Consider the following 55,262-nt stretch of genomic DNA (forward strand, 5'->3'; position numbering starts at 1 on the left):
CAGGTTTGACCAGCGAGGTACTATGTCACCACTCCAAATTGCACTACCGGTGCGTTGAATTCCGGCAAAGCCGCTGCGCGTTAGGATAAAGCTGCGCTTGTGCCCGTCAGTTTTTCGTTCACCTTTGTATACCCCTTCGGCGTTGGGCAATGCATAAGAGTTAAAGAACTCAGCGCCGCTACCAACAGAGAGTTCGTTCATGTTCTCTTTGCGCTTCTGGTAAGATAAGTTTGAATGTATATCTGGCTCTGAAGCATCTAACCACCAAGCGTCAAATCCTTTAACGTTCAGTTTTTCATTGAGTTGACGCCAAAAAATTTGTTGCGATTCCACGGGATACGGATCGTAGAAACCATTTAAGTAACCGGGCGCTATCCAGTCTAGGTTTTTCTCTTTCAGGACATTGTTGGTCAACATGTAACCTTTGGCATCTAACTCTTTGTAATTATCGGTTGTTGGATAAAATTTTGGCCAGATGGAAATCATGATAGTGGCATTTAAATCATGCACTGTTTGTGTCATTTTGATTGGGTCTGGGAAGTACTGCGGATCAAAGTCATGGCTGCCCCAGGCATCGCTTGGCCAGTAAGACCAGTCGAGTACGATGTTATCGATTGGTAGTTGGCGCGCGCGGTATTCTTTTAATACGTTGAGTAATTCATCTTGCGTCTTATATCGTTCGCGGCTTTGCCAGAAGCCATAGGCCCATTTAGGCAGCATTACAGATTTGCCTGTTAGGGTGCGGTAACCGGAAATAAGCGCATCTTTGTTTTCACCAACAACGACGTAGTAGTCTTTGGCTTTGCCCGTTTCAGACGTGAAAGAAAGACTGAAACGGTCATCTTTGGGTTGCGGGTCGCTGTGCGCTAAGCGAAAGAAACCGTCTTGAGAGTCCCAATCGATGTTAATCGCCACCTTTTTGCCTTTCTCCAGCTCAATTTCAGTGTTGTGGTACCAAGGATTCCAGTTCATCCGCCAGCGGTTGAGCAACTCTTTACCGCCAATTGACAATGTAGCGTAACCACTGTTGTACATCCGGAATCGATGTAATCCAGTGGCTTTGGCTTCGATGCTACCGGTCCATACCACTCGTGGTTGCTTAACGTGACTAACTTCCTGTGGCATTGGTTTTTCACGTACCGAGTTGTTGCTAAGAAATTTATAGTCTGGATCAGATTCAACGCGGCTAAAAACTAACGTGTCACCGTCGTAGTAGTTTGCTGTTAAGCCACCTGGGTTGCCGTTGGCATCGTATAAAATTAACTCTTGGCCTAAACCTGTTGCTGGTTGTGGATCACCAAAATTGGTAATCGATGCGTTGTCCCATAACACGCCGTAATTACGCGTAGAAATAACGTACGGAATGGCGATTGATAAGTTATGAGTAAGCAGACGAACTGATTCGCCAGCGTAGTTAATTTGCCCATTTTGATGTTGACCCAAACCGAAGAATCCTTCGTCGCTTCCTCTGTTCCACTGCTGATTAATGGCGTAAGAGTCGAAATCTGGGGTGATGGTTTCTTGCGTCACTGTGCTAAATTCACCGCTATTTTCTTCGCTAAGTAAGATTTCCCCCGCTGCATTTTTTACGGTGACTGTGCCGTTTATTAGTGACACTTCCGCCGTCATTTCTCGTGTTCTAAGTTGTAGTAAGTTGTTTGAGCGCGCCGTGGTAAATTGACCAGCAGCAGGCATATTCACAATCAGGCTATCGGCCACAGCATTAAGCTTGCTATGAGGAATTGCGGTGACACGGATTATATTGTCGGCCATCACTTGCAAGCGAACCGCTTTGGCTTGGCCTTGTGTGGGGGTCACAATCACCCCGTGCTCTATATGCTGAACGGTACCTGCACTTTCGACTTGTGCTGATGAAGTTTGCGTTGCATCTTTTGAACATCCTGACAATACAGTGATAGACATTAAGCCTAATGCGACACTGTGAGCGAGTAGTTTTTTGTTCATCATAATTAATAGTCCAATTTGTGTTCTTTTTAGTGTTCGTAAGTTGCCATTTTGATTTTCAAAATGTGGTGCTCTGATGTGAAATTAAGGCCCCAATCGGTTTGGTCACCGTTCCAAACCCGTTCAAATACCCATGTACCCGCGTCATCAAAATAACCCTCCTCCACGCGGTCGATCATAAATGGTAAGCCATCGATTTCGTCAGAAGGGGTAAGCTCAACGCGGCAACGAACGCCTGTGACCAAATATTCGTTTTCAGAAAGTTTGGCGATTAGTGCACCACCTGATGATGGGTCATTGCCCTTTGGCGGCGAAATCCAAAACATCGGACGACCATAGGTTACGGTTGCTTTCCAACGACCTAGATCGAGTTCTTGTGTATATTGCTTTGATTTTTCTTGGGCTAGTGCTGCAGATACTTCGGCGTTCCAAACTGCTTGGTCTTCGGCTGTGTTGAGTGGCTCTGCAACTCCCCATGTTTCAGTACTAAAGCTGAGTTCTGCCCACGTAGAAGACCACGATTCCATGAGTGCGTAATTGTCGGCAAATGGTTTGATGGTGGCATCGCTCATGTCTTTAGCGCCCAATGGAAAGTTAACGTAGTCGGTATAGTCCATACCGAATGGCGCAAACCCAATGCCTTGCTGACCGAGTGTAGAAAAGAAGTAGCGAGCGTAGGGTTGGTCGTTACCAATTTCCGCAACAAACAAAGGGTTGTCTGGTCGCGAATACAGCGCTAAGACTGCGGCCACGGTTTTATAATCCCTAAAATAAATATCAGGCGAAATCATGTCGATGTTAGGTGCCGCTACTTTCCATAAATCGATAACGTTGTCGGTTGGGCCTCCCATGGAATATCCCTCTCCTGGGTTGAACGGATTTCGCAACGCCACGTTTACGTTCATGGGCAGGTTCTTGATTTTTTTGCCAGCGGCCGCAATTTCATCTACGTAGGTGCCGATATGCCAAGCATGGAAGAACTCGTCGGCATCTTTGCCAAATACTTGTAGCCACGTGCCTGAGGGTTTACCTAAGGCATCCGTTAATTGTTTAGGGACTGCTTGCTCAAACACTTTTTGCGCCATTGGCGAAAAGTCACGTTTAGCGCCATAGGTGCCGACTTCGTTTTGCACTTGAACCATAATGACTTGATGTGTTGGATCGTTATCGCGTAAGTAAGTCATTAGGGCTTTAAAGGCCGTTTTATCTGCATCAAGTGTGCTTCTTGCCAGAGGGGACAGAGAGTTAAGGATCTTTCCGTCTCTAGTGATCACTCTCGGATATGTTTTGTTGTCTAACTTAACCCAAGAAGGCGCGTATTTAGGTGAGTTGTTTTTCCATGTGGCAAACCACAGTAACACCACTCTTACATCACGTTCTTTGGCCTCGGCTATCAAAGTGTCTAGGTAGCTAAAGTCAAATTTACCTTGCTCCGGTTCAATCTGCTCCCAAGCAACGGGAATACCGAGTGTGTTAGCGTGCATTTTGTCAAACACGGGCCATACGTCATTTAGTGCACTTGGATAGTTGGCTGAATTATTGGTTTGAGCTCCCAACAATAAATAAGGTTTTCCATCGACCTGAAACTGGTGGCGCCCCTCTTTGCTAATGACTTGGGGCAGGGCTCTAGTGGAGTTGCTTGGCGAGTCGTTGGTTACAGGTAAGGTACTTTGACAGCCAATTAGAATGAGACATGTTAAGGTTGTTGCCAATACGGGTAACTTTAAATTCATAACTTTTTAGCTTTAATAAGGTTAAACGAATTAATCTCAGTCACTACAGCACTGGTTTTGCCAGTGCTGTAGGTTGATTTCATATTCAAGAGGTTGAATCTAGAGTTCAAAGTTACCGCGAATAGACAGCGCATAGCGGACGTCGTTTGCGTGGAACGTTGAGCGATAGTTACCCGATGCATTTTGCTTAGTTTCGATTTCAGTTACCGTGTTCAATATGTTGTTGGCTTCAAGTACAACCGACAGGCTGTCATTGATACGGTAAGATACTGAGCCGTCTAAATAGCCCGCTGGGGCGTTGTAAACGGGTAACGCGTATGTACCGCCATCAATTCGGTTACCGTTGTAACCATTAGGTCCTACTGAAACTAAGTACTCACTACGCCAGTTGTAAGCAAAGCGCACAGAGATATCACCGTACTCATAAATACCGATGAGGTTTAATGAGTTTTCTGACAACGCAGCAAAGGGCTGTGTGTCGTATGTTGAGCCGTCAGTATCAACCGGTGATGCACTCAATTGTGTATCTGTACTGCTATCGATATAGGTGTAGTTTGCTTGTAGACCTAGGCCATTAAATGGTGCGGGAAGGGAGTGGAAGAAGTGGTTAACCGAAAGCTCCAAACCTTTGATATCGGCTTCAGCGTCACTAATTGGCCATCTGGCATTATACGTATAACCGCCAAAATCAACCTGTGAATCCAGCGTAACCTGGTAACCGGAAATATCTTTGCTGAAAAGCGCGACGTAAGCTGAGCTGTCTTCTGCGTAATACCACTCTAACGAAACGTCAAACTGGGTTGATTCCATAGGGTCTAAATAAGGGTTCGTCGAAGACTCTAAAGTTAGGTTGTAGTCTTCGGGGCCAATTGGCAGGCACGCTGTTGCATCACCACTGTTACATTCATCCTTCAGCGATGCATTCAGGTTTATTGAGGCTGCAAGCTTGTTAAAGTCTGGCCGAGCCATCGCTTTAGATGCTGCAAAACGAAGTAATAGCTCATCAGACAGCTCTACTTTTATGTTTAAACTTGGCAACCAGTTATCGTAGTTGTGTTCGGCTTCAAGCGGTTCCGCTCCAGTGCCTGAACCTCCGAATAAATCAACTTCAGGGTAAGTTAACGAGCCATGCGCGGTGTTGTCGGTTCTTACATAACGAATGCCAAAATTACCCGTAATTGGATAGGAAAAGTTATCCAATGAGAAGTTAGCCATTGTATAGGCTGAATAGGTTTTCTCTGATTGGTTATTTTGCCAAGCTTGGTCATTCAGGTTGCGCTGATTCCAGTATGCCCAACCGGCCCAATCGGCGTATTCAAACCTGCTTTGTAAATCGTTAAAGCTGTTAGGGTAGTCAAGTGCGAAGCTGCGCAGCGGCGCAAAAATATTGGAAGGTGATGTAACTTCGCCGCCAAAGAAATTTTCAAATTCATTTAGGCTCAACGCCGAAGAGTCGGGATAGATGTTCTCAGTACCGCCTGTAATTCCGCCTTGTAACCATGCAGGCGCCAACGGACTCCAGTTGTAACCTGTGTCGGCGTTATTTGAATTCGCTGAGCTGTAACGCACACCAAACTTAACACTTTCAATAACGTCATTTTCTAAGAAGTATTCAACATCTACATCCGCGGCGGTCATGTCAGCCGTTTTGTCATATTGGTTGTCCATGATAAAAGCCCAATAATAATTACTTGGGTCGGCCAAGTGGGCGCTATCTGACATGATGACCGGCAAGTCTCCGGTTAAGTCTACGTCTAGGTAAGGAATGGTAACTTCCAACGCAACTGTTGAATCGAGTCCTTCAGAGGTGGAGTCAACGCGTTGAAGTGACGCGTCAATAGCAAAGTGATCGCCAGCATATTCATAAGCCAATGCGAAATCTTTGGTTACTGCATTTTGTACCGCTGCACGAATATCAGAGCCCATTGGCATAAAGCCACCCTGCTGCGTGATGCGCCCTTTTCTGAAGGCATTATTGCTGTCGTACACACTGTCTTCTGAGGCTAAAACACCACTTGGATCATTTTGCACGAATATGGCATCTTCGCTCCATGTCATGTCGTAGTCACTGCCGAAATAAGTGAAGGTAAACTGGTGATCTTGATTAGGCGCAAATTGTAACGCAACGTATGAACCGTTGCGTTCACGCTCGAAATACAACGAACGCCAGTCAGCGCCGCGTGGCAGATAAACGGTTTCGTCTTCATGACCGGCAATACCGGTTCTAGGGTGGAAATCTCTTACGTAGATGGAGTCGTTGCGAGTAGATAGTTCAGAGTGAGCAAAGTCTACGAGTAGACCAAACTTGGCTTCGTCGTTTAGTTCCCATGTATTAGAATAAAGAACAGAGTACGCGGGTTTCACCTCATCAATGATGTCACCGTAGTTGCCGGTTAAGCTAAAGGCGAATCGCTGACCACTCTCTTGGAAAGGTAATCGAGTAACGAGATCTATGGTACCACTGATCCCGCCCTCGATTTGGTCGGCAGATGGGCTTTTATATACGTTAACTGCTTTGAGCAGCTCCGGTGGTACGTCAGCAAAACTTAGCACACGGCCACCATCAGCACTGAACGTATTGCGCCCGTTTATTTCAGAACGCACTTGAGTTAAACCACGAACAATAACGCCATTACCTTCAACAGAGAAACGTTCGGGGTCGCCTAAACTCATGTATCTGTCCATACTGACACCTGCTACGCGTTGCAAGGTTTCAGTGACACTCCTGTCGGGTAATGCACCAATATCATCGGCGCTGATGCCATCCATAATTTTATCTGAACCCATTTTGACTTGTTGGGCTGAAATAACACTGGAACGAATGCCTTTTACATCGATTACTTCTATGTCTGGGTCTTCGACAGCGTCTTTTTCATCGTCTGCGGCGTAAGCTATGGTGGGCAGTAATAGGCCAAGTGCAGCTAACACACTAATTGTCGTTTTTGTCCTGGCATAACTTGCTAAGCTATAGGTTTTATTTTCTGGGTATATGTTTCTCATATATAAAATCCCTATCGATTTTTATTATCTACTAGGCTAATGGCTTTATCGTTGTTTATATTTAATTGCCACTGACAAGTAACTCGGTTACTTGGTCTGCAGCAGAACTAAATCTGATTTTGTTACTGGCTAAGCGCTCGTAGGGTACTGGTTGATTTAACCGCATTAGTGCAAACTCTCTGGCAAGCTCGCTATTTTGTATTTCTATTTTTCCCTTACGATTGGCGCGAAACACCGCTTTGGTGAGCGCGTTTTGTTGCCATGTCATAGCGACTTCAATATTACCTCTGGCTTTAATACCGGTTACGCTGCCGTGTGGCCATGCGCTCGGCAACGCCGGTAGTAATTCGATAGTGCCTTTATGACTTTGTAACAGCATTTCGGTCATGCCTGAGGTTGCGCCGAAGTTGCCATCGATTTGAAAAGGCGGATGATTGCACCAAAGATTATTTAACGTACTGTGCATTAATTGTTCTGATAACAGTTTGTGGGCGCGGTCACCGTCGTATAAACGAGCCCAAAAGTTGATTTTCCACGCCTTGCTCCAGCCCGTGCCACCGTCTCCACGCGCATTCAATGTGGTGCTCGCCGCTTGAGCAAGTTTTGGCGTTTCGGTTGGCGAAATTTGACGTCCAGGATGCAAAGCAAATAAATGAGAGACGTGACGATGCTGACTGGTTTTATCATCCACATCTTGTTGCCATTCTTGTAATTGCCCCCAACGGCCAATTCGCAATCCTTGATCAAGTCGCGCAATGGCTTTCGCTAATCGTTGTTCAAAATTATGATCTTCCAGCAACTGCGCGGCTTCTTTTGTGCTAGCGAACAATTCAGCGATGATTTGTTGTGACATTGCTGCGCCAACGGAAAAGTTGCCGTGTTCAGGTGAATAACTGGGAGTGGCAACTAACAAACCGGAGTTAGCGTCTTCAACCAAGTTGTCGAGCCAGAATTCACTGGCTGATTTCATGATTGGATATGCTCGCTGAGCCAAAAAGGTACTGTCTTGATTAAATTGATAGTGCGAGTAAAAGTGCAACGACATCCAAGCGGCCGCTTCTGGTTGCCAAAATGCAGTCGGCCAATCAATTAGGCCTATAGAACCCCATGGATTACTGTTAAGGAATACCACCCAACCAGAAGATTTAAATAATCGCTCAGCCGCTTGGCTGCCAGTCACCGACAGGTTTTCCACGAAATCAAACAAAGGGGGCAGGGTTTCTGGCAAGTTGGTCATGTTTGCCAGCCAGTAATTCATCTGCAAATTTATGTTCAAGTGGTAATCTGCGCTCCATGGTGCCTGGCTGTCTTTATTCCAAACGCCTTGCAGATTAGCGGGTAAGCTGCCCTTGCGCGAAGAGGCAATTAATAAATAGCGACCATACTGATAGTAGAGATGCTCTAACGCGCGATTTAGCGTGACGTTGTCAGACGGATACCCATTCAACAATTGATCAGTAGTAATAGCATCAAGAACGCTGCGGTGGTTTTGTTTTGAGCTAGCGGATTGGCTTTGCCCAATATCCAGACTGACACGATTAAAAAGTGTTTGGTAGTCGTGAAGATGGCGCTGTTTCAATTGGGGGTAAGGATATTTGTTGGCGGCTTTATATTGCTCATTAACTCGGCTAATTGCCGACTCGCCACGATAGTTTGGGTAGCTAAGCTGATAGTTTGTTGCCGCTGTGAGTTTTAAGGTCACGCTGTCGGCACCTTTTATATGTAATTGGCCATTAGAAATGTGCAGCGATCCTCGCTTTGTCTGTGCACTTAAAATTGCCGCATATTCAAGTTGGTTGTCGTTTAGCTTGCCGCTGACTTCAACGCTTTGAGGAAACGCTGTGCGTTGTGTGTAGCTGCGATTGTCGGGTACGTTAATTCGAGCAGAGACTGTAATTGCATTTAGGTCGGTTGATGAAAGGTGCACGACCAGGCTGTTATCGGGATAGCTTACAAAATACTCACGAGTAAAATTGATACTGTTTACTGAGTAAGAAACGCGGGCTGTGGCATTGGCTAAATCGAGACTTCTTTTATAGTTGGTGTAGCTGCCATGCGTTTTAGGAAAGCTGAGGATCAAATCGCCAAACGATTGAAAACTGCCATATCCTGTTTGCTTGTGTCCTAGTTGCTCAGACACCTCGCTTGGCGTTAAATTGAGCCGTTCTCTCAATTGTTGTTGTACTTTTTTGATGGTTACGGAGAAGTCGCTGGAATTCTCTGGAAATCCGTACTGGTAATCTTCAGAAGAATTCGGGCCACCTGTCCATAGTGTTTTTTCGTTAAATTGAATTTTGTCGAGCAAGGGCTGCCCTAATATCGCTGCGCCTACTTTTCCATTACCTAATGGCAGAGCGTCATTTTCCCAATGTTCACCGGGGGTATCGAAGTGCAACGTTAGATCTGCATGTGTATTTGCGTTTTTTGACGCAAATTTTTGGGGGACCGTACTTGCCGACGCTGTTGCTGATGCGCCCAAAAAGGTTAACCATGCACAGCATAAAACCTGAGCTAAAAACACAGTGGCGTGGGATTTGGTTTTGTTGTTAACGATAACCTTTATACTGTGCATTTCTTGATTGTTATTTATTTGTGAAAATTGTTATTCTGAGGATATTGTGAAGCCGCGAAAAATTTTAGTTCTATTGGCAAAAAAGCTGTTTCTGTGCGAATAGTTAAACTTTTTTATGCAAAAAGTATAAGATTTTTTAAAGTTGCATTAATGGTTTCACGCTGAATTTCGGGGAGCTTAATTTTAACAATGTCGTTGTCATTATTTGGTTCAAGCTGTATTACTTAAATTGGATGTTTATTAGTGTCTGGTTTTGAAAATGGTTAGATTAGGATGATTGTTTTTTTCAAAAAAGCGTTACTTGTTGTGATAAGCCTTTTAGTGCTAACGCTTATTTTAGGTTTTGCAGCATTCAATTCAGCTTTTTTGAATGAGCCTTTATTGTCTTCACAAAGTGAAAATGGCAAGTATAAATGGCGAGCCGTTCCGTATGCAGATTCTAAGGAAGGAGGCCTGTCTACGATTGAAATTGCTGATGATAATTACAGCCTTAATTTCCATTTAAACTTAGTGAGTGATGACCGAGAAGGCTACAGCCCGTTTGCTTTGGCGGAAATGGTATTTTTGAATCAAAAAGGGCACCCCAATACGGTTGACCTATCCAATTACGATTCTGTTAGCTTTGATGTTAAGTGTTCCCCTAACAATATTTTAACGTTTGCCTTATACACGGTAGATGAAAACATAACGACGATTGACGACCCGCGATCACAGCGAATATCCACGCGTTACTTTAACTGTAACGACACATGGGAAAAGCATGACATCGACTTGCACTTACTCGATACACCGGAATGGTGGTACAGACAATATAAGTCGGAGTTGAGTAAACAGGATTACAACATTCAAAAAGTCGCCAAACTCTCCTTAGGCAGTTCGATTCAGAGTCCATTGAGCGAGCGAGCCAACGTAAATGTAATGAACATGGAGTTACACGGGCGCGACTGGCGATGGGTATATATCTTTATTCTTATTGCAACGATGGCTTGGATTGGAACCTGTATATGGGTGCTTAAACTGCGTACTAAAGCGCTGTTAAAAGAAGTGATAGATAAAGTAAGAAAGGATCGCCCGTTAATCGCGTATCAGCAATTGTCAATTGAGCCGCAAAAGAATCGTGAAAAAAGCGCCTTGTTGAAACTGATGGCCACTGAATATGCCAATGCCGACCTTCAAGTAGATACTGTCGTTCAACGAACGGGTATTAATCGCAACAAAATAAATGAGATATTAAAAAAAGAATTGAGCCTGACGTTTAGCGCATATTTGAATAAGTTGCGCCTGAATGAAGCGGCGCGACTACTTGCTGATAACAAAGCAGTAAATGTGTCTGAAATTGCTTACACCGTAGGCTATAAAAACGTGCCTTATTTTAATAAGTTGTTTAAAAATGAGTACGGATGCAGCCCCAAGGTATTCAAAGAGGCATGTGCCGATAAAAAAGAAGATACTGGCGAAACTGATACAGTTGAAGGCCATGCGATAACTCAAAAAACAGCGAAGACGCGCTTAATTAGAAAAAAACTCGCCTCAAATTAGCACAAGATGCGAAGCACGTTAGTGTTCTGATTTGAGCGATGGTTTACCTATAAAAAGAGTGGGGGAACTGCTTTCGCCGATCTATTTTAAGCCCTATCAATTCTTTTATAATCCGCTCAACTACATTTAACTATTTACTCGGTGGCAAAGCTTGCCAGTGACTCTATCCGTTCACCACGTTTGTTACCATCCATCACAAGGGTTTTAACCAGTCCGCCATCACTGTTATCAATGCCTTCAAAGCGGATGCTACTGCCGTTGTTGGCGAAGAAGTAGCCGTTGTCGGTATCTAACTCAAGATATAACTGAGACATAAAGCCTTTATCTGCGCCGCCATGGCCAAAGCCCAGAATTTCACCGTTTTCATTCATATTGAAAAAAAGCCTAAGCCAACATAAGGGCCTCATGGGTTGGCGTATTGTTGGTTAAAATTACCCCATCAATCAGTCTCCTATGTGAGTTAAACAATAAGGACGGCAGTGCCAAAGCGGCAGAACGCACTGCGACACTTCGAAAAGTAATTTTTTATTCTTGATAGAAAACTCTTCCTGTGGGCTTAAAAATCGGTATGTTGTTGCGGGTATTCGTTATAGCTGAGGAGCCGAAATGCAAGAAGCCACCAAATCTGAACCATCGTTGACGGAAGGCGCTATTGTCGGTCATATGGTGCGGCTTGCTATCCCGGCATCAACGGGCATGATCTTCAATACATTGTATAACCTGACTGATATTTGGTTTGCGGGCTATTTGTCCGATAACGCACTTGCCGGTTTATCCATTGCTTCCAGCGTTTTCTTCTTACTGCTATCTATTGGTATTGGCATTCAAACTGGGGCTTCTGCAATGATTGCGCCGGGGGCGGGCAGGGGAGAAACCCACGAAGTGAAAGGCTGGCTAGATAACGTTAGCGGCCTTGCCATCGCCTTTAGCGCGGTGTCGTGTGTTTTAGGTTATTTTGCTGCCCGCCCGCTAGTGGTTTTACTTGGCGCTGAACCTCATATCGAGCCCCTTGCGATGGAATATTTATGGGTAACGGTGGCGGGTTCAGTAGGCTTCACCTTATCTTTCGGTGCGGCGGGCGCGTTAATGGCACTAGGCGATACCAAATCTAACCGAAATGCACTCATGATTGGTTTTTTTGCTAATTTTGGGCTGAACCCCTTCTTTACTTTCGTACTCGACTTAGGGGTAAGCGGTATAGCGCTAGCCACAGTGGTGATTAAGTTTGCCACCGCGTTTTACCTATTCCGCGTATTGATGAAGCGTTTAAACATATCGATAATGCCCACTTTTGATAAAGAGCGTTGGCAAAAGCTACTTAAACAAATTGTGCCCGCTAGCTTCAATATGCTCACCATTATTTTAGGTGGTTTTATTACTGTGGCACTAATCGGTCAATTTGGTAGTGAGCATGTGGCGGGGTATACCGTCGGGCTGCGCCTAGAGCAGGTGTTGTTACTTCCAGCGTTAGGGTTAAATAGCGCGGTAATGGCCATAGCGGGCCAGAATATGGGCGTAAATAACTACGACCGCGTGGCTGAAACGTATCGCAAGGGGTTATTAATCGGTTTCTTTATGGCGATAGTGTCTATTCCCGTTATGTATTTTCTATCGCCGCTGGCAATGAGCCTTTTTACTAACGACAGTGCCATTAAAAATACAGGAATAACGTATCTTAGAATTGATACATTAGCCTTTTATGCTTACGTGGTCTTGTTTCAAAGTGTGGCTATATTGCAGGCAATGCAAAAACCTATGTTTCCCATGTATTTAGGTATTGCGCGTCAACTCATTGTGCCCGCTTCAATAAATTATGTGCTGATTATAGTGTGGGGCTACCCCATGGTGTCTATGTTCTACACCATCGTTACTGTGGTTATTTTAAGCGCTATCATTGCATTCTTTTATACCAGAAGAGAGATAAACGGGTTTAAGTGCAGATAGCGCATGTAGCGTAAATAGTATTAAGAGTAGCTCAGCTGTACTAGCAACCAGAGGCGCGTTAATAAAATAGGCATTGGGATAAATAAGGTGATGTGGTGGTTACACGATGAATTGTCTTGTATTCAATCTTGAAGGTTTATTTAACAGTAATGTTATGGGGAACAGGCCGAAAATTTACCCAACGTTTCGATACCTCTTATAAGCGCTTACACTTTTAAGAGGTATCAATTTGGCAGTGTTATTTCGACTGGCGTTTGTCCAGTACATATTGAACGGCCATTCTGGCAACGCCTGCTCCAATACCTGACACTACAGCCCACGTTACGGCCTCTTTAAAATCTGTGTTTTCACTTCCTTTGTCTTTCGGGGAGGGGGCGTTAGTTACCTTTTCCCACGACTTTTGAAGCGTTTTTCTTGCTAGAATTCCCGCAGATGCAGCGGCAAGCCCGATACCTACGTTCGTAATGCGTTGTTTATTGCTCATAATGGTCTCCATTGATGAAGCGTAAATTAAAAAAAACAGCCATTCATCAAATGACTAATGGCTGTTTAATGCAGACTCTCGCAAAGTCTTAAAACCAATTTTTTAATTCGGCTTTCGTTTAACTTTTACCCCTGACCATATTCATAACAATTGAAATGATCAGTAGGATAACGAAAACACCGAATATAATTTTGGCGATACCCGCTGCAGAACCAGCAATTCCACCAAATCCTAAAACTGCCGCAACTAATGCAACTACTAAAAATATTAAAGCCCAACGTAACATAATGTATCCCTTCAGTTTGTGAGTTACGATTAAAGCTGCAAACCATAGGCCTACTTTGCCAAATTTTTAGGTTGTTGGTTAAAATAGCGTCAGAATGCGGCTTGTAGCCCGATTGTAACGAAAGAAAGGTAACGCGTTTTTGCGCAGTAATAATCGCAACAACAAAATTTGCTAACTAACTTACGAATAAAATTGTAAATATTTCTCAAATAAAGGGGGCAACAGTCACCACTGCTTTTTGTTTGGCTTATTTAGAATAACGAAGCGCATCGTTGAGGTTTTCAAAAGCAAAAACTTGGGGGTAATTCTACCACTAAACGTTGCTCTGTTATTCGCTTTAATAAAGCTTCTCCGTCGTTCATAAGACGCTGCAAACTAGATACGGCTGTGATGTTGAGTTCAATCAGGTACGCCAAACGGCGTACCTTTTGTGGCATCAAAGTGTGCCCAGTCGTTATCTAGTGGAAGCTCTGCGCCTACTGAAAAGTCGTGCGCTGCTAGTTTATCAAACGTGTAGGTATTGATAATGGCACCCTTACGCATTTATCGTAGTTGAAGCGTCACGTTTATCTAAGTAACCGCTGTACTTTGTTACCACTAACGCAGACACAGAAATAGCAGCGCCTATCCATGCGGTATCAGACAGTTCCATGCCCTCTACAATGGCACCGCCAACAATTGAACCTACCGCAATACCAATGTTGAACGCTGCAATGTTTAGCCCTGAAGCAACATCTACCGCATTTGGTGTGAATTTTTCCGCCAACTGCACAACATAGACTTGAAGGCCAGGTACGTTTCCAAATGCAAACGCACCCCACACTAGAATAGTAATCACTGCAGCAATTTTGTGACCCATGGTGAAGGTTAGGGCGAATAAGATAATGGTCAAAGCGCTGAAGATAATAGTGAGCGCGCGAATAGGGCCTTTTTTATCAGCTAATTTACCGCCATATATGTTCCCAATAGCAACTGAGACACCGTAAACCAGCATGATCAAGCTAATCGCAGAAGGCGCGAATCCTGATTCTTGTTGCAAAATAGGCGCAAGGTAAGTGAACGCGGTAAAGGTACCGCCATACCCTAGAATGGTCATTAGGTATACCAAGACTAAACGGGGCTGAACCAATACTTTCATTTGCTCGCCTAACGACGCAGGTTTACTCTGTTTTAAGTTGTTTGGCACAAGTAACGCACTGCCAATAAGCGCAATAGTGCCAAGCGCAGATACCACTAAGAATGTGGCTCTCCATCCAAAGCTTTGTCCAATCCACGTGCCAAGCGGTACACCTGTTACCAAGGCAACGGTAAGGCCGGTAAACATAATAGCAATGGCACTGGCTTCTTTCTCTTTAGCAACCAAGCTGGTGGCGATAGTAGATCCAATTGAAAAGAACACACCGTGGGCAAGGCCAGTTAAGATACGCGCCACTATTAGGCTTTCGTAACTAGGTGCCTGCCAAGCAAGGATATTACCGGCAACAAACAAAGCCATAAGACTTAGCAGTACATGTTTTCTGTTCCATTTACCGGTTAATGCAGTTAATACAGGGGCGCCAACAGCCACGCCAACAGCGTAAAGGCTAACGAGTAATCCCGCGCTGGGTAGGGTTACGCCAAGATCCGACGCTATCGTGGGCACTAACCCCACAATCACAAATTCGGTAGTACCAATAGCAAACGCACTTAACGTTAACGCAAATAATGCAATAGGCATTGTTAATCCTCACAAAAGTGGCTCAAAAGAGCCGTTATTTAAGTGCACACAGTGTGACGATTAATTTGTTTGTGAAAAACAGCACTAATAACAAAACACTTTTGCGGTTCTTGAAAATATAAATAGTGGGGCAGAATACTTTTTTGCCTGAAAAGTACTCTGCTCTCATTTTTATTGTATTGACCAAATTTCGCACTTTGTTACAAGTTTTCAATTAACATACAAGCCATTACGGCGTAGTCTGAAAGTTGAAAAATATAAAACTAAAGGAATGTTCATGCTCAGTATTATCGGCCTTACCAAAACGTATCCAAATGGGGTTAAAGCCCTGAACGGTATAGACTTGTCAATTCCCAAAGGAATGTTTGGGTTACTAGGGCCGAATGGTGCTGGGAAATCATCATTAATGAGAACCATTGCCACGTTGCAAACACCTGACGCAGGCTCCATTCAGTTTGACGATATCGATGTTCTGGCCGATCCCAATGCGCTGCGCCAGCGTCTTGGGTATCTGCCACAGGATTTCGGCGTTTATCCGCGCATTAGTGCTGAAAAATTGCTAGACCATCTTGCGGTATTAAAAGGAATAAACAGTAAGTCAGACCGCAAAGAGGCGGTAGAAAGCCTATTAGTTCACACAAACTTATGGCAACACAGAGATAAAGCTGTGAGTGGTTATTCTGGTGGTATGCGTCAGCGCTTTGGTATTGCTCAGGCGTTACTTGGCGACCCCGACCTTATTATCGTTGATGAGCCTACGGCGGGACTTGATCCTGAAGAGCGTAACCGGTTCCATAATTTGCTGGTAAGCCTAGGTGAAGAGAAGGTCATCATATTATCTACTCACATTGTTGATGATGTGTCTGAACTTTGCCCGAAAATGGCGGTGTTGGGGCAGGGGCAAATCTTAATGGAAGGCAACCCAATAAGCCTGACACACGAACTGGCAGGGCGCATCTGGCGCAAACAGGTTAGCCAAGAAGAGTACCGCGAACTCGAACAGCACCTTAATATTATCTCGGCTCGTCTAATTGCCGGAAAGCATGTTATTCATGTTATGGCAGACACACCGCCAGAGGGCTTCGAACAGGCGCCGGCTAACCTAGAAGACGTATATTTCTCTACGCTGCATAACAGCCGCGCTGCGACTGCTGCGTAAGGGAGAATAACGATGTTTTTGAACAGCCTCACTTTTGAATGGCGATATTATCTTCGCCAACCCTCATTTTACGTCACCATGCTGGCGTTTTTCCTATTGCCCTTTATGGCGACAACCACCGACAATGTGCGTATTGGTGGCGGTGGTAACGTACTCTATAACGGCTCGTTTGCTATCACTCAAACCACGCTAATCATGAGTATTTTTGCGTTATTCCTGCTGGTTAACTTTGTTTCCGGTACGGCTACACGCAATCACTCCAGCAACATGGGCGAACTAGTCTATACGCGACCCATTACACCGCTGCCGTATCATTTAGGCCGTTTTTTTGGCGCCTATCTGGTCAGCCTTTGCGTATTTGCTATGGTCCCCATCGCTATTTTATTAGGCTCGTTGATGCCTTGGATAGATCAGGAACGGATAGGGCCCACGAACTTAAGCTTCTATTTGACCACCTTTTTCTACTTCTCAGTGCCCAGCATGCTTGCATTGGGAATGATATTTTACGCTATTGCCCAGCGCCTTCGCTCAATGATGGCGGCGTATCTGGTAGCCATGGGGATCTTTATTTTTTACCTTATAAGCGGAGTGGTAACGTCTGAGCCGGAATTCCGCACTATCGGTGCACTGTTAGACCCATTTGGCCTGCGCACCTATGGAGAGGTAACCCGTTATTGGACCGTATTTGATAAGAACACCGCCGTTGTGTCGTTAGAAGGTGTGTTGTTACAAAACCGTTTGATTTGGCTTGGCATAGGCGCGGTTATTTTGGCAACCGTCGGCAGCATTTATCAAATGCGCTGGCAGCAGAAAGCCCGTAAAGAGAAGCCCACAAAAGCATCAAAAATTCCACCACCACAAAGCCTGAACCTAACCATAAAATCGCAGCATGGCGAACAGCTTAGTAAGTTACTAACCCGTATCGGCTTCGAAATGCGCCAAGTAATGTTTAGCCCTGCGCTGCTTGTGCTAATGATATTCACGCTGTTCAACCTTACTGCGTTGTACTTCGTGCCTATTGGGGGCATTTACGGCACTTCAAATTGGCCGTTGACTTACAAGATGGTCGAATTCATTCGCGAAAGTTACGGGCTGATGATGCTTATCGTCATCACCTACTATAGTGGTGAAATTGTCTGGCGCGAGCGTGGATCGGGGATGGGCGATATTATCGATTCTACACCTGCGTTTAACCTTGTGTTCTGGGTATCTAAGCTGCTTGCGATGTGGGCAGTAACCGCTTTGCTGTTCGCAATTGGTATTGCTTTTGCGGTCATTTATCAGGCTACGCAGGGCTACTTTGATTTTGATTTCGGCACCTATCTAATTGGGATCTATTTTGTGTCCTGGGTACCGTGGGCGCTACTGGCCGTGTTGGCATTCTTTATTCAGGTGTTAAGCCCGAATAAATTTGTGGGTATGCTGCTGTTTGTGGCTTACTTCATTATTAGCTTAGTGTTTGCTGAGCTTGGGCTTGAGCATAATATGTGGAGCTTTAGTGACGCCCCACAAGTGCTGTACTCAGACTTAAACGGCTGGGGCTGGTTCTTAGGGCCATTTGCTTGGTATATGCTTTACTGGAGCGCGCTATCGCTGGCTCTTTTCACTGTAGGTTATGCCATGTGGCAGCGCGGGCCGGAAGTTTCACTAAAACACCGTTTCAAGCTACTGGGTTATCAGTTAGGTACTTCCGGAAAAACGGTGTTGGCGGCAAGCCTCATCGTATTCGTGCTTACAGGTGGCTACATTCATTATAATACCAAGGTAGTGAATACGTATCTTACACAAGATGAAGGTTTCGAGTTACAGGCTGAATACGAACGGCAATTCGCTCAGTACGAGGACGATTTTATTCCGGTGGTAACCCGTGTTAATGCGAATGTTGATATTTATCCCGAAGCCCGCCGTGTCGAAGTATCTGCAGACATTACAGTAAGCAATCCATTTAATGAGCCCATTTCGCGCACCCTAATTTCCGTGCCTCAATTCACTACTGAGTGGGGTATCGTTATTCCCGGCGCGCAAGTTAGCGAACGTTTCGACTCACTCTCTGCAGCATGGATGACGTTTGAAGAGCCTTTGATGCCAGGCGAAACCCGAACCGGAACCGTGTCAGTATTGCGTGAGCATAAGGGCTTTAAAGACGGTAACTTCGATCTTCAAGTGGCTGAAAATGGGACTTTCATCGACAATTACTCGCTGTTTCCTTCTTTCGGGTTCAATCCACAATACCTGATTGCAGATAGGCACGAGCGACGCAAGCGCGATCTGCCAGAACGCCCTCGTTCATATCAATTGGAAGATTCCTCACGCTACGCTGAAAGTGGCTTTGGTAAAGGCGTAACCTTTATCGACTTTGAAACTACCGTGTCTACTAGCAGCGATCAGATTGCTATCGCACCTGGTTACTTGCAAAAAGAGTGGCAGGAGAACGGGCGTCGCTATTTTCATTATAAAATGGATGCCCCTATCGTGAATTTCTTCTCATACCTCTCGGCACGCCATGACGTTAAAAAGGACGCTCACAACGGTGTAAATATCGAGGTGTATTATCACCCAGAACATAACTGGAACGTGGATGTGATGGTACAAAGTGTGAAGGATTCACTGGATTATTTCACCAACGCCTTTGGCCCTTATCAACACCGACAGATGCGCATTATAGAGTTTCCAGGTTATCGCTCGTTTGCACAGAGCTTTGCTAATACCGTGCCGTACTCGGAGGAAATTGGTTTTATCGCGGATTTGCGCGACCCGGAAGATATAGACTACGTGTACTATGTTACGGCACATGAAGTTGCACACCAGTGGTGGGGACATCAGGTAGGGGCGGCGAATGTGCAGGGGCAGTCTATTATCATTGAAAGTTTGTCTCAGTACAGTGCCATAATGGTGCTGCGTGAACGCTTTGGCGAAGACAAGATGCGCCGCTTCCTTAAATACGAACTCGACCGTTACTTACGCGATCGCGGCAGCGAGCTTATTGAGGAAATGCCGTTCATGCGTAGTGAGAACCAGCAGTATATTCACTACCGCAAAGGCTCGGTAGTCATGATGGCTATTCTCGACCGTTTAGGGGAGGAACGTGTTAATACCGCGCTTAAAAACTTCTTAGAGGAGTATAAGTTCAGTGATAACCCGTATCCGACTACGCTAGATCTTCAAGCTGCGCTAAACGCCCAGGCCACAGAAGAAGAGCAGCAGTTTATTGCCGATTTGTTTGAGCGCATCACGCTATATGACTTGAAAATGTTGTCAGCAGACGCAGAACAAACCAGCGACGGTAAGTTCGAAGTGACCATGACCGTTGCGGCTGCGAAATTTGAGGCTGATGGCGCGGGGCGTGAGACTGAAGGCGCAGTGAATGAGTACATCGATATCGCGTTGTTTAGCGGCGATCCCGAGGACGTGTCTGGCGACACCAAAGTGCTTTACAACCAGAAGCACAAGCTCGTTAGCGGAGAAAATACTTTTACCGTTACGGTGGAAGAAAAGCCTGCCTATGTGGGGGTAGACCCCTTCGTGAAAATGATCGACAGGGACAGCGGCGATAACGTAATTCAACTTTAAGTAATAGAAGTGGAATAAAAGGGGTCAGAGTACATTACTATAAAAGTACTCTGACCCCATTTTTTCATTAATCACAATTAATAACTTGCGTATAACCTTTACAAAACTCGTCCTCTAGCGCCACTTCTGAAAATCCATATTCATCATCCTGATACCGTCTTTCCACTGAGCCAGACCAATTGAACGTATTAGATTCGAGATAAACGAAGTAAGCACTGGCTTGTGTTTCTAAAATCTTTTTAGTTGAGTTGGGTGCTATACTTATCCAGCCTTCGATTTGCCAATCGTCCTCTACAAAAGTAAGAACAGATAAAGTTTCGTCGCATAAATTTTTCGCTTTTATCGTATTGAAAAGGTTATTTGCTGCCTTGATTAACTCACCGTTGTCGTATTTCCCATAAATTGTTTTTCAATGGGCTTCATCATATAGCTGCCACACGCCGTGCATCTCATTCGCCAAATACTTTCCTGCTTTTAAAATTCTGCCATTTTCATCGAGCTTTTGATATTTTCCTGACTTGTATTCATTTATATAGGTAGTTTCTTCAGCTAAGTTACCATTCGAATGGTATTCATAATCTCTCCACATACCCTTCTTGAAACTCCTAAGGCCGCTTTTTAAGCCGTTGTAGGTCTCTGTATGAGTTTCTTGTTGGCCATTGCTGTAAAACGTGTTCACCTCGCCTGGGCCAAGTTCTTCTCCGTTCTTGACTGTGTATTTTTTTAAAATTTCGTTGTTAGGCGTGAGATACAGATATTCCCCTTCTTACTCACCATCAACAAAACTGCTTTTAACAGCGATATTACCGTTTGGATGATAGCTAATGAAGGTGCCTGATGTATTTTGACTGATAAATTGGTCGGCAAACAGCTCGGCGTTATACATGATGTAATAGTAGAAGTTTTCTTTCCTTATCAAACTCTATTGTAACTTCAGTCTTAATTTTACGGTTGCTGTAATATTCCTTGTAAGTCAATTGCGGCAACGTTGACGACCCTGAAATGCGTGTGTGCATATCGCCATTTTCATAATACTCATTAAATACGAAGTCACCCAGAAACTTTCCATTTTCAATGGTAAAGCTTCTCGACAATAAACCGGGGGCGACATAACCCACTACTGTGAAGTTCTCAAACCCCGGTTTTTCAGGAACGGTAACTAACCGAGTTTCTAGCTCACCGTTTTTAAAATATCTTCTGTAGTTGGCTATGATATCGCCATTTTTTTCTATATAAAATCCTTCGAACTGGAGTTGACCATTATCATGATATTCCCTTTCTACTTCTTGAGCGTAAGTAAAACAGTCTTAAAGACAGCTTAATAAACGTTCAAACCCATTTATGATTTTAAAATTGAGCGAGTAAGTGATTTGATAGGAAGCCATCTGCTGCCATTTTCATAGCAAAAATTATGATGTTGGCAAAGAAAGCTGAGTGTTGATAAATATCATTAGCAAAACACGCTATAATGGCTGATAAATGTAAATAGGAATGAATATGAAAGTCTGTGGTGTAGATTTAAAAGGTAACGAAGCGAATGTGTGTCTATTGTCGTTAATAGATGGTTTGTTTCATGTTCCCGACTGCCGTACACGCCGGTTAACGTTAGCCGATACCAGTGCTAAAGGGCTCAAAAGCTTTCAAAGTACTTTCGCTAAACTTGTTGCCGACTACAAAATTGATGCTGTGATAATTCGCCAGCGTCAAAGCAAAGGTAAATTTGCTGGAAGCGCTATTGGCTTCAAATTAGAAGCGGTTATTGAATTGATTGAAGGGTTAGATGTTGTTGTATTTAGCTCAACTGATATTAAAGAGTCTATACGCAGAAACCCAATTGCAGTGCCTTTTGCCGAAACGGGTTTGAAGCAGTTTCAAGAACCTGCCTTCACTACCGCTTATGCATGGTTAATGCATAACGAATACGCTTCGCAAGCAGAATAGAATAAAAGGAGCCGGGTACATTACTTTTTCAAAAATATTCGACTCCTTTATTTACACTGGCAATATGGTCTGAATTTGCTGATAATCAAATTTTTAAACTATTCAAAGATATAATGGAAACTCGACTCCCTCTGTACAAAAAATTGTTGGTGATGTGTCGTATTGAACCTGGCTGCCTTGGCCCGCAAGGAGCAGACTATGTCGAGGAATTTTGTGTTTTTGCAAAACAAAAACTGAAAGACAACCGCGGTCATTGTTTGCGTTGGGTTGTGAAACCCCGTTACGATAAATCACTTCCTGAGCTAGAATTTCAAATGAAAAACATTACTGTGTCGCGTGAGAATGCAGACAAGTATATGAATAGTTTTGATATCGATATTGATGTTTTCGAAGAAGAGTTGGAAGAGACCCTTGCCGATTTAGTTGATGTGTTTTTTGAGCGATGAAAGTGCTGAAATAATGGGGGCAGGGGACATTCCTTAACGTAGGTTATCTAAAGTGTACTATCTGTTTAACGTACTCAGACTCCATTATTTCCTTTTCCTGAACTAGCGGCGCTTTCTACGACCTTTTGAACGGCCTTTACCCTTTGGTTTATCGTCAGCTTCAAAATTTCCGTATAAGTCTTCTTCTACCTTAGCAGCAGGAGGCTTAGGTTTTGGCTTTGGCGTAAACCCAGTAATAAATGTCTTTTTAAATTGCCTGCCAAGAAGACGTTCGATTGATTTCAATTGTTTGGCTTCATCGTCGCTGAAAAGTGATATCGCTAAGCCCTTTGACGATGCTCTACCCGTGCGTCCTATTCTATGAATATAGTCTTCAGCTACATAGGGGAGGTCAATATTAATCACGCATGGCAATTGCTGAATATCAATGCCTCTAGCGGCTAGGTCTGTTCCAATAAGTACTTTAATAGTGCCGCTTCTAAAACCATTTAACGCCAATGTGCGTGCTTGTTGCGTTCTGTTTGCATGAATAGACTCGGCAACAATACCTTTCGCTTCGAGTTCATTCCTCAAGCCATCTGCGCCTCGTTTAGTGCGCGTAAATACCAATATTTGAGACCAGTCATTGTTTTCAATAAGGTGAATGAGAAGCTCGTTTTTTCGCTCTTTGTCTACCGGATGTAATACTTGCGTGATTTTCTCGATATGATCATTGGCCTTTGCTAACTCAATAGTCATAGGGTTGCTCAGCATCGTGTTTGCTAATGTTTTAATTTCTTTTGAAAATGTGGCGGAAAATAGCAGGGTTTGACGTTTTTCAGGCAGAAGCTTTTGTATGTGATGAATATGGTCAACAAACCCTAAATCCAACATGCGGTCAGCTTCATCTAGCACCAATATTTCAAGAAGATCGAAGTTGATTGCACCTTGCTCGTATAAGTCTACCAAACGCCCTGGCGTTGCGATGAGAATATCAACACCTTGCGCTAACGCATATTTTTGAGGTTCAATCCGCACGCCACCAAACACGGCCGTTGAGCGGACTTTTAAATTCTGGCTATATTGTTCTACGTTTTGGGCAACCTGTGCGGCAAGCTCTCGAGTTGGAGCTATGATCAGGGCTCTTATATAATTGGGTTCTGGGCGTGGCATATCTGCCAATAGCTGCAAAATAGGCAGTGAAAAACTCGCTGTTTTCCCCGTTCCTGTCTGTGCTATCGCGATAAGATCTTGCTTACTCAATATTGCTGGAATAGCTTCCTGTTGAATTGGTGAAGGCGTGATATAGCCTTTTTCAGCAACGGTGTTTACAAGTTCGGTACATAAGCCTAAAGCGCAAAATGACATAGAGGGAAGCCCGCGAGGTATTAACATTGGCGCCATAATACTTGAATAATAGGGGCAGAGTACACAGTCTACGATAAAGCACACTGACCCAATTTATCAGGAAACAATCACCAGAAAAAACAGCAGGCGTTGATAGGTGGACAACGCCGATGATATTAGCAGTAAAGCCTTAGATAGGGGGGGGAACTACCTTTTCACGAAGCTAGAACCCTAACTTCAATGCTATCCTTTGCATCCACTATTAACAGTCATATTAAACTCCTTAGTTATTATATTATTTTAAACTATTTTGGTAATTGCAGCCAATAAAAATAATTATATAATTCATTGGGTTAGTTGAATTTTAAGTGTATTGAATCTAAATCAACCCTCAAATTTGAGAAACTGCCGATTTCCACCATTTCTTGATGTACCGTCTTCTGTTCCTGAGATACGGGCCCTACCTGAGTGTCGGTCCTCGTTTTATAATCTACTAACAAAGGACGACTTAACTGACTAGATACATAAACGTCATAAATATCTGTGAAAAATGAGGGGGTTATTTTGAAACTCTCTTTTTTATCAACCCATAAATCGTAGTTGATTATTATTTCAGCAACCTCTCCTGGGGCAAGTTCAATGTCGTACTTCCTCTTATAAGGCTCTGAGCCTTTCAATATTCGGCCAGTCTCTACAACGTTCGATTTACCATTTTTTCGGATTAACTCACACCGAGTTATTCTTCCCCAATTTTCGTGGTTAGGACTTTTTAATACGGTATCATCTGTGTAGACCTCTAAAATGCCAAACTCGTCTTTCAGTGGAGTAGAGTGATGCATGTTGAGTATCTCGAATTTAGAATAGATTGAAAGGTTCAAGAAACCACTGTCTTCTTCTAATACAGAGATTTCCTTTTTTGCGGAAATCAATTTGCAAGAATTCTCGTTAAACTTTTCCTTTAGAAACTCCATAAGAGAGCCATTGTGGGGAACATCTCTAAATAAAAAGTTAATTTTGTTTTCGATACATTCTTCTTTGGGCGAAATAGTAAATAGAAGTGAGACTATTGCACCAACAAAAAAGAAAAACCAAAAATCTTGCGCTGCTGAAGCATAAAATGAAATGGTATATGAGTCACTAACGGGAACTTCTTTTGCTACCCACGTTATATCTTGGAGGTAAATACCCTTATAAGCTCCAATAACCAATAGTCCAAACCCGTAGATAACCAGTACGATAAAAACTGATATAGCGCGATGCGTTACCAGCCAATCCCAAACAGCCCTCATAAGTTCCCTCTATAATTATTTTAAGATTTATGACCTACTTTAAATACTATATCTAAAATTAATTGTAATTATAAGTTCATTAAGAATGGTGAAACTCAGCGCCTCTTCTCCCTAAAAGTAGTTTAGCCCTACTTATGGCCTTTTTGACCCGCTAAGAATAAGTTTTTGCCCTATCATCCATGTGCAAACAGGCATAGTATCGTAATGAACAATCATCAGTGCATATCTCTATGTTAATACTTAAACCTAATTGCGAATGCTGTAATGCATCTTTACCTGCTAACTCAGCAAATGCCTATATTTGCACTTACGAATGTACGTTCTGTGAAGATTGTTTAAAAGGAATTTTGCAAGGAGTTTGCCCTAACTGCGGCGGTGACTTGCAACGAAGGCCTATACGCCCCGTAAAAGCGTATCGTCCGGGTTTGGGTTTGCAGCATCATAGTGCAAGTAACGAGAAGGTCGTCGGACAACTCAGTGAGCAAGAAATCACTACATTTGTAGACAAAATGAAACATATTCCGGCGCATCAACGCTAATCAATTAATATCAGCGAAAAAGGGTAGGGTATGTTAGGAAAGGATTTATTGATCGCTATATTTATTGTGGTGGTATGGGGCGTAAATTTTGTTGCTATTGCTTGGGGGTTAGAAGGTATGCCTCCTTTATTAATGGGCGGCTTGCGTTTTTTATTAGTCGCATCGGTGGGGGCGTTATTTTTCAAACGACCGAACACCCCGTTTATATGGTGGGTGGCCTATGCTGTGCCCATTAGTTTCCTGCAATTTGCATTTTTATTTTCAGCTATGGCCTATGGGATGCCCGCTGGGTTAGCGTCGCTTGCGCTGCAAGCACAGGCGATGTTTACCATGATTTTTGCTATGTTTTTTCTAAAAGAATCAATAAAAAATTATCAGGTGTGGGCCTTTTTTATTGCCGCGTTTGGCTTAACTTTTATCGCACTAAGTAAGGATGAACATAGCATCACAGCCCTTGGGTTCGGTTTAACCATGGCGGGTGCGGCAAGCTGGGCATTGGGTAATATTAGCGCAAGAAGCATTAGCAATCGGGGCTTTAATTCGAACGTAAATTTAGTGGTATGGAGTGCATGGGTACCGCCTATTCCATTTTTCATCGGCAGTTATTTTATTGAAGGGCCAGAGCTAATTATTACTAGTTTAAGTGGGTTTAGTTGGGTGTCGTTTGGTGCTTTACTGTATCTGGCGATTGGGGCCACTATTACGGGGTATGGGCTTTGGAGTTATCTATTAACCCGTTATCCGGCTGGCCAAATTGCCCCTTTGTCATTAGGCGTTCCTATTGTAGGGCTAAGCTCTGCTGCGCTCATGCTTGGTGAAAGTATTACGCCTATGCAGTGGTTGGGTATTATTTTGGTATTGTTTGGCCTGCTACTTAATACCTTTGGTGGGCGCTTTCGCCGTAAAGCAGCGGCGGTGAGTTTATAATGACCGATTCTGCTGCCACTTTTGAAACTAATGCTAATACAAAGGCCGACACCGAAATAATACCCATCTATATAGTATTGCTACCAGAGCTGTTGATGTTAGATGTGGTGGGGCCAGCAGAGGTTTTTGCTTATGCAAATCGCTACGGAAAAAACCATTTTAAACTGTATTTTGTTGGGCCGCAGACTTTGCTTAAAAACTCACTTGGTATGAACTTGTCGGTAGACCCTCTACCAACTACCGTTGAACCAAACGCTTGGTTATTGGTAACGGGCATGGTGGGTAATGAAATTAACCTTGATACGTCTTCGCTGCATAAGGTGTGTGGGTGGTTAGCACAACATCAATTTGTCAAAGTGATCAGTGTTTGTGCGGGTGCGTTGGTGTTGGCGAAAGCCGGGTTGCTGAATAATAAAAAATGCACCACACACTTTATGCATTGCAATGAGTTATCTGCTTTACTCACCGCTAAACAAGTACTTGAAAATCGATTGTTTGTGCAAGATGGCAATGTGTATACGAGTGCTGGCGTATCAGCTGGAATTGATTTGGCGCTTCACTTGGTACAGCAGCACGTTGGCCCCCAAGTATCTGCAAATATAGCCAGACAAATGGTTTTGTTTATTCGCAGAGGTATGCAAGATCCTAGTTTGTCACCGTATCTGGAGCACAGAAACCATTTACAGCAAAGAATTCATAGAATTCAAGATAAGATTCAGCAAGACCCCGCTAAAAATTGGAGTGTAGAAGAACTGGCTGATTTAGGGCATTGCAGTAAACGCCACTTTGCACGCCTATTTAAAGACAGCACCGGCATTACTAGTAAAGAGTATATTTACAAATTGCGATTGAGTTTAGCCCAGCAACTCTTGCAGCACTCGCCGTTACAGGTAGAAGAAATCGCCCAGCGGTGTGGGTTTGAAGACCCAAGGCAGTTTAGGCGTCTTTGGGCCAGATACCACAACAGCCCGCCCTCATCCTATCGGTAGGTTGACGGCGGGCAGCGAAACGAAGGGAAATTAGCCGATGTTAGCGCAAGTGAGCCGTACCCAATAAACACGCGTAAACATCGTTATTAATCATCATTTGCGTGCCACATTTAGGTGTGACAAGTATTACGCGAACCTTTTACAAGGTTAACAACGACCATGCGAAAACCTAACACGCGACAAAAGCTGACTCTTCTTTTTACCATTCTATCAACCTCCTTCGGTGCGTCGGCTCAGCCTGATTTTCCAACTCAGGTTGAGCTGAAAGGCAGTAAGGGCACTATGCTTGTGGGAGAAGCCATAACGTCATTCGAAAACCCTTGGGCAATGGCATTTTTACCTGATGGGCATAGTTTAGTAACAGAAAAGGCTGGCGCACTATGGTTACTTGATAAAAACCAACAGAAACGCTTTGCAGTAACCGGCACTCCCAGCGTTAAAGCGCGAGGGCAAGGTGGTTTAGGTGATGTAATTGTTCACCCTGATTTTAAAACGAATAGCACCATCTATATTTCCTACATAGAGCGCGATCCTAAAGACGATGCCTACAGTGGGGCTGTGATTGAGCGGGCAACGCTAAATATTTCTGATAGCGGCGCAAACTTGTCTGACAGAGAACTTATTTGGCATCAATCACCGAAAGTAACCGGAAACGGGCACTATTCACATCGTATGGCGTTTTCGCCGGACGGCTACTTGTTTATTACGTCAGGAGACAGGCAGAAATTTACGCCAGCGCAAAACATGGCGATGAACTTGGGAAAAATTTTGCGCTTAAATGCAGATGGAAGCGTGCCACAGGATAATCCATTTTATGGCAACGGTAGCGTGACAGAGCAAATATGGACGCTAGGGCACCGTAACCCATTGGGTATTGATTTCGACGAACAGGGGAATTTATGGTCCCATGAAATGGGCCCCCGTCATGGTGATGAGCTTAATATTATTGAAAAAGCGCGCAACTACGGCTACCCCGTTGTTTCGCAGGGCGACCATTATTCCGGTGTAAAAATACCGAATCACGAAGATTACCCGATTTATAAAGCTCCAGAAAATGCGTGGGTACCTGCTATAAGCCCAGCGGGTTTTATTATCTATAAGGGTGACATGTACAAAGACTGGAAAGGGAATGGCTTCATAGGCGGGTTGTCTTCAGAAGCGTTGGTGCGGGTTACTTTCAGTCGAGACGGTCAAAAGTGGAATGTGGAAGAGGCGGAACGTTACGAATGGGGTAAACGGGTTCGTGAGGTGGAACAAGATAACAAGGGCAACATATATGTACTTGAAGACAAAGAAGGCGGCCGTTTAATAAAACTTCAGCCCGATACCTAGCAAGTAAAACTAATTAGGGTAAATTGAAAGAGCACAAAAAAGCCCGGGTAAATCGGGCTTTGATTACCTACCAGTCCGTTAAAATGCGTAACGGGCATTCAGGCCTATAAAATCTACACCATCCCATGCTTCGTAGGTGGCACCTACCGCGATGTTGTCAGTAAAGTAATAGTATGCAGATACGCCCAAAGCCGTTTCTGACTCTTCGGCAATATCTAGGTAACCGATGTGAGCACCCAGCTCCAGTGCGTTTGTCACCATAGAGCGTACGCCGATAGTGGCACCAAAACCATTGTCATCTTCAGATTCCGAATTACCTTGAGCTGAAGCGCCCACCTCCAAGTTTTCATAGGTCACTTGGGCAAATACATCGGTGCTTTCTGTTACATTAAAGCGATACCCACCACCCAATGACAGTTGGGATAGCTCTACTTCAACGTCTAGGCCAAAAACATTTACATCTTCGCTCACATCACGATAGCGTCCAGTGAGGTAGAAACCTTCACCAAGCGTTTTAGAGAATGAGGCGTTGAAGCCTGACGGAGAAAAGTCATCGTCGTCGATTTCAGTTTGCACATAACCGAGTTCAGCAAGATCCCATTTCGGGCCTTTAGCAGTATGGTCATCAGCTAAAGCTGGCGAAGAAACCGCAATAAGTGCGACCAAAGATGCTGTTAATTTACTTCTTAATTCCATTTAAATGTCCTTATAAAATCACATTGCTTTGCGAATGCGGCGTAAATTTAGCACCTACTAAATTTTGCGTCTAGCATTTAATCCTATTTCAATTTCGTGCGGTTAAAATAAGCATTGAGCAACGGCGGGTAACGCGATAACTTTAAGTACTCTGCTCCCCTTAATTATCATCATCCGAAAAATTAATACGCGCTAACCGTTCTTGCTCTTCGTCTGCAGCTGCTTGTATTTCTTCAAGAATTGCGTCGACATCAGCATTTTCACTGTTATCTTCAAACTCACCCGTAAGGACAGAATTAGGCGTTAGGTTAGCCTCTTCAAACAGCGCCCACATTTCTTTTGCGTAGTTAGTATTCAATAGCTCAGGGGCAAACTCGCCGTAGTAACGGCGAATGTTATTAACGTCGCGAGCAAACATGGCTTCAGCACTGTTGTTGGCTGAGGCATTCACCGCTTGTGGCAAATCGATAATCACAGGGCCTTTGTCATCAACAAGAACGTTAAACTCAGACAAGTCGCCGTGAATAATGCCCGTGCAAAGCATTAGCATAATATTGTGCATCATGAGTTTATGCTGGGCTATTGCTTCTTCTTTGCTGAAGCTAACATGCCCTAATTGGGGGGCTACATCGCCGTGTTCATCCGACACCAACTCCATCAGCAGCACGCCGTCTATACAGCAGTATGTATCTGGTACACGCACGCCAGCTTCGTTTAAGCGAGATAGGGCGTCAACCTCTGCGGTTTGCCAAATCTCTTCTTCTATTTGGCGTCCGTAGCTAGAACGTTTGCCCATAGCACGTGCTTGTCGACCGCCTCGCACTTTTCGACCTTCTTGATATTGCGCCGCTTTTTTAAAGCTACGTTTAACCGCATCTTTATAAACCTTTGCGCAACGAACATGTTCACCACAGCGAACAACAAAAACATCGGCTTCTTTCCCGCTCATTAAGCGGCTTAGTACTTCATCAATTAAACCATCATCGACGAGGGGTTGTAGGCGTTTAGGTATCTTCACTCATTGCCTGCTAAATGGTGTTGGGTTTTAGTCATTGTTGATAAAGGTGCTCTGTGTTTATTTAATTTGCTTAACTAGTATACCAGTGTTGAAAATTAAGAGCAGTGAACTAGCGGCACTTTTTTCTAGCCGATCTGTTAAAGGCTAATAACCGTATGTGATTTAAGAATGGATTTCTAAATAACGGACATTGACATGAATGACAAGCAACCTGTCACACCCAGTTTGTTACTTGCTTTAACCCCTGTGGTGCTAACCCTTATTATCTTGGGTACCCAGATATTCTATTTTGGCGTATTCGAACCACACATTCCGCTAACTATCGGGCTAGCGCTAACCAGTTTGGTTGGCATGTATTTGGGACTCACTTGGGTAGATATCCGAGAAGGTATTTTTCACGTGGTTCATGTTGCTTTACCATCGGTGTCGGTCCTCATTACCGTTGGCATGATTATAGGTGTTTGGATAGCCAGCGGAACCGTTCCCACCATTATTTACTATGGGCTAAAAGCCCTATCTCCCGAAATCTTCTTGGCTGCTGGCATGATAATATGCGCAGTGGTTTCTGTTTCCTTAGGGACCAGTTGGGGAAGTGTCGGTACAGTTGGATTAGCATTAATGGGTATTGGCGAGGGCTTCGATATTCCTATGTACTGGACGGCCGGAGCGGTAGTATCTGGTGCTTTCTTTGGTGATAAAGTCTCGCCCTTATCTGACACTACAAATTTGGCCCCAGCGGTGACGGGAACCGATGTGTTTTCTCATATCAAAAATATGATGGCGACCACAATGCCGGCCATGTTAATAGCATTGGTAATTTACATAGCCGTTGGCTTTTTTGTTATCGACACGCAAAGCGTTTCATTTGAAAAAATTTCGGGTATTACTAACGCGCTACAAGATAACTTCTATATCTCTCCCTGGGCACTGCTACCTGCTGTCGTTGTAATGGCGCTGGCACTTAAGAAATGCCCGCCATTGCCCTCTCTATTCGCTGGTGTTGTAGTGGGTAGTGCAATGGCAATGATTACCCAAGGGCAGAACTTACAGTCGATATTTGATTTTGCCAATAACGGGTACTCGATTGAAACAGGTATTTCTGAGATTGATGGTTTATTAAACCGTGGTGGTATTCAGTCAATGATGTGGACTATTTCGCTTGTACTCATTGCACTAGGTTTTGGTGGCGCGCTTGAAACCACAGGGTGTTTGCGAAGTATTATTAATGCGATAAAGAGCAAAGCAACCACATTTGCAGGCACACAAACTGCTGCAGTTGGAACCGCATTTGCGACTAATTTAGTAGCTGGTGACCCCTACTTGTCAGTGGCGTTACCTGGGCGTATGTACTCACCGGTATACCGAGGAATGGGCTATTCCACCTTGAACCTTGCCAGGGGCATTGAAGAGGGGGGCACGTTGATGTCGCCACTTATTCCATGGAATGCGGGTGGAGCATTCGTGATCACTGCTCTGGGTTTAGGCGTATCTGGCGATAACCTTGAAAACCTACTGTACATTCCGCTGGCCTTTGCCTGTTGGACTGCGCCATTAATTGGTATTTTCTATGCGTATACAGGGTTGTATTCACCTAAAGCAAGCGATGAAGAGCGTGAACGTTGGAAGAGCTCCGGCGAGGCAATTGCTGAATTTAACGAAAATGGCTCTCCGAAGACGGATTAAATAAGACCGCAAATAATGGGGGCGCAATCATGGGGTAAGAGTACGTTTTACGTGAAATGTACTCTTACCCCTTTTTTATTTTTTATAACTCATCTGCACCTATATATATTACCAATATAAATATTACTGATGTTAACGTCATGTTAGCTTAGCTCACACGTAGATCTTGATTAACATAGCGAGACAACCAAAATGAATAAATCCAAACAGCTTTTTACGCTTATCAAATCAGAAGGCGAACTAGAGGTATCTATCAAAGAGGTAGATGTGCCAGAGCCCAAGCCACACGAAGTGATTGTTAGTATGGAAGCTTCACCTATCAATCCTTCCGATATGTGGCCCATGTTCGGCCCAGCCAGCCTTGATAAAGCAACCTTTGATGCCAGCAAAAATGCCTTAGTTGCACCGGTACATCAACCATTGTTAATGCGTATTAAGTCGCGTCTTGATCAAACGTTACCTATTGGTAATGAGGGAGCGGGAACCGTTGTTGGAGCTGGTAGCAGCCCTGAAGCTCAAGCACTAATGGGTAAAACCGTTTCTATCCTTACTGGCGCAGCTTACACCGAATATGCATGTGTTCCAGCTCAAGCGTGTTTGCCGCATATGGAAAGCACAACGGCGCAGCAAGCGGCGTCTTCGTTTGTAAATCCGTTGACTGCACTTGGTATGGTAGAAACCATGCGTATGGAAGGCCATAAAGCCTTAGTACATACCGCAGCGGCATCTAACTTGGGCCAAATGCTAAACAAAATCTGCCTAGAAGAAGGTGTAGATTTGGTTAACATTGTACGTAGTCAGCAACAGGTAGAAATTCTTAAAGATTTGGGCGCTAAAATTGTGCTCGATTCTACTAGCGAAAACTTTAAAGCCCAGCTTTACCAAGCGATAGATAAAACAGGCGCAACTTTAGCCTTCGATGCCATTGGCGGCGGCGAGTTAGTAAGCGACATTCTTACCATGATGGAAGCGTCTGGCAGTAAAGATGCCAAAGGCTTCAACACCTATGGTTCTGACAGCAACAAGCAAGTGTATATATACGGCGGCCTAGATTTCTCTCCAACCATTTTGAACCGTGCTTATGGTATGACGTGGGGAATAGGTGGTTGGTTACTAATGCGCTTCCTTGGTAAATTAAATAAACAGCGCGTGGGTGAGCTTTACAAGAAGGTGGCCACTGAAATAAATACCACATTTGCGTCTTCTTACACCAAAGAATTAAGCCTTGAAGAAGCGCTTCAGCCAGAAAATGTAGCGCTATACAATGCGAAGAAGACTGGTGAAAAGTATCTGATTGTGCCAAATAAATAATGGAGCAGGGGGCATTCGTAAGTACGCGCACGCGTAGCAAGCCCCCATTTTTACCTAATATAGTGTTACCGCTTGTGGAATAAATTGATGAATCGTAGAAACTTTCTTTTGGGTATTATTGCTGGAGGTGCAGCTATAGGTGCAACCGGCATAGTATGGCTTGACGGTAAATCAAGTAGTAAAGCACTGAGTATCGATGCCTCAATTCAAACGTTAGATAAAGTAATCAAACAAGATGTATTGACGCTAGGTGATTGGGATCTTTATAAAATTCTTATTCATTGTGCGCAAAGTGTCGAATTCTCAATGTTGGGTTATCCTGAGCATAAATCCGACTTATTCAAAAATACTGTGGGCAAGATGGCCTTTTCTGTTTTTTCTGCAAGACAAGAAATGACGCACGGTTTAAGCGAAGCAATCCCTGGCGCTCCTTCAATTGAAGAACGCGGAGATATTAATTCTGCATACACTCGGTTTAGAGCGGCAATGGTTAAATTTCGCCACTACACAGGGCCATTGGCAGAGCACTTTGCTTATGGAAATCTAAACAAGCAGGAATATGAGAAAGCGCATGCCATGCACTTTTACAATCACCTCTTGGAAATAGAAACGACTTAAAACGCTCAGATTTATTACAAACTATAAGCCCTTTAATCCATAGCACTTAGAGCCGATTTATCTTATCAAAGAAAGCTGGCGATGCTTTCAAGTGACTTTTTCTGCTTTGCATGAGCTGGAATAGTGGCTTCAGCAGCGGGGTAGCCGGCAACAATCAGCATATAAGCCCGTTCATTTTCTGGACGGCTACACACTTGCGTTAAAAAGTTCATGGGCTTTGGTGTGTGAGTTAGCGTTGCCAAACCCGCATTGTGCAAGGCGGTAATCAGTATTCCCACAGCAATGCCTACCGACTCATGAACGTAGTAATTCTGGCGTTTGTCTCCGCTTTCTGTTTCGCCAGACTTCTGGCTAAAGACGGCAATAAGCCAAGGTGCTAATTCCAAGTACGGTTTACTTGAATCTGTGCCTAACGGTTTGAGGTCTTGAAGCCATTGCTTCCCAGCACGTCCTTCATAAAATCCACGCTCATGTGCTTCAGCTTGTTCCCTTACTTTTTGCTTTACCGTGGCGGAGTTAATTGCTGCAAAATGCCAAGGCTGGTGGTTGGCACCACTCGGCGCAGTGCCAGCCGTTAAAAGGCAGTTTTCGATAACCTTTTTGTCTACAGGCCTGTCGCTAAAATGGCGAATGCTGTGCCTGCGTTGCATCGTTTGCAAAAAGTCAGCGCTGCGCGACATCATTTCATTTTCTGGATATTCAACAAAGTCATCTAGCGGTGAGTGGTCGTGTGGTTGCATTATGTAGTCTCATTTCTAGAATTAATGGGGCAAAATATATTAACTGAGCACATTAACCGAATACTTGAGATGAGTACATTAGCCAGAGCCTTTTAAGCGAAGTTTTGCGTTTCACTCAATGGCACCGTGGTTTGATGGCCTGCCTTCCCATCGCCTTCCAGTCCGCTTGTACTTTTGGTTAAAATATCTAACATACACGCGCCTAAAGCTTGCATCATGGTACTTAGGTCACGGTTATTACTTCGTTGAATAAATTTAGCTATCACCACAACCCTGTACTTGCTAAAGCTAGTCGAAAAGACAGTAAGAAAAAGGGAGTGAGAGTATGTGCAGAAGGAATTTTATTTGGAAAAAGTACTCTGGCCCCGCTTTATTTTTGTTCTATAGGCTAGGTTAATCTCAAGTAGATTATGTGTGGGCTTTGCACTTGTAGTAGAATAGGCATAAGCAGATCATCACATTACTCTTTATTATTTACGGTGTGTTATTCAACCTGAATCTTGGATAAGTAACGCCTGTAAGTAAAGCTTCCCCCTGTTTTTATTGCTCCTCATGAGTTTAGAACGACTAGACAGCATTATGGACGCGTTAATGTAGGCAAAGATATTATGACTTTCCCTCGTTAAAATGGATTAGAAATAGATAGCTAATGGTTCTCAAATTGAAGTGTATGGTGAAAATCACTTCAGTTTGATATCTCTCATCCAAAACACAGGTTGGTTAGCGAGTTTTTGTGACGGTTTAATGATGATACCTACCTTCTACTTTTAAATATTTGGAACACCAAATGTCAGATAAATTTTTTTTTAAAGGTCGTAAAGACGCCCGTCAAACGACCCTAACATACGGTTATGAACGAAACGCTAGCCGTATTGCCGGTAGTAAAAAATATCCGCTTAAATTAGTAGTAACTAATGAAGCTCGAAAACATGAAGTAAAGGCATTAGTGGCAGAAGCTGGTTTGTATGCAGATATTACAGTTGATACCACGGAAAGCGCGGTCGAATCTATACAAGCGTTAACAGTAATACTAAATAAAAAAGGCACTGTAACAGTAGAAAAAGCCCCTGCACGTAACGACCCTTGTATTTGCGGTAGTGGTAAAAAATATAAGAAGTGCTGTGGCTAACGCGAAGCTAAATAAGGTCAGAGTACATTATTGCTTTGTCTCAAAAGTACTCTGCCCTACCTAATTCTTTCCTTTCAATGCATTCAAAATTAGTTGCCCGCTTTCTTCAGGCGCATCGAGCCAAGGTAAGTGACTGGCATTTTTGATAATGTGAATAGAGGCGTTGTTCATTTTTGATACTAAATATTCAGCATTTTCAATAGTGTCCCAAACATCTTTATCACCAACAATAAAAGTCACGTTGTGGGATAGGCTAAACAATGTATTTTGGATCAGGAATTCCTCTTTAAATCCGCCAAATTCTATACAGTTTTCAAGCAGTGAATTGAATGTGCGAGCATTTCCGGGAATAAGCTGGGCATTAACATCATTTTGCCAATAGATATCAGATAATTGTTCCGGTTTATGCGCCAGCATCATGCCATGAAAGTCCTTACTTCCCTCAACTGTCGGTTTGCCAATTAGCTTTAATAGTATTTTATTGGCGCCCGGTAGGCCCATCAAAATAACTTGGGGCGGGATCGTTGTGGTGCCTCCTGCTGGGTGCCCAATCAACACAAGCTTTCTCACGCGTTCTGGGTAAATATCTGCAAAATTCACACTGAAAAGTCCACCCATCGAATGTCCTATCAAGTGGGCACTGTCTAAATTTAAAGCGTCCATAAAAGATCGAATGAACTCTGCACCATGTTTCGTCAGGTTCACACCATCATAGCTAAAGTTGTCGGTTAAGCCGCTTCCTGGGCGATCCAAAACAAACAAATGGTAAGACTTAGCCAGTTCTTCCATGATAGTAAACCACTGTGAAGCATAACCCCCCCCGCCATGGATCAGAATTAAAGGCTCGCCTTCACCCATTTCGTAATAATGAACACGTTTAACTGGCCCTTGTGTATTCACAAAATTCGATTGAGGGGATATGCCTGCTTCTTTAAATAAAACGCCGGTACTTTGTCTATAGGCGGCATTACTGGTTTCCGTAAATTCTTTATCCAACACTGCCGCCCACACAACAAGGATAAGTATGACCCCCAACAAAACCAAAAGAATCTTAATCCATAACTTCATGTTCGCTCCTAGCAATTTAGTTAAGCCATAGAAAGGGGCTACGTATTTTAAAGGTACTTATGTACTATGCCCTTCTTTCTTTTCTCACTTTGCTTCTGCCAAACAAGTCATCTCAGCGATTTTTTCAATATCACCAGTTTGGTCGTTACGCAATACACAGTCCTTTCCATCGGTCAGCAACGTAAACGTAAATGCGGGGTTATTGTGCCTTCCCTCAATAGGTAACCTTCTCTCGTCCAAGTGCGCTTTACGCTCAATACTAACTTGCGAAGATTCAGAAAATACATCGTCGGCAAGGGTAACTTTTACACCGCCAAACCAGTCGCTAATTTTAGTCTCTATTATCTGTTTCTGGGCAAAATTCAAGTCGTCAGTAAGCGCGTCAACTAAGTCATTTTCACTTGGCACTGCGGTTATTGCGCACCCACTTGCTAAAGCAAATGAAATGGCACCAGCACCTAAAACTAGCTTAAAAAGCGCCATTACTGGCGCTCCTCAATTACAGGTTCGTTAACCTTATTGTGCAAAATAAAGGTGTTTCTACGCGTATTCGGGTTATCGATAGATATCAGGGCATTTCCGGTTTGGCTATTCGACGTGCTAGCAGCGTTTTCTTGATTGCCTAAAGCGTTAGCCTTAGTGAGCTCCTCTGTTGAAGCAACCACAGGGCAGCTGCCGGTAGCAGAATATTCCAAGGCCGCTGCCAACATTCCTTCTTCAGGATTACCTAACACTGCTGTAAAGTCGTCTTCTATATCACAGCCAGGTAGTTCGAAGTCGAAGCTAGGGGATGCTACCGGCATAAAACCGTCAGAGTAATCGCCGAAGCCTTTATTGTTCACGCCTTGGAACTGAATAGTGAAATAGGTTTCGCCGCAGTTATCAGTAGGATAGAAACCATATGGTTTACCACAGGTGGTGGAGCCTATTTGTACCACCTCCACATCGACACCCCGCAATGCGTTCATTACCGCTTCACTGGCAGAGCACGTTGAACCCGTGGTTATCACGTAAACACGTGTAAGCGACAAACTAGGTAATAAAGTGTCCGTTAGCACGCCGGCGTTATAGTCAATTTCGTTACTATAAAATGGGGTTGCCTGCACCGTGCCACCGGTTACCGGATTTGTTGTGCCGCTCTTATCGTTAAAGCGCGTGGTTTCGAAAATAGCGTTATTGGTTTGGCTAGGGCCTGCTACCATATAGGAAACCTGAGAAGCTAATGCTAGTAAACCACCACCGTTGTAACGCAGGTCTATTACCAGTTCGGTTACATTCTCATCTACGAATAAATCAAACGCATCGACAAGGCCATCTTGGGCTGTGCGAATAAAGGTATTGAACTGAAAGTAACCTGTTTTGCCAATTTCAGTATCTAGCACGCTAACGTTTTGCACTGGCGTTACGCTTACATCAGCGGAGGTTATATCTACTACCAGTGGGCTGCCGTCAATCAACTCAAATTCGAAGCTTGTGACCGTGCCAGGATTAGCTGGAAACAAGGCTGTGTTAATAGCGTCTACACCGCTTTGGGTATTGTCATTAACGAAGTCGATACCATTAACCGTAATCAATGAAGCGCCACGAGGTACATTGGCTAACGCTGCAGGTGAGTCAGGTTCGGTAAAACGAACCACAAGCTCTCGGGGCGAAGTGCTAGCAACAAACTCCCAATCAAATCCATAGCCTGAAGAGACACCGGTTTGGGTTAGCTCATTATATTCAGCGGTATCTTGAGAAAAGTGAAAGTTATCTTTTAGTGTGCCACTTGGCGTTAACTCTGTGGTTTTCAATTGGTCGAAATAGGCCAATACCGAGAAATTCTCGGGATCATTATCAGGTACTTCGTCGTACCAAAGATAGGTGTCGTTAGTCCATGAACGTAACCATAGCTTTTCTTCTAATGCCGAGCCTTGTGAATCAGGATAAGCACTGCCTGTGAAAGGATCTGAGCCGGTTCTTGGCGTTTCACACTTCGCGATGAAAGTAGATTGTGATTCAAAAACACCAGGCTCCCAAGAAGGGGCACTGCTTACCGGTGTCGTCGGGGTTACCGGTGTGGTGGTACTGCCACCTCCGCCACTGCCTCCACAACCACTTAGAATGGCAACAGTTACAGCTAGAGCAACACCAGTACATTTGCGCGCGTTTATCAGCATAGATTTTCCTTATCTAGTCGGCCAACAAAACCCAGGCCATTGAATTAATCAAATATTGCCATATCAAGATGCACCTGACTATATAGTTAGTTTAAATTAATGTGGGGATTCCATTGGCACTTGATAGGAAAGCGGCTAGAAAGTGGTAAAAATAAATAAGGGGAGATGGAGATAAAAACAGACTATCTTCTGAAAATTAATAACCCCCCGTTTTCCAATTCCTTTATAATTGTGTGTACTAAGGAGAAAGTGAAGTGAGTGAATACGCACGATATTTTAATGGCTACCCCCAGACTGTTGTTGAGCAAGCGCTACAACTAATAGCCGACAACAAGTTAAGCAATTACCTCGTTAAAAAGTACCCCATTGCGCATACTATAACGACCGATAAGTTACTTTATAATTATGCAACCGACCTAAAAAAGCGTTATGTAAAAAATGCGCCGCCTTTTGGACGGGCGGCATTTAAAAAGCAAGGTGATATGGTCACCAATGCGTTGGGTACACATACCTATCGAATGCAAGGCAAAACGCGTAAGCATGACTTAGCCATTAACAGCGACTTGCTGTACGCCCCCGAGCCTTTACTCAAAGCGCTAGTGGTACATGAACTCGCTCACTTTAAAGAAAAAGACCATAACAAAGGTTTCTATCAACTTTGCTGTTATATGGAGCCGCAATACCACCAGTTAGAATTAGATTTGCGATTGTTTTGCGTTGCTGTTGCTATGGGCGAAAATCCTTACCGATAAGTTCATCACGCCAGGGTGTTAATTTGGTTGAAGTATTTACCCCTCCTGTGCAGCCTTCATATCTTACTATCGCATTGCTCATTTATGCGCGTTACAGCACTTACGAAATGCGCAATTACTGTGAAGCTTTCCTTTCATATTCCCAAAACAAAAAATTTAGGCATAACATCTCATTCTGGGAATTAAAAGGTTTGCCAATATGCAAAGTGTTAAATTTATCTTATTGGTTTGTGCACTGATGTTCTCAAGCATTAGTGATGCGCACATAGCAATATTGCCACCTTTCAAATTCGCCATCTAGATGATGGCCGCTGGATATATGAAGTGATGACGCCACTGTATGGTATTGACCAGTCGCTTATTGCCAGCAGTAACGTTAAGGCTAAGCTAAAGGCAATTCCGAAAGACAGCGCAGAGTATAAGCAACGATTAGTGGCACACATTAAACAAGCCTTTGATGTAAAGGCTTTTAGCCGAGGTGAAAAACCGCAAGAAGTGACCACAAGTCAATTGCGTTTGGGCCAAGGCAAAATAAAACTCGATGATCATTTGTCGGTGTTTATTTTTGAAATTCTAGACATGCCAGAAAATGTTATGCAGTTGAAGTTTCGTATTAGCAACATGGCTAACAACGACTCGCAGAACAATATTTTACGATTGATAGATGGTGCTAAGAATAAAAAGTACTTGTTGAACCATAAAAACAATTTTAGTGGGGTAGATAAAGGCTTCTTTTTCGCGCCTTAGTGCTTTTTAAAACGGGTTTAGCCGCAGCAAGTTATTCTTAGTTTACTTGCAAGCCAAAGCGGCTAAACCATTTTAAGCAGAGCGTTGGCGGGGGGAATACATCGTCTAGTCGGTAACATACTCTCACGTCATTTCCCCTTTTTTAAATAATCAAAAACAATGTAGCAGCTGTGGCTGCAGCCATGGTGAAGTTGAAGCGCTTTCTGCGCATGGGCGAGCTAAGCCAAATTTTTATTTTGGCGCCTACTGCAGCCCAAATAGAAATGCACGGGAATCCAATAAGCGCAAAGGCCATAACAATAGCAAGACCCGATTCTGCGTAGTGTTCACCGGGAACAGAAAATGTGCCTACACTAGCCAATGCCATCATCCACGCTTTAGGATTAATCAATTGAAACAGTGCGCCCTCCCACCACTTAAGTGGCCCTTGGCGGCTGGTTTTCTTGATTTCAATTTCATCGGTAGGTGCAGTAGCAATTTTAACGGCCAGCCACAGTAAATACGCAATGCCCAGTACTTTTAGTACGGTATACAAGGCGGGAAATAATGTGAAAAGTGCCCCTACGCCCAAAAGCGTGCTAATCATTAGCCCTGCCACCCCCACTACAATACCCAACATATGTGGAATCGACTTCTTGTAACCATACTGTGCCCCCGATGCCAATAGCATTAAGTTGTTGGGGCCGGGCGTTACTGTACTAATAAAAGCAAAAGTGGCGAGTGCAAAAAGTAACGAAATTTCCATGGTAGTCCCTTTCTCTAATCTTCTATTTAAACCAATAAGCGACAGTTGAGTTGCAAATCTATAGGCGTTACTTAATAACGCCACAGCATAGTACATTTTAATATGTGTATGTATTAGAGCCAAAAGTATTGAAAATATGCCATACAGATAGGCGGGAGAGAGGACTGTATGCTTAATTACTATTAGAACTGTATGGTAAGTTCTAGTGACAAGGTAAGGTATAGTTATCTGTATGGTTATTATCTGTATAGAGTAAAATAAATGACACTGTATGAGTCGCTTGCCTGTGAACTAAAAGCCCAAATAGATCGTGGGCTATTTGAACAAGGAGATAAGCTTCCCTCGGTAAGGCAACTATCTCAAGAATACCACGTTAGCATCGCTACGGTACAAGAAGCCTATCGGGTTTTAGAATCTCAAATGTACGTTGAAGCGAAGCCTAAATCGGGCTATTTCGTATCGTCAAATACGACATTAAATAATACACCTAAAATGACTAAGCCGCCGCAACGGCCAATGGATGTGTCTCAGTGGGAAGATGTACTCAACATGTTGTTGAATACGTTTAACAAAGACAGTGGTATTGAAACGCGATGCCAGTTCCAGCACGCCATGCCCAACATGACCGCTAAAACCCTTAAGCCACTGACAAAGCGCCTGTATGAATTAACGAAGAATAGGCCGCTTGATGGCATGGTGTACGGTGATGTGAAGGGTGATCAGAACCTTAGAAAGCAGCTTAGCCGGCTTACTGCTGCCTCGGGTTGTAGGTTGCAGTCGGATGAGTTTATCGTTACCTCAGGTTGCCAAGAAGCATTGTCTGTATGCCTTCGTGCGGTGGCCAATGCGGGTGATGTCATCGTGGTTGAATCACCGGGCTTTTACGGTGCCATGCAAGCAATAAAAGGCGCGAATTTAAAAGCACTAGAAATACCTACAGACTCTGAAACTGGCTTGAGTTTAGATGCATTAAAACTGGCGCTAGATCAATGGCCGGTAAAAGCCATTCTGGTAGCACCTACCGTCAATAATCCTCAGGGTTTTGTTATGCCCGATAACAAGAAAAAAGCGCTCTACGATATGGCCAGAGAATACGATGTCGCCATTATTGAAGATGATATTTACGGCGACATTGCTTATTCGTATCCGCGCCCAAGAACGGTTAAGTCGTTTGATGAGGATGGCCGGGTTTTATTGTGTTCTTCGTTTTCTAAGACCTTAGCGCCGGGTTTTAGAGTGGGGTGGATAGCCCCAGGAAGCTTTAGGAACCAAGTACTTCATGCAAAGTATGTTAGCAGTTCCATGTGCCCCACATTGCCTCAGCTCGCCATAGCAAGCTATATCGAACAAGGCGGTTACGACAAGCACATACGTGCAATGCGCCACTATTACTTAAGTGCAAGAGATGCTTTGCGCGCTGATATTAAGCGTTATTTTCCACAAGATACGTGCGTGAGCTACCCTCAAGGCGGGTACGTACTGTGGGTTGAATTAAATGCGAAATACGACGCGGTTAAACTGGCTGATAAAGCCAAAGAACAGGGGATTTATATCGCGCCAGGGCAGTTATTTTCAGCGACAGGAAAGTACCGAAACTGTTTGCGGTTCAACTTCATTGACGGTACGCAAGATGTTCGTACACACAGCATAAAGTTGCTTGGCGAATTGATTGAGTCATTAGCTGAGTGAGTGGAAATACACTGTGTGTTTGGTAACAAACGTACCAAACACACAATGCTGGGGTGCAGTAAGTTAGTCTTTACTATCACACTCGCTTACGTCACCACCCATTTTTTTCTTCATTTCAATGCACGCTTCACGCACTTTTTCAGCGCCAGCATCCATCATGTCAGCCCCTTTTTCTTTGCCGTCTTCGTACGCGTCAGAGGCCATATCTTTGCCATCTTCATAAGCATCAGAGGCCATGTCTTTGCCATCTTCATAGGCACTAGATGCAGAATCTTTAGTTTCATCCCAAGCATCAACTGTTTTTTCTTTCCCTTCTTCGTAGGCATCAGCTGTCGCGTCGCCAGCCTTCTCCATTTCCATCATGGCTTCTTTTTTTGCTTCTGCTGCTGATTCTTCGTTAGACTCAGAACAGCCTACAACAGTGAGTAATAATGCTAACGCAATTGCTTTGTTTTTCATGGTGAAACTCCTTTTGCCGAATTTAGTGCAAGTGTTAAGGTTAGTGAAAATGTTGCATTCATCTATTAGCGCTAAACTAGATTATGCTGCTAGCCTATTTATAACTAATATTTGATGGTTCCAGTCTAGCCTAAATATTCGTCAAAGTGTAAAGAGTATTTATGCCCCCACTTACTTTTGGACTAACTGATTCATTAAGAGGGTTGAATTTCAATTTGTGGGTCGCAGTTAATTTTATCTACAGTAAATTCCTTGGTTAATTGCGAACGGTAGGTGTGGTGTACCCAAACATCTAGCGCCAACTCACAGGTGTTTATGTTTACCCAGCCCTTAGTCGTTTTGTATTGCATTTTACCGGTTAACAGAAATGAAACTTTGTCATTTTGCCAGCTTTCCATTTCGAATCTCTGCCCCCGTCCTACATATTCTTCTTTATCACCCGCTCGGCGTGCATGGATCCAGGCAAATTTATAGCCCGCCGGTCCGTGCTTGTGAGCTGATGCAGTTTGATTCAGTAAGATAGTGATCCTCACGTCCCCATCGGCAAAATTGCTTTGGGGTATTGATAATATTCCGTTTGAAAAGCCTTTCCCCTCATACTTAAAAAAATAGGCTTCACCTTCTGCAGTACCTTCGCCTTCTTTCAGCGTTTGCTCCAATAAATTGTCAGTAAATACTGATAAATTTAAGGTGTAGCTATAAGCTATTTTACGACATTGATCATCATGTTCCATCTGAAGCTCCTTTCAGGGTTTAAGTGTCGTCTTTAGCGCGATTAATTGCGTCTGTTAACTGGGGATGTAAGTACCCTTGCTTTTCCAGACTTAATAGCACATCTCTAGCCGCACTTCGCCTAGATGACACCAGTAAAAAATAGAATTCAGTTAGTGAAGCATTCATATCGTTCGACGGTTTCTCGGTGTTCGCTAACGTAAAATGCGTGAGGGCTAAGCTTTTACCTTCGCCTTTCCCAACCTCTTTTCGTATATCCTCACCGATGGTGCAGGGGTGGTTGCGGCATTTTAAATGTAACTCCCACAGTAGACGCGGGGTGGATTCACTATTGAACTCAAGGGATGGTTGGGCAATATATGTCATCACCTCTGAATTTTCGCGGTTTTCGAAACCCAATTTCACACTGTAAATTTTCTGTTTTATAGGCAGGTTTTTGGTTTTGTTAAAAGCAGCACGAGTAAGGTTAAGTAGTGCTGGATCAGGGGTTGTTTCTTTTGTGTCGAAGAGCAAATGATAATCCCAATAGAAGAACATTAATGTGGCAACTTTGGTCATCCAGGCTTCATTTTCGGGTTCTTGTATAGCCAGTTTCTGCGCCAGCATTACACCGTCGGTTATTGTTTTATCAGCACCTGATTTGTTGCCAACGGACATTTGAGCTTGTATTAGCAAATTAGCGGATGACAATGTTTGATAGACAATGTTGTAGTCGTCAGGGTTTTCGAGCAGTAATTTAACCGCAAGGGTATAGGCTTCTTCTGCCAATTTTTCTGCTTCTTTGAATTCAAAAGTTTGAAAGGCCACTGCTACTAGTCCTAACAAAGAACCCCGCAGCGAGGCTTGTACTTCACTATGGTTAGGTTGCGAAATTAACATTTTGCGTTTTAAAGCGATGGAGTCACGAAAATTTTGGCTGGCGCTTTCGTACTGGGAAATACGAAGCGCTAAACTACCAATATTGTGTTGAGCCGAACTTACTTCCAGCATCCACTTGGGGTTTAGCTCATTAAGCACTAACAGTTCTTGTGAATAGTTAAGGTACTTTGCCCATTCTTCGATGGTAGTGGTATAGTCTTGTTTGAAGTAGGCGATGACGCCAATCCAATAGTGAATGTTCCCTTTTAAGAACAATACTTGCTCGCTAGTTTGCGTTGTACTTTGTGAATACGCGTTCGCTGATGCAATGCCATTCGGTGCTGTTTCTTGTATTTTTAGCTGCTCGGCGTCCTGCTTATTTAAAATATTTAACGCTTGAGATAACTGTTCACCGGCATGTTCAAACTCTCCTCGGTTAATGTTTATCTCGGCTAAAAGCTTCAACGAGTTTGCTTGCCTTAGCCCATCACCGGTTTCAATACCTGCATAATAATCTAATGTTTTCTGTCCAACACCTTCGAGCACGTCCAGTTTCCCTATGGGCTCTAGCTGGCTGCGTAAGTCGCCCAACATGTAATCTACTAAGCTTTCAGCTTTGTTTCGAAGTACCTGTGCTTGGTGGGTTTGTTCAACAGCGAGTTGAGTTTGATTATTGCTATAAATGGCCAAACCCGTTGTGGACACAGCCAATATCGCCAGGGCGGCAATGGCCGACGTTTTATAGCGCTGCGTTTTTTTATGCTGGCCTTCAGAAAGGTGAATGAATAATGTTTCCTGCGGTGTTAAGTGCAAGTGGGGTTGCTTTGCCATCCAGCGAGCGTCGTCTAACTTTCTACCTGAGGGCAGTAACATGTCTTGAGGTTTACCCGCATTTAACCAGCGGCTGCAATCGGTATTGAGCTCCGTTCTTTTTAGCAAAGCCGCACGGTTTTTTTGTGCCCAGTCGGTAATGCGATCCCAGTGTTTTAATAAGGCTTCATGGGCAACGCAAACACGCTTATTCCTCTTCGCATCAGGGGCTGATGTATTATAAGTAAGTTCATTTGCACCAAGGTCTGATTCGGTAACGAATAATCGTGCATCAACAAACTGCTGAATAAAGGCTAAATCGTTCTCGTCACTAAACTGCTCAATTGGTACTTTTCTAGCAATTAAGCCGGTTTGATTCACATCGTTAATGGTCACCAATTCGTGCATCACGCTTTTCCAACTTGCTTTAGCCGTTTCGCTCATACCTTGATAAGTGGTTTCGGCCTGTTGTGCTATTGCACCTTCTAAACCGCCAATGTTGGCAAAGGCAGAAAACAGCAGCGTGTTCTCTTTGTCGCGGCGCTGGTAGAGCAAGTCTAGAGTGAATTCCATTAAAGGCAGCGCATCGGGGTGACCAATCGCTGCTTCTAGCAAAACCTCATCGAGTTTTTCTCCAGTTTGTACGTTTTCTTCAAAGCTTAGGCCTGCAGAAAGCGCTGGCAGGCGTATCATACGGGCTATATCGGTGGCGTTAGGAGGTTGAAGGTCGTATTGCTGGCCTTCGTCTTTGAGCCGTGCGAATCCTTCTAATTCCATACTGTTGGCGTAAAAGTCGTTTCGTAACGACACAATTAGAATAAGGCGTTGAGTTTTTACAAGCACGGTTAAAAAGCTTATTAAGCTAGCCGCGTCTTCTTTCGACAAGCTTGCGTCTTGCAACACTTGCTCAAACTGATCGATAACAATGAGGTTGTGGGGGCGCGCTACTGAGTGAGTTGAGGGCGCTCCATCATTCAATTCAGTTATGCTCTCACTTTCTTTAAGCAGGGCTTTTAGATGGGAAGGGTGCTGGCTTAGGTCACAGGCATGCGCGTCTAAATTCCAAGTATCAACCAGCATGCTCATATCATTAAGGGCACCTAGTAGCTGCCTGAATATACTGCTAGCTTTGCCGCGGGTGGGGGTGATAACTGTGTAGTGCTGCACTTTTATACCCGCTAAACCTTCACTTCGGGTAATAAACGGAATAACCCCCGCACGTAACAGTGATGATTTTCCGCTGCCACTTTTTCCCATTAATAGTAAAAAGCTGAAGTTATCATCCATTGCCTGATTAAGATGGTGAACCACTTCTGCGATTGCTTTATTGCGTCCAAAGAATATCGCCGCGTGTTCGGGCTGAAAGGTTTGTAGCCCTCTATAGGGTGAGCCTTGGGTCCATCGGCTGAGCTTTTGAAGATTGCCCCATCGCTGACGCTCGTCTAATAGCACCACATTCGCAATAATGCGATAACCTCGGCGCTGAACGGTTTCTATGTATGAAGGTTGCCTTGAATTATCGCCAAGCTTCTTGCGCAACATGGCGATACATTTCTGGACTGGGGCATCGCCATAAAAAGTGCCCTGCCAAAATTCGATAAGCAATTGTTCGGTACTAATGACCTCGCCTGCATGGGCTGACAGATAGGCAAGCACGTCCATCATCTTAGGTTCAAGGTGAACAGATGTGTTATCACGAGACAGGGAATTTAACGATGTATTGACTTCCCAGTCACCAAGTTGAAAGGTTTCGCTCATGTCTACAGATATCCCATATCCAAGACAGACTGAACTCCAACCCCTTGATGTTTCATTTTTTCGGGTCATCAATTTGTCATGTATAAGTCTAATCCGAGCGGGTGAGTTTGCAAGACTATTCATCGATTCTAAGGTTTTAAGTAGGTGGAGCCCTGCCGCAAAAGCATTGCGGCAGGGGATAAGACGCCACAGTTAATCTAATTGGGCTACTTCGATACCGCTATTTGTGGGAACGTCTAGGTGATTCAGAATAACGAAGTCGTAGGCGGTGTAACCGCGTTTAATAGACGTATTACATCGAGCAAGCGTTAAGGTGCTTCTGCCTTGAGGCGAAGTAAGGCATTTTCCGCTACGTTGATTTTTAATCTTGCCTGAGCTTGTTATTGTCCAGGTATCGTAACCATCTACACGGCAGGTTTCATAAGTTAATACATTAGTACTCTTACGGTTATGGCCGTATGTCGACAAGCACTTCGTTTGGTCGCTGTTATAAATGACCATCTGGTGGGGCGTATCTAGGTTGTTATTCACGACACCAATTTTGTTCAATTCGTTAAAATTTGCCGCTTGCACAGTAGCGAATAAGAGCACTGCAGGTACTAGGCTAAAGGCTGCTTTTCTAATGACGTTTTTCATTATCGTTTCCTTTTCTATCAATTTCTCGATATTAGATTTAGGGCCTAGGTTAATTTTTTAAGGCCATTAAACTGCGAGCATCAGTGGCGGTCAGGGTGATGCCAAATAACTTAAATGAGGCAAGGCGTTCACGCTTGCCAACGAAATCCAATAAGGTTATTTCGTTACTGTGATTGGCCCACGCAATATGACTGAAATCATCGGCTGACATGGGCAAGGCATAGCTGTGCTTACGTAATGGGGAGTAAACGCGAGGGCGAGCTTCCGTTTGGTTGTGCGAAATAAATAGCAACCAATCTCCTACGTTTGACCATTGGGGTGAGTATTTGCTTTCAGGTGCTGTGCTTGGCATCGACTCAATAAGCCGAAGCGTGGCAAGGTGTAAATCATATAGCCACAGGTGCTGGTTATGCGTAGTAAAAGTTAGGTAGCGATTGTCATTCGACCAACTAAACTCAGCGGCTTGATGAACTCGGGGCAGGTGAACTTCACGTTTCAAAGTGCTGTTTCCCTGCTCGATAACCAGGGTTTCTGGTTCACTCATGTAGGCAATATAGCCATTGCTTTTATTTGCTGCATAGTGATTGTCTGTTTGTGTAACTGCGCTTACCCAAGCAGGAAACACCAAGATCATTGCACAACAACCTAGCATTAACTGTTTCATGTTCATTCCTTTAAGTAGGGTGGAAATTACCAATCCATCGTGAAGCGACAGCAATCTGCATCTATAGAGCGATTGGTGTTGGAGTGAGTATTGCCGGATCCTACGAAAAAGAACTTACGGAAACTTAACGGTTTAAAAATACTTCATGAAGTGAGACTTACGGGATGAATAAATATATTTAATTCAGTAGGTTAATTTTTTTTGTGAGTTCGGGAGATATTGGGTGTAGCTCTTGTTTGCGCCACCAAAAGGCGTGTTAAAACTATTCTGTAGTGAGCTTTTTACTTTGAATTTTTTGTTGATTAGCTCTGCTTTCTTGGTATTTATCTAGGTTTTCGTTTAAGTTTAGCGTCTGCGAACGTTAGCCCCTAAGATGGACCCTATCGATGAAAAAACTTTCTAAAGTGCAAATTAAACAACAAGCACTTGTCCTTGATGTCGCGAATATGCTTGAAGAGCAAGGGCGCGCTGAAATTCCCGGCATGGTGCAGTGCTGGTTTGATATGAAATACGAGATGTTCCCAAGTTCTTTATTACTGCGCTTTCAGTTTGAAGATGAACAATCCTTAGCTGCCGCGGAACCGGTATTATTAAAATGGCGAAAGCGATTAAGCGCCGCTATGGTGAAAAAAGGGGTTATTCTAAAAGATATGCGAAGACACCTGGTATTTACTGTAGAAGGGCCTGATGATTAAATCAGGCCTTAAATTGCGCTTTAATGTCATTGCTGCTTAAGCGGGAATAATTTCATTTGAAACTAACCAAGCTTTGGTAACATCGTCTAACGGTTTGTTATTTCTAGATACGTGATAATCAAGCTCAGCAATAACATCATTGTTGAAACGCAAAGCATTTAGCTTGTTTAATTGCGCTTTGGTCAACAACTGCTTTTTATCATCACGAATTAAAAGCACGGCACGATCTACAACACCTAATAACCCTTTAGGGTCTTTAATTTCTCTGATCTTATGCTTAAAGTGCAAAAACTGAGGTTTCCAAAGCGGAACAACAAACCAATCTTCTTTTTCGACCTGCTTTTCGAACGCAGTAAAACAGTCTTCTTCAGTACCAGTATGGAATTTATAGCCCACGTTACTTAAACCATATTCTTCCATCATTTTAATTGAAAACCGGGTGATACCCGCACCAGGGTTTATTCCCTGAATATTAGCGTTCATTTTTTCAATGACAGACGGTTTTAATAAATCCGTAACTTCTGATACTGCAGATTCAGGAATGTAATCCGGTACTCCCCACAAGGCATAAGGTTCATAATGCAAACCGAGCTCTGTTAATGAAATTACTTCCTCAACATTTGCCTTGTATACGCCATGACTAGACGGTAACCAAGCAGACGCTAGTAAGTCAACGTCACCAGATTTGAGCTTTTCAAAGTTAGTTTCATGGGGAGAGTAGATTCTTTGTACATCAAATCCCATACTGTTAAGCACATTCGATACAAGCGACGCCGCCACGTGGTGAAACGACAGGTTAGTTACACCTATCTTGACGATACTTTTCATAACGTACCTTGATTAACTTTCATCATTTCATCAACGGTAAATTGCTCAAATGCCCCTTTTGTTGCGGCAACAAACTCAGTTAAATGCTTACTTTCATTATGTGCTTGCCACAGTTCACGGGTTTCCCAGATTTCGTAAACCATAAAATGCGCTTGGTTTTCTATACCTTGATGAAGGTCATAGGTGATACAGCCTTCTTCGGGTAATGTCATTTCAACAAGTTTTTTCAACTCAGATTTTACAACATCAATGTTGTCTTTCTTTGCAGTGATATTGGCGACAATTGTTAATTCAGGCATGAAAGGTTCCTTAATAGTGCGGGCATTTGGCGAATAATTAAAAAAATAGAAAAATAAATCAGGCTTAAATGGGTGCATTGCACCCATTTAAAATAGTATTAAGGTTGGTAGCTAAAACGGTAAAGTGTGTAAGGTGGTTTAGCGTTACCTAAGCCTTGGCTGAATGCAGGATGTTGATGCAGTTGATCTTGGGTTACGTAAATATAACCATTACTTACCGCCAAGCTATCAGGCCATGAAAGACGTTTATCTTGAACCAGTATTTCGTAATGGCCCTTCGTGGTTAACCCCACCGCATTATGCTCTAGATCTGTGGCTAAAATTCCGCCACCTGGTGCATAAGCAATACCATCGCTTGGGTTTTTAGGACCATAAACTTCAATGCTTTGTGCCAGTTTTTTGTCTGAATTTTTTGTGTTACTAATGGCTGATGTTGGAATTCTGTAGACTTTTGTGCCAGTAAATGCACCAAAATATAACCAATCGTTTTTATCATCAATGGCAATTGGGTTTAAACCAAAGCGTAACGCGTTGGTTTCACCTTCTGTAGTTTTTGACGCTAATAAAGAAGCTTCAATAACTATATCTCTGTCTTCAGGCATTAATTGTGCTGCGTTTTCCAGTACACGCTTTGACTTGCCAGATTTCAAGTCGACAACAATAATTGCTGGCTTAGTAGCCCCTGCAAAGTTACCGAACGTCATATCGGCAATATAAATTTTGCCGTGTTTTTCATCAATAGAGAAATCTTGGATGAATGAGTTTGGTTGTAGCGATGATTTTGCCAACGTAATAGTTGTGTGAAGCTTATGGGTTACGCTGTCCCAAGCCACTATCTGTGCTGGCGATGTTTCGCTGCCCATATCAAGGATCCACACTACGCCTTCGCTATCGCTGTGAACACCAATAACAGATGTTAATCCCACTTCACCTACTTCTGGGCCATCCGCCCAATCAGGGGTAGGGAAGGGTTGTTTTGAACCATTCGCCATCACTTCAACCACCTTCACTTTAGGGTTGTCTAGTGGATGCATGCTGATAATAGTGCGGCCGCTTGGCGTAATAGTAATGCCACCACCACGATATTCAGTAAATTGAGTAACAGGCTCTAGTGGGCCCACTTCTACTGCATTTGCCAGCGCTCCTACAACACTTGATAAGCCAATAGCCGCAGTAATAAGAGATGCTTTAAATAGTTTCATTGTCTTTCCTGTAATGGAGTAATTAATTCAAAAAGCCCAAATAGCACCGTTGAAGACTGCTGTGTATTTGCACTGGTTTTGGTATTTGCTATGTCGATGAGTAAAGAATAGATGTTAATTGCTAAGTGAAAAACAGTGTTGTTTTTGAATAATTATCAAATTTAATTTAATAATGTTTTTGCGAAGGATACTGCTGAGCATTGAAACGTCTTTTTGCAGACCTGTTGATATTTGATCAATATCAAATGATGCTTTATCGGCATCCGCTATATTAAGTACTTTATAGTCACTACGCTGAGCATCATTGAATGGAATTTAAAGATTATTATCAGATCCTTGGTGTTAAAGAAGATGCTGATTTAAAGGAAATAAAAAAAGCCTATCGTAAGCTTGCCCTAAAGCTGCACCCAGATATGCAGCCTGACAGTAATTCTGACGAAGAATTTAAAGAATTAGTTGAAGCTTATGAGGTGCTTAAAGATCCGCAGCGCAGAGCTGAATATGACGAATTGAAAAAATATGGTGCTACTTCACACGATAATTTTCAACCGCCACCAGGCTGGCAGAGCAATAATGATTTCAATGGTGCTCACACTGGCGGGGACTTTTCAGACTTTTTTAATTCCGTATTTGGCGGTGGTTTTAATCAGGGGCCGCGTAGTCATCAAGCAGACGATTTTTCAGGGTTTAGCAATCACGGCCAAGATGCTGAGATTGAAGTGCCAGTATTCCTTGAAGATTTGTTTTCTGAAGCGCCAAAAACAATTCAGTTTTCGATGCCATCACTAGAAAATGGGCAGATAAAACACGTCAATAAAACCCTAAAAGTTAAGATACCAGTCGGCGTGGTTGACTCAGAGCGGATTAGGCTTAAAGGCCAGGGTGGCAAAGGGCAGGGGCAAGGTAGAGATGGCGATCTCTATTTACACATACGTTTAGTACCGCACCCATTGTTTGATGTTGAAGGGCATAACCTTGTTCTAACTGTACCTGTTTTACCGTGGGAAGCAGCACTGGGGTGCAAGGTTGAAGTGCCAACGTTGACCGGCAAAATTAGTTTAAATATCAAGCCAAATAGTCAAACAGGCCAAAAATTACGGGTTAAGGGTAAAGGGCTTAAAATGAAAACCGGCGTTGGCGATATGATTGCAGTTTTAAAAATCGTTATACCAAACACAACCAGTGATAAAGACAAAGCATTATGGCAACAACTAGCGGAATTAAAACACGACGACCCTCGCTCACAATGGAGTAAAGAAAATGGTTGATACGCTGCTAGTAATATCATTCGAAGAACTTTGCCAAGTAGAACGGTTAAACCAAGAAATGATAGTTGAAGTTATCGATTACGGGATAGCTGAACCTGTTTCAGGCGACGATAAGAACGACTGGATGTTCGATACCAGCAGTGTACGTTGGGTGAAAAAAGCCATAACGTTATATGATCAACTGGAGTTAGATTGGGTTGCGATAGCGATGATTGTTGAGTTACTGAAACAAAAAGAAAAGCTGACAGAGGAGAATGAATATCTTCATCGTCGGCTAACGCGGTTTTAACCTATTTTTACGTTTGTAGTACCTCGTGTTCCGCCATCTTTTTTGTAAGCCAATTGCAAAAATGCGCTATGCGCTTTTGTTTGGGGGAGTTCTTCAGATAAACAAAGTGAGATTTCCAGCGTATTGGGTGGGGAATATCAACGGGCACAACGAGTTGCCCCGATTTTAAGTACTGCCCAATCATAATATCCGACGCTAGCATCACGCCATGGCCTGCAAGCGCTGCGCTAAGCGCAAGATCGCTAGAAGACACTACTGTCTTTCTTAATTTTTTGTTGGAAATGTTTATTTTACTGTGTTCGAAGTATGCCTCCCAATTCGCTCTCTCTTCACCGGCAAGTGCTAGCAGGCGTGTACCCAAAAGATCTTTCACACTGTGCAGCTGCATTTGGGTTTGAAACTCGGGGGAACACGCCGGTACTACGCCATTTTCGCCAAACCTCTCTGTAATAAGGCTATCATCCTGCAACGCAGTGGTAGAGTTATAAAATCGTATCGCTATGTCGATATCACCATTATGTAAACTTTCAATGCGGTTAGATGCTTGAATATTGATATTAATGTTGGGGTATTCATTAAAGAATTCGAACAAGTTGGGCATAAGCCACAAAGCGCAAAAAGCTTGAGTGGAGGTAACGGTTAAACTGCCTTCCAAGGGCTCTTCATGTACTTGATTCAAACCATTAACGATTTCACTAAAGCCTTTCTCACAGGATGCATAAAGCGTTCTGCCCGGCCCAGTTAATAGCATTTTTCGAGCTTGCCGCCGAAACAGGCTAACGCCTAAATTAGACTCTAACTGCCGCATTTGTTGGCTTACCGCAGCTTGTGAAATATACAACTCCTCTGCTGCTTTGCTGTAGCTTTGATGTCGTGCGGCTACTTCAAAACAAAGCAGGTTATTCAGCCATCGTAATCGTTTGTCCATTGATCATTGTTATATAAGTTCAGCTTATCTTTTAAGTTAGTTTTTATCGTTGGTGAAGTAAAGAGTTAATCGCGACACTTGCTTTACCGAATGAGGAAAAACCTACGAAATTATGTCGAAAAAGGAGTGGCGAAATGAACATGAAAACAAGCGAGGTAGGCGCATATTTGATTGCGTTAAAATATAAGATTTTTAACCTTATGAGTGATGCTGGCCGAGCTGGCGGCCCAGGTTCACTAACGGACGAAAAAGTGCTAACGGTTAACAAAGAAATAGCAGAAGAAAGCAGTAAAAGTAGTAATAAAAAAAGTATGTTGTCAGATATGGGAGATAAGCTGTGCTTATCAAAGTGGAGCGCGTTTAAGTGAGCCCATTTACGCGAATATAGGTAGGTATTCCTCTTTAATATTGGGCTTAGGTATTCCCGTTAGGCTGGTTATTGATGATTGACAGTACATGACAAGTTGGGCTGCAATTATAATAAGCAAAGTCTTCTATACTTTAAGTCTTCTAAACTTTTATAAAAAGCTGCCACGAGCCGTTTATTTAAAACATCTCATACCCAGAGCGCTTAACATTTCGGACTGACCAATAATCTTGCATCGTATCAAGTTGATTTAAATATACTTTCTATGGAAGATGAATGTTAAGAGTGAATACTGGTTATTAGCGACATTCAAAACTTCAAAGAGTAAGTAATAAAAGCGTCTATCGCCTTAATAC

Annotated in this window: 50 protein-coding genes (1 of these 50 running past the window's edge); 21 read left to right on the forward strand and 29 right to left on the reverse strand. The window is 43.5% G+C overall.

Going from position 1 to position 55,262, the window contains the following annotated elements; genetic code table 11:
• The 4 genes from JKP82_RS13720 to JKP82_RS13735 all read right to left on the reverse strand — a co-directional run.
• Positions 1–1,968: the 5' portion of a glycoside hydrolase family 31 protein gene (locus JKP82_RS13720; protein ID WP_258544399.1), read on the reverse strand. Its footprint begins 963 nt before the window's first position; only the first 1,968 of its 2,931 coding nucleotides appear in the window; its start codon is at positions 1,966–1,968; the stop codon falls past the left edge of the window.
• A 26-nt stretch (positions 1,969–1,994) separates the two neighbouring features.
• On the reverse strand, positions 1,995–3,698 hold the full coding sequence (locus JKP82_RS13725) for a DUF5597 domain-containing protein (protein ID WP_218397453.1): 1,704 nt from the start codon (positions 3,696–3,698) through the stop codon (positions 1,995–1,997).
• A 99-nt stretch (positions 3,699–3,797) separates the two neighbouring features.
• Positions 3,798–6,698 carry a TonB-dependent receptor gene (locus JKP82_RS13730; RefSeq protein ID WP_218397454.1) on the reverse strand — a complete coding sequence of 967 codons (2,901 nt, stop codon included), beginning with the start codon at positions 6,696–6,698 and terminating at the stop codon, positions 3,798–3,800.
• A 61-nt stretch (positions 6,699–6,759) separates the two neighbouring features.
• Entirely contained in the window at positions 6,760–9,270 is a 2,511-nt protein-coding gene (locus JKP82_RS13735) for a glycoside hydrolase family 95 protein (protein ID WP_218397456.1), read from the reverse strand.
• A gap of 273 nt (positions 9,271–9,543) precedes the next feature.
• On the opposite strand from JKP82_RS13735, the gene JKP82_RS13740 reads away from it, so the two are divergent.
• On the forward strand, positions 9,544–10,809 hold the full coding sequence (locus tag JKP82_RS13740) for a helix-turn-helix domain-containing protein (protein ID WP_218397458.1): 1,266 nt from the start codon (positions 9,544–9,546) through the stop codon (positions 10,807–10,809).
• Positions 10,810–10,943: 134 nt separating this feature from the next.
• On the opposite strand, the gene JKP82_RS13745 is transcribed toward JKP82_RS13740, so the two are convergent.
• Positions 10,944–11,180 (reverse strand): hypothetical protein, encoded by a 237-nt coding sequence (locus JKP82_RS13745; protein WP_232370664.1) that lies wholly within the window; start codon positions 11,178–11,180, stop codon positions 10,944–10,946.
• A 235-nt stretch (positions 11,181–11,415) separates the two neighbouring features.
• On the opposite strand from JKP82_RS13745, the gene JKP82_RS13750 reads away from it, so the two are divergent.
• Entirely contained in the window at positions 11,416–12,753 is a 1,338-nt protein-coding gene (locus tag JKP82_RS13750; protein WP_258544400.1) for an MATE family efflux transporter, read from the forward strand.
• A gap of 238 nt (positions 12,754–12,991) precedes the next feature.
• On the opposite strand, the gene JKP82_RS13755 is transcribed toward JKP82_RS13750, so the two are convergent.
• From JKP82_RS13755 to JKP82_RS13770, 4 genes are all read right to left on the reverse strand, one after another.
• The gene (locus JKP82_RS13755) at positions 12,992–13,237 is read right to left on the reverse strand and encodes a DUF4235 domain-containing protein (RefSeq protein ID WP_159532580.1); all 246 of its coding nucleotides are present in this window, start codon (positions 13,235–13,237) and stop codon (positions 12,992–12,994) included.
• Between the two features lie 118 nt (positions 13,238–13,355).
• Positions 13,356–13,523: a DUF1328 domain-containing protein gene (locus JKP82_RS13760; protein WP_159532578.1), complete on the reverse strand. Its 168-nt coding sequence runs from the start codon at positions 13,521–13,523 to the stop codon at positions 13,356–13,358.
• Positions 13,524–13,922: 399 nt separating this feature from the next.
• On the reverse strand, positions 13,923–14,066 hold the full coding sequence (locus JKP82_RS13765) for a hypothetical protein (RefSeq protein ID WP_220099961.1): 144 nt from the start codon (positions 14,064–14,066) through the stop codon (positions 13,923–13,925).
• Positions 14,059–15,240 (reverse strand): MFS transporter, encoded by a 1,182-nt coding sequence (locus JKP82_RS13770; protein ID WP_218397460.1) that lies wholly within the window; start codon positions 15,238–15,240, stop codon positions 14,059–14,061. The genes JKP82_RS13765 and JKP82_RS13770 overlap by 8 nt, the downstream gene beginning before the upstream one ends.
• A gap of 277 nt (positions 15,241–15,517) precedes the next feature.
• Between JKP82_RS13770 and JKP82_RS13775 the strand changes: the two genes are divergently transcribed.
• Together JKP82_RS13775 and JKP82_RS13780 are read left to right on the forward strand one after the other, a co-directional pair.
• Positions 15,518–16,399 carry an ABC transporter ATP-binding protein gene (locus JKP82_RS13775; RefSeq protein WP_159532574.1) on the forward strand — a complete coding sequence of 294 codons (882 nt, stop codon included), beginning with the start codon at positions 15,518–15,520 and terminating at the stop codon, positions 16,397–16,399.
• A 12-nt stretch (positions 16,400–16,411) separates the two neighbouring features.
• Positions 16,412–19,969 (forward strand): ABC transporter permease/M1 family aminopeptidase, encoded by a 3,558-nt coding sequence (locus JKP82_RS13780; RefSeq protein ID WP_159532572.1) that lies wholly within the window; start codon positions 16,412–16,414, stop codon positions 19,967–19,969.
• 409 nt (positions 19,970–20,378) lie between these two features.
• On the opposite strand, the gene JKP82_RS13790 is transcribed toward JKP82_RS13780, so the two are convergent.
• Both JKP82_RS13790 and JKP82_RS13795 read right to left on the reverse strand, forming a co-directional pair.
• A complete protein-coding gene (locus tag JKP82_RS13790) occupies positions 20,379–20,648 on the reverse strand; it encodes a toxin-antitoxin system YwqK family antitoxin (RefSeq protein WP_159532570.1) in 270 nt (89 codons plus the stop codon).
• A gap of 87 nt (positions 20,649–20,735) precedes the next feature.
• Complete coding sequence (locus JKP82_RS13795) at positions 20,736–20,888, reverse strand: hypothetical protein (protein ID WP_218397461.1); 153 nt, start codon at positions 20,886–20,888, stop codon at positions 20,736–20,738.
• A 578-nt stretch (positions 20,889–21,466) separates the two neighbouring features.
• Here JKP82_RS13795 and JKP82_RS13805 point away from each other — a divergent pair.
• Positions 21,467–21,910 carry a DUF3010 family protein gene (locus JKP82_RS13805; RefSeq protein WP_159532568.1) on the forward strand — a complete coding sequence of 148 codons (444 nt, stop codon included), beginning with the start codon at positions 21,467–21,469 and terminating at the stop codon, positions 21,908–21,910.
• A gap of 113 nt (positions 21,911–22,023) precedes the next feature.
• Positions 22,024–22,356, forward strand: a complete 333-nt coding sequence (locus tag JKP82_RS13810) for a hypothetical protein (protein ID WP_013783016.1) — start codon at positions 22,024–22,026, stop codon at positions 22,354–22,356.
• 102 nt (positions 22,357–22,458) lie between these two features.
• Here JKP82_RS13810 and JKP82_RS13815 read toward each other — a convergent pair whose 3' ends face one another.
• Positions 22,459–23,703, reverse strand: a complete 1,245-nt coding sequence (locus JKP82_RS13815; protein ID WP_218397463.1) for a DEAD/DEAH box helicase — start codon at positions 23,701–23,703, stop codon at positions 22,459–22,461.
• 332 nt (positions 23,704–24,035) lie between these two features.
• Positions 24,036–24,971: a hypothetical protein gene (locus JKP82_RS13820; RefSeq protein ID WP_159532564.1), complete on the reverse strand. Its 936-nt coding sequence runs from the start codon at positions 24,969–24,971 to the stop codon at positions 24,036–24,038.
• A 230-nt stretch (positions 24,972–25,201) separates the two neighbouring features.
• Between JKP82_RS13820 and JKP82_RS13825 the strand changes: the two genes are divergently transcribed.
• The 4 genes from JKP82_RS13825 (at position 25,202) to JKP82_RS13840 (ending at position 28,758) form a co-directional block, all read left to right on the forward strand.
• Positions 25,202–25,510: a DUF1272 domain-containing protein gene (locus tag JKP82_RS13825; RefSeq protein WP_159532562.1), complete on the forward strand. Its 309-nt coding sequence runs from the start codon at positions 25,202–25,204 to the stop codon at positions 25,508–25,510.
• Between the two features lie 30 nt (positions 25,511–25,540).
• Positions 25,541–26,437 carry an EamA family transporter gene (locus JKP82_RS13830; protein ID WP_159532560.1) on the forward strand — a complete coding sequence of 299 codons (897 nt, stop codon included), beginning with the start codon at positions 25,541–25,543 and terminating at the stop codon, positions 26,435–26,437.
• Positions 26,437–27,426, forward strand: a complete 990-nt coding sequence (locus JKP82_RS13835) for a GlxA family transcriptional regulator (protein ID WP_218397465.1) — start codon at positions 26,437–26,439, stop codon at positions 27,424–27,426. The genes JKP82_RS13830 and JKP82_RS13835 overlap by 1 nt, the downstream gene beginning before the upstream one ends.
• Before the next feature lie 159 nt (positions 27,427–27,585).
• On the forward strand, positions 27,586–28,758 hold the full coding sequence (locus tag JKP82_RS13840) for a PQQ-dependent sugar dehydrogenase (RefSeq protein WP_218397468.1): 1,173 nt from the start codon (positions 27,586–27,588) through the stop codon (positions 28,756–28,758).
• Positions 28,759–28,836: 78 nt separating this feature from the next.
• Here JKP82_RS13840 and JKP82_RS13845 read toward each other — a convergent pair whose 3' ends face one another.
• Both JKP82_RS13845 and JKP82_RS13850 read right to left on the reverse strand, forming a co-directional pair.
• Entirely contained in the window at positions 28,837–29,454 is a 618-nt protein-coding gene (locus JKP82_RS13845) for an outer membrane beta-barrel protein (RefSeq protein ID WP_218397470.1), read from the reverse strand.
• 160 nt (positions 29,455–29,614) lie between these two features.
• Positions 29,615–30,472 carry a PA4780 family RIO1-like protein kinase gene (locus JKP82_RS13850; protein WP_159532552.1) on the reverse strand — a complete coding sequence of 286 codons (858 nt, stop codon included), beginning with the start codon at positions 30,470–30,472 and terminating at the stop codon, positions 29,615–29,617.
• A gap of 195 nt (positions 30,473–30,667) precedes the next feature.
• On the opposite strand from JKP82_RS13850, the gene nhaC reads away from it, so the two are divergent.
• The 3 genes from nhaC (at position 30,668) to JKP82_RS13865 (ending at position 34,084) form a co-directional block, all read left to right on the forward strand.
• Positions 30,668–32,155 (forward strand): Na+/H+ antiporter NhaC, encoded by a 1,488-nt coding sequence (gene nhaC / locus JKP82_RS13855; protein WP_218397472.1) that lies wholly within the window; start codon positions 30,668–30,670, stop codon positions 32,153–32,155.
• Between the two features lie 192 nt (positions 32,156–32,347).
• Positions 32,348–33,466, forward strand: coding sequence for a zinc-binding dehydrogenase (locus JKP82_RS13860; RefSeq protein WP_159532548.1), 1,119 nt, complete (start codon positions 32,348–32,350; stop codon positions 33,464–33,466).
• An 87-nt stretch (positions 33,467–33,553) separates the two neighbouring features.
• Complete coding sequence (locus JKP82_RS13865) at positions 33,554–34,084, forward strand: DUF1569 domain-containing protein (protein WP_220099955.1); 531 nt, start codon at positions 33,554–33,556, stop codon at positions 34,082–34,084.
• A gap of 65 nt (positions 34,085–34,149) precedes the next feature.
• Here the strand turns inward: JKP82_RS13865 and JKP82_RS13870 are convergent, their stop codons facing one another.
• Entirely contained in the window at positions 34,150–34,824 is a 675-nt protein-coding gene (locus JKP82_RS13870; protein WP_159532546.1) for a nitroreductase family protein, read from the reverse strand.
• Positions 34,825–35,611: 787 nt separating this feature from the next.
• Here JKP82_RS13870 and JKP82_RS13875 point away from each other — a divergent pair.
• Entirely contained in the window at positions 35,612–35,953 is a 342-nt protein-coding gene (locus tag JKP82_RS13875; RefSeq protein WP_218397474.1) for a PBPRA1643 family SWIM/SEC-C metal-binding motif protein, read from the forward strand.
• Positions 35,954–36,013: 60 nt separating this feature from the next.
• Here the strand turns inward: JKP82_RS13875 and JKP82_RS13880 are convergent, their stop codons facing one another.
• The 3 genes from JKP82_RS13880 to JKP82_RS13890 form a co-directional block, all read right to left on the reverse strand.
• Positions 36,014–37,021: an alpha/beta fold hydrolase gene (locus JKP82_RS13880; RefSeq protein WP_218397475.1), complete on the reverse strand. Its 1,008-nt coding sequence runs from the start codon at positions 37,019–37,021 to the stop codon at positions 36,014–36,016.
• An 84-nt stretch (positions 37,022–37,105) separates the two neighbouring features.
• Positions 37,106–37,504: a hypothetical protein gene (locus JKP82_RS13885; protein WP_218397477.1), complete on the reverse strand. Its 399-nt coding sequence runs from the start codon at positions 37,502–37,504 to the stop codon at positions 37,106–37,108.
• The gene (locus tag JKP82_RS13890; protein WP_218397479.1) at positions 37,504–39,180 is read right to left on the reverse strand and encodes a S41 family peptidase; all 1,677 of its coding nucleotides are present in this window, start codon (positions 39,178–39,180) and stop codon (positions 37,504–37,506) included. Before JKP82_RS13890 ends, JKP82_RS13885 begins: the two co-directional genes overlap by 1 nt.
• 254 nt (positions 39,181–39,434) lie before the next feature.
• Between JKP82_RS13890 and JKP82_RS13895 the strand changes: the two genes are divergently transcribed.
• Positions 39,435–39,932: a M48 metallopeptidase family protein gene (locus tag JKP82_RS13895; RefSeq protein WP_159532537.1), complete on the forward strand. Its 498-nt coding sequence runs from the start codon at positions 39,435–39,437 to the stop codon at positions 39,930–39,932.
• Between the two features lie 324 nt (positions 39,933–40,256).
• Positions 40,257–40,679: a hypothetical protein gene (locus JKP82_RS13900; RefSeq protein ID WP_218397481.1), complete on the forward strand. Its 423-nt coding sequence runs from the start codon at positions 40,257–40,259 to the stop codon at positions 40,677–40,679.
• 142 nt (positions 40,680–40,821) lie between these two features.
• Here the strand turns inward: JKP82_RS13900 and JKP82_RS13905 are convergent, their stop codons facing one another.
• Positions 40,822–41,424, reverse strand: coding sequence for a LysE family translocator (locus tag JKP82_RS13905; RefSeq protein WP_218397483.1), 603 nt, complete (start codon positions 41,422–41,424; stop codon positions 40,822–40,824).
• A 261-nt stretch (positions 41,425–41,685) separates the two neighbouring features.
• Here JKP82_RS13905 and JKP82_RS13910 point away from each other — a divergent pair, with 261 nt between their 5' ends.
• A complete protein-coding gene (locus JKP82_RS13910) occupies positions 41,686–43,113 on the forward strand; it encodes an aminotransferase-like domain-containing protein (RefSeq protein WP_159532532.1) in 1,428 nt (475 codons plus the stop codon).
• A gap of 63 nt (positions 43,114–43,176) precedes the next feature.
• Here JKP82_RS13910 and JKP82_RS13915 read toward each other — a convergent pair whose 3' ends face one another.
• From JKP82_RS13915 to JKP82_RS13935, 5 genes are all read right to left on the reverse strand, one after another.
• A complete protein-coding gene (locus JKP82_RS13915; protein ID WP_159532530.1) occupies positions 43,177–43,572 on the reverse strand; it encodes a hypothetical protein in 396 nt (131 codons plus the stop codon).
• 194 nt (positions 43,573–43,766) lie between these two features.
• Entirely contained in the window at positions 43,767–44,306 is a 540-nt protein-coding gene (locus tag JKP82_RS13920) for a hypothetical protein (RefSeq protein ID WP_159532528.1), read from the reverse strand.
• Positions 44,307–44,325: 19 nt separating this feature from the next.
• A complete protein-coding gene (locus JKP82_RS13925; RefSeq protein ID WP_218397485.1) occupies positions 44,326–47,730 on the reverse strand; it encodes an nSTAND1 domain-containing NTPase in 3,405 nt (1,134 codons plus the stop codon).
• Between the two features lie 192 nt (positions 47,731–47,922).
• Positions 47,923–48,366 carry a ricin-type beta-trefoil lectin domain protein gene (locus JKP82_RS13930; RefSeq protein ID WP_218397487.1) on the reverse strand — a complete coding sequence of 148 codons (444 nt, stop codon included), beginning with the start codon at positions 48,364–48,366 and terminating at the stop codon, positions 47,923–47,925.
• 49 nt (positions 48,367–48,415) lie between these two features.
• Positions 48,416–49,030: a hypothetical protein gene (locus JKP82_RS13935; RefSeq protein WP_218397489.1), complete on the reverse strand. Its 615-nt coding sequence runs from the start codon at positions 49,028–49,030 to the stop codon at positions 48,416–48,418.
• A 386-nt stretch (positions 49,031–49,416) separates the two neighbouring features.
• Here JKP82_RS13935 and JKP82_RS13940 point away from each other — a divergent pair, with 386 nt between their 5' ends.
• Entirely contained in the window at positions 49,417–49,725 is a 309-nt protein-coding gene (locus tag JKP82_RS13940) for a hypothetical protein (protein ID WP_159532518.1), read from the forward strand.
• A gap of 36 nt (positions 49,726–49,761) precedes the next feature.
• Here JKP82_RS13940 and JKP82_RS13945 read toward each other — a convergent pair whose 3' ends face one another.
• From JKP82_RS13945 to JKP82_RS13955, 3 genes are all read right to left on the reverse strand, one after another.
• A complete protein-coding gene (locus tag JKP82_RS13945; protein ID WP_218397490.1) occupies positions 49,762–50,553 on the reverse strand; it encodes a glycine betaine ABC transporter substrate-binding protein in 792 nt (263 codons plus the stop codon).
• Entirely contained in the window at positions 50,550–50,852 is a 303-nt protein-coding gene (locus JKP82_RS13950; RefSeq protein WP_159532514.1) for a putative quinol monooxygenase, read from the reverse strand. The genes JKP82_RS13945 and JKP82_RS13950 overlap by 4 nt, the downstream gene beginning before the upstream one ends.
• Before the next feature lie 98 nt (positions 50,853–50,950).
• On the reverse strand, positions 50,951–52,054 hold the full coding sequence (locus tag JKP82_RS13955) for an L-dopachrome tautomerase-related protein (RefSeq protein WP_159532512.1): 1,104 nt from the start codon (positions 52,052–52,054) through the stop codon (positions 50,951–50,953).
• A gap of 308 nt (positions 52,055–52,362) precedes the next feature.
• Here JKP82_RS13955 and JKP82_RS13960 point away from each other — a divergent pair, with 308 nt between their 5' ends.
• Positions 52,363–53,322 (forward strand): DnaJ C-terminal domain-containing protein, encoded by a 960-nt coding sequence (locus tag JKP82_RS13960; RefSeq protein WP_159532511.1) that lies wholly within the window; start codon positions 52,363–52,365, stop codon positions 53,320–53,322.
• Positions 53,315–53,611: a chaperone modulator CbpM gene (locus JKP82_RS13965; protein WP_159532509.1), complete on the forward strand. Its 297-nt coding sequence runs from the start codon at positions 53,315–53,317 to the stop codon at positions 53,609–53,611. Before JKP82_RS13960 ends, JKP82_RS13965 begins: the two co-directional genes overlap by 8 nt.
• Before the next feature lie 7 nt (positions 53,612–53,618).
• Here JKP82_RS13965 and JKP82_RS13970 read toward each other — a convergent pair whose 3' ends face one another.
• Complete coding sequence (locus JKP82_RS13970; protein WP_218397493.1) at positions 53,619–54,539, reverse strand: LysR substrate-binding domain-containing protein; 921 nt, start codon at positions 54,537–54,539, stop codon at positions 53,619–53,621.
• A gap of 134 nt (positions 54,540–54,673) precedes the next feature.
• Here JKP82_RS13970 and JKP82_RS13975 point away from each other — a divergent pair, with 134 nt between their 5' ends.
• Positions 54,674–54,907 (forward strand): hypothetical protein, encoded by a 234-nt coding sequence (locus JKP82_RS13975; RefSeq protein WP_159532505.1) that lies wholly within the window; start codon positions 54,674–54,676, stop codon positions 54,905–54,907.
• The last annotated feature ends 355 nt before the right edge of the window (positions 54,908–55,262 follow it).

Origin of the sequence: Alteromonas lipotrueae (assembly GCF_019249215.1) — a bacterium.
GTDB classification, from domain to species: Bacteria; Pseudomonadota; Gammaproteobacteria; order Enterobacterales; family Alteromonadaceae; genus Alteromonas; species Alteromonas lipotrueae.

Coding starts and splice junctions, on each gene's coding strand:
- JKP82_RS13725 (WP_218397453.1), bottom strand. CDS start 3,698: ATGAATTTAAAGTTACCCGTATTGGCAACAACCTTAACATGTCTCATT.
- JKP82_RS13730 (WP_218397454.1), bottom strand. CDS start 6,698: ATGAGAAACATATACCCAGAAAATAAAACCTATAGCTTAGCAAGTTAT.
- JKP82_RS13735 (WP_218397456.1), bottom strand. CDS start 9,270: ATGCACAGTATAAAGGTTATCGTTAACAACAAAACCAAATCCCACGCC.
- JKP82_RS13740 (WP_218397458.1), top strand. CDS start 9,544: ATGATTGTTTTTTTCAAAAAAGCGTTACTTGTTGTGATAAGCCTTTTA.
- JKP82_RS13745 (WP_232370664.1), bottom strand. CDS start 11,180: ATGAATGAAAACGGTGAAATTCTGGGCTTTGGCCATGGCGGCGCAGAT.
- JKP82_RS13750 (WP_258544400.1), top strand. CDS start 11,416: ATGCAAGAAGCCACCAAATCTGAACCATCGTTGACGGAAGGCGCTATT.
- JKP82_RS13755 (WP_159532580.1), bottom strand. CDS start 13,237: ATGAGCAATAAACAACGCATTACGAACGTAGGTATCGGGCTTGCCGCT.
- JKP82_RS13760 (WP_159532578.1), bottom strand. CDS start 13,523: ATGTTACGTTGGGCTTTAATATTTTTAGTAGTTGCATTAGTTGCGGCA.
- JKP82_RS13765 (WP_220099961.1), bottom strand. CDS start 14,066: ATGCGTAAGGGTGCCATTATCAATACCTACACGTTTGATAAACTAGCA.
- JKP82_RS13770 (WP_218397460.1), bottom strand. CDS start 15,240: ATGCCTATTGCATTATTTGCGTTAACGTTAAGTGCGTTTGCTATTGGT.
- JKP82_RS13775 (WP_159532574.1), top strand. CDS start 15,518: ATGCTCAGTATTATCGGCCTTACCAAAACGTATCCAAATGGGGTTAAA.
- JKP82_RS13780 (WP_159532572.1), top strand. CDS start 16,412: ATGTTTTTGAACAGCCTCACTTTTGAATGGCGATATTATCTTCGCCAA.
- JKP82_RS13805 (WP_159532568.1), top strand. CDS start 21,467: ATGAAAGTCTGTGGTGTAGATTTAAAAGGTAACGAAGCGAATGTGTGT.
- JKP82_RS13810 (WP_013783016.1), top strand. CDS start 22,024: ATGGAAACTCGACTCCCTCTGTACAAAAAATTGTTGGTGATGTGTCGT.
- JKP82_RS13815 (WP_218397463.1), bottom strand. CDS start 23,703: ATGTCATTTTGCGCTTTAGGCTTATGTACCGAACTTGTAAACACCGTT.
- JKP82_RS13820 (WP_159532564.1), bottom strand. CDS start 24,971: ATGAGGGCTGTTTGGGATTGGCTGGTAACGCATCGCGCTATATCAGTT.
- JKP82_RS13825 (WP_159532562.1), top strand. CDS start 25,202: ATGTTAATACTTAAACCTAATTGCGAATGCTGTAATGCATCTTTACCT.
- JKP82_RS13830 (WP_159532560.1), top strand. CDS start 25,541: ATGTTAGGAAAGGATTTATTGATCGCTATATTTATTGTGGTGGTATGG.
- JKP82_RS13835 (WP_218397465.1), top strand. CDS start 26,437: ATGACCGATTCTGCTGCCACTTTTGAAACTAATGCTAATACAAAGGCC.
- JKP82_RS13840 (WP_218397468.1), top strand. CDS start 27,586: ATGCGAAAACCTAACACGCGACAAAAGCTGACTCTTCTTTTTACCATT.
- JKP82_RS13845 (WP_218397470.1), bottom strand. CDS start 29,454: ATGGAATTAAGAAGTAAATTAACAGCATCTTTGGTCGCACTTATTGCG.
- nhaC (WP_218397472.1), top strand. CDS start 30,668: ATGAATGACAAGCAACCTGTCACACCCAGTTTGTTACTTGCTTTAACC.
- JKP82_RS13860 (WP_159532548.1), top strand. CDS start 32,348: ATGAATAAATCCAAACAGCTTTTTACGCTTATCAAATCAGAAGGCGAA.
- JKP82_RS13865 (WP_220099955.1), top strand. CDS start 33,554: ATGAATCGTAGAAACTTTCTTTTGGGTATTATTGCTGGAGGTGCAGCT.
- JKP82_RS13870 (WP_159532546.1), bottom strand. CDS start 34,824: ATGCAACCACACGACCACTCACCGCTAGATGACTTTGTTGAATATCCA.
- JKP82_RS13875 (WP_218397474.1), top strand. CDS start 35,612: ATGTCAGATAAATTTTTTTTTAAAGGTCGTAAAGACGCCCGTCAAACG.
- JKP82_RS13880 (WP_218397475.1), bottom strand. CDS start 37,021: ATGAAGTTATGGATTAAGATTCTTTTGGTTTTGTTGGGGGTCATACTT.
- JKP82_RS13885 (WP_218397477.1), bottom strand. CDS start 37,504: ATGGCGCTTTTTAAGCTAGTTTTAGGTGCTGGTGCCATTTCATTTGCT.
- JKP82_RS13890 (WP_218397479.1), bottom strand. CDS start 39,180: ATGCTGATAAACGCGCGCAAATGTACTGGTGTTGCTCTAGCTGTAACT.
- JKP82_RS13905 (WP_218397483.1), bottom strand. CDS start 41,424: ATGGAAATTTCGTTACTTTTTGCACTCGCCACTTTTGCTTTTATTAGT.
- JKP82_RS13910 (WP_159532532.1), top strand. CDS start 41,686: ATGACACTGTATGAGTCGCTTGCCTGTGAACTAAAAGCCCAAATAGAT.
- JKP82_RS13915 (WP_159532530.1), bottom strand. CDS start 43,572: ATGAAAAACAAAGCAATTGCGTTAGCATTATTACTCACTGTTGTAGGC.
- JKP82_RS13920 (WP_159532528.1), bottom strand. CDS start 44,306: ATGGAACATGATGATCAATGTCGTAAAATAGCTTATAGCTACACCTTA.
- JKP82_RS13925 (WP_218397485.1), bottom strand. CDS start 47,730: ATGAGCGAAACCTTTCAACTTGGTGACTGGGAAGTCAATACATCGTTA.
- JKP82_RS13930 (WP_218397487.1), bottom strand. CDS start 48,366: ATGAAAAACGTCATTAGAAAAGCAGCCTTTAGCCTAGTACCTGCAGTG.
- JKP82_RS13935 (WP_218397489.1), bottom strand. CDS start 49,030: ATGAAACAGTTAATGCTAGGTTGTTGTGCAATGATCTTGGTGTTTCCT.
- JKP82_RS13940 (WP_159532518.1), top strand. CDS start 49,417: ATGAAAAAACTTTCTAAAGTGCAAATTAAACAACAAGCACTTGTCCTT.
- JKP82_RS13945 (WP_218397490.1), bottom strand. CDS start 50,553: ATGAAAAGTATCGTCAAGATAGGTGTAACTAACCTGTCGTTTCACCAC.
- JKP82_RS13950 (WP_159532514.1), bottom strand. CDS start 50,852: ATGCCTGAATTAACAATTGTCGCCAATATCACTGCAAAGAAAGACAAC.
- JKP82_RS13955 (WP_159532512.1), bottom strand. CDS start 52,054: ATGAAACTATTTAAAGCATCTCTTATTACTGCGGCTATTGGCTTATCA.
- JKP82_RS13960 (WP_159532511.1), top strand. CDS start 52,363: ATGGAATTTAAAGATTATTATCAGATCCTTGGTGTTAAAGAAGATGCT.
- JKP82_RS13965 (WP_159532509.1), top strand. CDS start 53,315: ATGGTTGATACGCTGCTAGTAATATCATTCGAAGAACTTTGCCAAGTA.
- JKP82_RS13970 (WP_218397493.1), bottom strand. CDS start 54,539: ATGGACAAACGATTACGATGGCTGAATAACCTGCTTTGTTTTGAAGTA.
- JKP82_RS13975 (WP_159532505.1), top strand. CDS start 54,674: ATGAACATGAAAACAAGCGAGGTAGGCGCATATTTGATTGCGTTAAAA.